Source organism: Undibacterium sp. GrIS 1.2 (assembly GCF_040544435.1).
In the GTDB taxonomy this organism is placed as follows: Bacteria; Pseudomonadota; Gammaproteobacteria; order Burkholderiales; family Burkholderiaceae_D; genus Undibacterium.
The window spans coordinates 115,343-173,013 of record NZ_JBEONP010000002.1 but is presented as its reverse complement, the minus strand read 5'-3'; the positions used below and the strand labels follow the sequence as shown (position 1 = coordinate 173,013).

The following is a 57,671-nucleotide window of genomic DNA, read 5'->3' as shown; positions in this document are numbered from 1 at the left end:
GGCGAATTCTAAGCTTATAGAAATACCTATTTAAATTACTCCCCATATGTATATATTAGTTGTCCATAGAATCATTGGACAATACGCCATTTTTCACAGAATTATGGGGGAGTATATTGATATGAATGGGAAAAAGGCATTAAGTAGAGAGAAAATTTAAACTCGGTTAGTTGACAAATTAGCTGCCACCTTAGATGCCAAACAGCGCTTTTCGGGGTCGCCCACGCTTCATCGGCTCCACCCGGCGCTCGGTGAATTTTGTCATGTCCGCTTTAAATTGTTCAGTGCCGATTAGCCAGCCTTTGAGTGTTGCATCCATCATTGAATTCAATTCTGAACTCAACAAAGGCTGCTGCATCATGTCCCGATACGCGGCTTCGCGTTGAAACGGCGTATTCCCCAAACTCCAATACAAAGGATGATCGGTAATTAAGGGATCAATTTTCAAACCAATATGGTGCTGGAAGCTAGACCAAGGATATTCCTGCGCATCGGCCACCAATTTGCTACGAACTGGATTACTTTCTATAGACAAAGAGCAGCGCAAAAAATACAAGGCCGCCTCCATCACCGTCGCCCGATACCGCCCTTGCCACAAACTGCCGGTGCGCTCATATTTGCGATTGTAATAAGGGACATAGTGACGACCGATCCACTGCATCATCTTACCCAAACCCACTTCATCAGCAGGCGTAACGAGCAAGTGGACATGATCTGGCAATAAAACATAAGCATGGATGGCAACTTCAAACTGTTTGGCAGCCTCGCCTAACCAAGCCAGAAAAGCGACGTAATCAGCCGACTCACGAAAAATCGCCTGATGATTATTCCCATGCTGAATAACATGATGCAATTGTCGCGGAATAACGAGGCGGCTAAGTCTGGCCATAGATAGAAGTCGCTAAAAATAAGATTGAATAAGATTGTTGGACAAACAAGCATTGCATTGTAAATCAAGCGACCAGGCACAAAGTAATATAGCGACGATATCCAGCAGTGATTAACCGTGTTCAGCCTCAACCAGACTGATGCAAATACAAGAAAATATCTCGCCGGTTAAATACGGAAAAGGCGAAGGAAAATTTTCATCCATGTATTCTCTGTACCGGGACATCTCTTAGGCCATTGTATTTTTGTTTTGTGTAAGTCTTAATAAATCGGCAGATTCAGAGGACGGATAATTCACGATAAAATAAACAATGGTAATCTGAGACCGATTGATGCGAACTATTTAGTTCTTTTTTAGTCGAAATAAGCAGATGTCGCCGTACGGACAAATACAGAATAACAATCAGACAGCGCGTACATTTTGTTACATCATATAGTGTGGTTATCGTGGCGCATGCGCTATATTTTCTGCACTAAAAATTCAGAGTTAATTTTCAAAGCTAATTTTTAAAGCTAAATTTCAGAGCGACGATTTGGAGAACCCCACATGAAGAAAAAACTATTGTGCTTAATGCTTGCCTTTGCAGCATCAACGCAAGCCGATACCTTAGATCCTTCTTCAACCCAACTGCTAATGCCATTGCCACAGCAAGCGCAGGCAGCTAGTTTAAGTGCTGGTTTTTTAACCCGCTTCCACTACAAAGCGACGCCCTTGGATGATGCGATGTCGATCAAAATTTTTGATCGCTATCTAAAGTCACTCGATCCCGAAAAATTATTTTTTACTCAAGCAGATATCAATCAATTTGCTGCTGCACGCACGCAATTAGACGATGCAATCAAACAGGAAAACTTGAATATTCCTTTTGCGATTTTTAATTTGTATGAAAAGCGTTTAGTTGATCGTCTTACTTACGCACGCGAAATTTTGAAAAAAGGTTTTGATTTTACTCAGAATGAAAGCTACTCCTACGCTCGTGAAAAAGCTGCATGGCCGCAATCTGAAACTGAAGTAAGTGATCTGTGGCGCAAACGTGTAAAGAATGACTGGCTGCGTTTAAAACTTGCAGGTAAGGACGATGCAGCTATTCGCGATACCTTAGAAAAACGCTACACCAGCTCATTAGCACGTGTAAAAAAATATAAGAGCGAAGATGCGTTCCAGATTTTTATGGATGCCTATGCAATGTCGATCGAGCCGCATACCAATTACCTTGGGCCACGTGCGTCAGAAGATTTTGATATTTCGATGAAACTGTCGCTGGTTGGCATTGGTGCAGTATTACAAGAACGTGATGACTATACAACCGTGCGTGAACTGGTTGTGGGCGGCCCGGCAGCGATGTCTAATCGTCTAAAAGTAGGCGACAGAATTGTCGGGGTAGGTCAAGGTAAAACTGGTCCGATTACAGAAGTCGTGGGCTGGCGTATTGATGATGTCGTCAAGCTGATACGTGGTGCAAAAGACTCTATCGTCGTGTTAGATATTCTCCCTGCCGATGCCAGCCTTGATGCCAAACATCAGATGGTGACCTTGGTACGCGACAAAATAAAACTGGAAGAACAGGCTGCCAAAAAATCGATTATTCCTATTCAAAGCGGCGGTGTTACCCGACAAATTGGGGTAATCTCCTTACCGACTTTCTATCAGGATTTTGATGCTCGCATCAAAGGCGATAAAGATTTCAAAAGTGCCACACGCGATGTATCTCTTTTGTTAGAAGAACTAAAAAAAGCCAAGGTCGATAGCGTATTAATCGATTTGCGTAACAACGGCGGTGGCTCTTTAGCAGAAGCGATTGAACTCACAGGCCTATTCATTGATAAAGGCCCAGTGGTGCAGCAACGGAACGCACAAGGCAAAATCAGCGTAGAAAGTGACACCAACGCCGGCCTTACCTGGGACGGCCCTCTGGGCGTGTTGATTAATCGTGGCTCAGCATCAGCATCGGAAATTTTTGCTGCCGCAATTCAGGACTATGGCCGTGGCGTGATTATTGGTGAAGGTAGTTTTGGTAAAGGTACCGTGCAAACCATCGTCAATCTGGATCAGGCAACGCAAAATCCTAAAGCGAAATTTGGCGAACTCAAAATGACAATTGCTCAATTCTTCCGTATCAACGGAGGGACAACACAATTGCGTGGTGTGACACCAGATATCAGCTTCCCTAGCGGAACAGATACAGAGAGCTTCGGTGAGTCTAGCTATGACAATGCACTACCTTGGACGCAAATCAAACCTGCTGATTACAAGCCAACCGGTGATCTGACTGATCTGTTACCAATGCTGGAAGTGCGTCATGAATCACGTATTGCAAAGGACAAGGATTTCCAGTATCTGCAAGAGGATATCGCTGAAGTCCAGGCACTACGTAAGAAAAAAACGATCTCTTTGAATGAAGTAGAACGCCGTAAAGAGAAAGAAACTTTAGAGGCAAAAATCAAATCACGAGAAAGTAACGACGGCACAGATAAAAAAACTGCCGGCAAAACTAAATCGCAATTAGACGACGGTCTGCAAGCAAACGAACGTAATCTCGCTGCTGATATTGCGGCAGAAAAAGAGCAAAAAAATGCTAAAGATGTATTACTCAACGAAGCCGTCCATATTTTGAGTGACGAAGTTGATTTACTAAAAACCAATGCCAAATTAGCGGCACGGGTATTACCAGCCAATACACTTAATACCAACCAAAAGCATGATTGATTAATTTACGACGAGGATTTTTATAAAATAGCAGGTGATGTTTTTGTAAAAGCCGCAATTGAGATCGACATCTGAATTGTATTTAAATAAAAAGTCCCGCAAGATAAATTATCTTGCGGGACTTTTTTGTATCACTCTTAAATAACGAACTTATCAAATACGAATTTATCAAATCAAACCGAGTATAGATCGACTGACATCAAGGCCCTACCGCCAAACGACCTAGTGCAGCGTCATCCGTAAAAAATCCATCAATCCCTGCTGCAATATAACGTTTCATCTCAGCGACAGAACCTAGTTCATTACGAGCATTCTCGCCGTTAGCATTGCGAAAATCAGCCGCGAGAAAGCGATTCTCGGGACGGAAAGTCCAGACATGCACCACCAACCCTGCAGCATGCGCGTCTGCGACAAATGAAGTTGACGTACCAAGTCGTCCGTCCGCTAATAAGGGAATAATCGCACGCGTTGGTGGCGCGACCACATCAGCATACAGCGCGATTGCACGCATACCTTCAGCCGTAGTCATCTTGCCAAATGTCAGATCACCGCCAGCGGCAACTACATCACTAGGACGATAATTGCCCTCGGCGACTAACTGCATCAGACGGATATTTTCACGCTTAGCGGGCGCGCCTAACTTGTTACGCAAGTATTTGAGATTAGCAATTTCAAAAGATTGAATCTCCAGCGGACAGTGCTTGGTGTACTCATGTGCATCGATTATTTTTAAAAACCGGTCTTCCAGAGGCAAGCCGATTTTTGCAAAATAGGTGGAGCTTTTTAATTCCGGTACCAGACCAATGACACGCCCGCTGGTAGCGGATTGGGCAGCAACAAAATCAATAATTTCTTCCCATGTAGGTATCTGGAACATACCGTCATACAAGGTATTCGCAGGTCGTACTTTTGGCAAACGTTCAACTGCACGCAAGGTTTTTAATTCGTCCAGGCTGAAGTCTTCTACAAACCAACCAGTGTGAATTTGACTATCAATTGTTTTGGTTGTGCGTCTGCTGGCAAACTCTGGGTGTTTAGCGACGTCGGTCGTCTCAGTCAAATCTGCCTCATGCCGCGCTACCAAAACACCATCCTTGGTGATGACCAGATCAGGCTCAATATAGTCTGCCCCATCAGCAATCGCTCTGGCATAAGACGCTAAGGTATGCTCTGGTCGCAATGCGCTGGCGCCACGATGCGCGAATACCTCAACTCTCTTAGTCGCCGCATAAGTGGGTTGAACTAATTGAGCCGATTGAGCTAGGGCAGGAAGCATTGGTATCAAACCTATCAAACTAATTGCGGCGACGCGACCCAGCGTTGTTTTGACAAAATTTCTACGATTGAATGTCATGTAAATCGTCCTCAAAAATTCAATATGAATTAGAAATTAAAAATTAGTACCGAGCGTCACAAAGAACTGACGCGGTGCAATCGGGAAGGTGTTGTAAGTGCCTGATGCAGCACCAACCACTACCACAGACGCGCCGGTTTGCTGGTTCAGATTAGTAATATTCAACCTGACTTTGGTATTTTTTAGAAAAGCATTATCAAGCATCGGTAGTTTGGCACTTAAGGCTAAGCTAGCCATAAAATAACCAGGCACGGATAAATCATTGGTATATGTAGCGTAACGTTTGCCTATGTATTCACCGATCAGCTGCACCTCAAAATCACCTTCAGTCGCCGTAGCGACAAACTTGTTCATCCAGTCAGGGCTGCCAGGTACTTTTTTTCCGGATGTCGCCACTATCGCGGCACCATTATTGTAGTTATCCGAATACACCGAACGGTTATAGGACAAGGCATTGTAAAAAGAAAAATTACGTCCAAAATGCAAAGTCCCTGCTATATCAATACCGGTAGTTTGTACGCTACCGACGTTCGCCAAAATTGGATTGCCACCGATAATAGAAGAGATCACTGGCGTCGGGCTAATTTGCAATAAGCGATTACTAAAATCAACGTAATACAAATTGACCTGACCATCGATTTTATTCAACGCACCCAAATTCAGATCACGACTGCTGCGCATACCGACCTCATATGTGACTGAAGTTTCTGGCTTTGCGGTACTCTTAAAAAGATCAAATCCTGATTGACTAGCCAGACTCCAAGGTGATGCGCCACCGCCACCATAAGTCACAAACTGTCTTAAATTTTGCTGGATATTAGCGAATAACTGATCACGTGAGGATAAGTCCCAGCGCACACCAATTTGCGGCAAAAACCATTTACGGGTAATGATCTCACCTTCTGGTAATGCCTTGGAGCCGCCTGAAATTGCACCAATTGCTGGTTGTACCGGGAACGTACCTTTTGCAAACTGCAGGCTCGACTTAAACCCTACCTGTACCGTCAAATCTGGCTGCACACTCCACTCATCTTGCAAATGTAGCTGTACAACATTGTTATCGATCTCGCTACCATATTGTGTAATCAGAGGATTGCTTGGTCTATCGTAAGGCGAGCTTGGATTGTTCACATCTAGGGCGTACCAACGACGGAATGCTGACGATTTATTGTGCTCCCACCAGCCACCTACTTCGATCTGATGATTACCCCATTCTTTACGCAAATTAGAGATCAGACCGCCGCGATCAATTTTGTATTCGGTAGTACGGGTTGCATAGCCAGAATTACCAAAGATTTGCTTCAGATCTTGATTCGGGAAATACACACTAAACAGCGCTGGCAAACCCGCTGCGCCTATCGGACCTGCGACTACACCAGCACCATCGTCCTTATGAAAATACACCTGATTTGACCACTTGGTAGTTTCATTTAAATTGGCGTCATATTTTGCGTAGGCCAAATAATCAGTCCGTTGTGCATCGCTGTAGTAGTTACGGTAATTAGACCCGTCTGCCGCCGGCGTTGCACCGGTAGGCGATAAGTATTTGAGTGCTGTTGCAAAGTCAGGATATAAGAAAGGACGAGTGTAAGGTGCACTGGTTTCGCCAGCGACATGCACTGTGCTATCTTCGTTTGGCTCAGTCTTATCGTTGTAATTAAAATAGAGCGTTAGCTTGCCGGGTGCAGTGTCATGAACGAATTTTGCGTTCAACTGATTACCGCCCTGCTTGCCGTTAAAATCCCATGCCTTTGCATCCTGACGCATCAAAGCGATATACGCAGAATTGCCATTACCAAACAAGCCTGTATCAAAACGGGCAAAGGTACGGGATGTGCTATAGCTACCAAAAGTTTGCTCTAAGCTGGTACGACGCTGTGCCAAGGGATCGCTAGAAAACGTCTCTATCGTTCCACCTAAGTTACTGGTTGATGCAGTGGCCAGATCACCTGCGCCAGAAGATAAAATAACATTACGGACGTTCTCGCTAATTACTGCACGCTGTGGCGAAAGACCATTGTAGTTACCATATTGCTGATCGCCTAAAGGTACGCCATCCATGGTGTAACCAAGCTGCTGGCCACTAAAGCCGTGGATAAACAGCGTTAAATTTTGTTCGTTATTGCCCCAAGGGTCGGCAGTTTGAAAATTCACACCCGGCAGCGTTTGCAATGCTTTTACAGGATTAGTACCTGCCAATATTTTTTGAATTTCCAGACCACGTACCGATACAGAGGAGCGAGTCGTCTGAGATGAAATCACCACGGTCTGCGCACCGGTGGTCGCGGAGTCTGCTACGGAACTTGCGCTATCAGAGGCATTAGCTGAATCGATTACTATATTTTTTTGTGCTTCATCCATCGCTACCGCTTTGCTCTGCGCCATTGCCGGCTGAGCAAATGCTAAGGCGAAAAATGCATAGCTAAGGGAGGCCGCAAGTATTTTGCGTGAGCCTAACTGATTTGAGCTGAAGTTTTTCTTGCGCGCTGTTTTCGTAGAATTAATTTTCATATTAAAGCCCATGGTGACACTATGATGTCGACCATAATCGGACACCACACTGCGATCGTTGAAAAAGAAATAAATAAAGCAATCGCGGTGCAGATTACGTTTTGTTTATTACGACTTGATGAATTAGGAGTTAGACTTTATCGACGTGCCATGTAAAGTCAGGGTGTGTTGTATTTTTTTTACTGCGCTATTCGTTTTTTACGAATTATTTTTCACACGAATTACTTTTTTGTTCAAATAAAATTTTTGTTATTGTCTCTCAATATTTTCTGGATTCGTCATGTCTCTCTCATCTGCCGTAGTAAGTAATATAGCCCCAGAGCTGATTTTGCAAGCAGCGACGATCTTGGTAACACGCCGTCAGTCAGGCGTACAAGGTGAGCGCTTGCCGCCTAGTTTTCACCAGATGAACAGTGCGGCAGGATTGGCAATTCAGGCTGCGGTGTCGGCTCAAATGGGTGACCATACTGGTGCTTGGAAATGTGGAATAGCTGCTGATGATCGCGTGGTTCGCGTCATATTAGCGCCGATTTATAGCAAAACTATTTATAGCGATCCTATCGCTGCATGCCCGGTCTGGTCACGTGCAGGGCATGTAAAAATTGAGCCTGAACTTGCTTTTATTCTAGGTTGTGATTTGCCTGCGCGCGATACACCTTATGAGGCTGCAGAGGTCGATGCGGCGATCATTCGTACCCACATCGCATTGGAGTTGATTGATAGCCGTTATACCAATCCTGACGAAGTCAGTTTTGTAGAAAACTTGGCGGATGGTTTGCTGAATCAAGGTTTATTCCTTGGCCCTGAAGTCGATAGTGCCAAAGCAAAAATCACTACGGATATGGCGATTAAAGTCAGTAGCAGGTTGCAGCAAGACAAAAATTTGATGCCGCTAGTACAGTTTGAAGGACGCCACCCGAATACCCATCCGCGCGCGCCCTTGTATTGGCTGGCAGAATATTTACGCAGCCAAGGGCAAGGTCTGCAAGCAGGTCAGGCAATTATCACCGGGTCTTACGCAGGGAGTTTTGAAGTGGCGCTGGATCAGGATATCTTTATTCAGTTTGGCGATCTAGGCGAGTTAAACGTTAACTTTAGTCGCCATGAAATTTTATAGGCGTTTGTCTGAATTAGCGCTTGTCTGAATTAGCTTTAGTAGGAGCTTACTTAATTAAGCTTCTCATATTCCGTGACCGCTAGCTACAACGGAAACCGTATCGTAAAACAAGTACCACTCTCAGCCGAGCTATCGACATCAATTTTTCCGTTCAATAAGGAGGTGACGATGTTGTGGGTGATATGCAAACCGAGGCCGGAGCTGCCCTCACCTAGTTTGGTAGTAAAAAATGGATCATAAATATGCGGCAGGTGAGCTGGACTAATGCCGATACCATTATCTTTTATACTTAAGTTGAGCCAGCCAGCGTCGTCCAGGCTGGCGTGAATCTGAATATGATTGTGCTGTTTGTTCAGCAATTTCTGCTGGTCTTGCTCTGCATCGACAAAGGCATGTACCAGAGAATTATTCAAAATATTGACGATGACCTGACTCAATAGTCCGGGATAAGTATTGATTTCCAAACCACGCGGAATCTCTACTTTTAAATCAACATGATGCTTTTTGAATATCGCCGATAAATGATAGATCGTCTCGGCAATAAACGGTGTCAGCGCAAACTGGCTGCGTTGATAATCAGCGCCGTCGACTGCAATCTGTTTAAAACTCACCACCAAATCAGCTGCACGTTGCAAGTTACGTTGCAGGATTTCGCTGGCGTGCGCGGCCTCTGCCATATAGGTTTCTAACGAAGAACGCTTCAAGCCATCGCTATAGGATTGCCTAAATTCTCTGGTGAGGTCGGCCAAAGTACTCGCAACCATTAAGCCATTGCCAATCGGCGTATTCAGCTCATGCGCAACGCCCGCCACCAGTGCGCCAAGTGCGGCTAACTTGTCGCGCCGGACTAACTCTTCATGGGTCACGTTCAGATTATGTAAGGCGCTGGCGAGTTCCAGATTGACTACGCTCAAAGCCAGATTACTGGCTTCGGCTTTTTCTTTTGCTGCGGATAACTCGGTGGTGCGTTGATTGACCAGCTCGGTTAAATGATGGCGGTGGATTTCTAGCTCTTCTTCACGGCGGGTGCGTTCTATGGCGATTACTGCCAGATGCGCAGCGACGCCGATTAATTTAATGTCTTCTGCGTCTGGAACTCGCACTTCGCGGTAGTACATGGCGAAGGTGCCTAAGATCTTATTTTTGTTCAGGTAAATAGGGCTGGACCAGCAGGCGCGCAAACCATGCGGTGCGGCAAAATGACGGTAAGGTTCCCATAAAGGATCGATCAGAATATCGCTGACGATGACGGTATCTTTGAGGTACATCGCGGTGCCGCAAGAACCGACAGCAGGGCCAATTTCTTGTCCGTCTAAAGCCCTCATATATTCTGGCGGCAAATTCGGTCCCGCGCCCATCCGGATATGTACACCATCATCATCCAACAACAAGACTGAGCACAGCACTCCATCGGATTGTCCTTCGATCAGATACATCAACTTAGTCAAAGTATCTTTTAAGGGCGCACCCTGAGCGATCATTTCTAACAGCTCGTTTTGCCCGTGGCGCAAGCTTTCAGCTAAGCGGGCGGCCTGTCTTGTAGCGATATCCATCGTGATGACCTATCTAAACTTGCGTTGGTTTAGTGTAGGTGAATCTTATCGCTTTGTACATGATAGCGGTGCAAGCATGGTGATTATTTGCAGGACAGACACAACACTTGGGACTTACGCAAAATCGTCCTCGCTAAGTTGCAGCTGGTAGCGGCACTAAACAGCGCAAGCGTGATGCCTGTGACGATATTTTAGGTAAATGAATCGCCAGACAGTTCTCCTACGAGCAATCAAAACACAGGCAGCTTAAATATACTGGATATTAGTATATTTAAGTTGTCCATAGATTTACTGGACAATAGAGTATTTTTATAAAAAATAATGGGGAGTATATTAAATTAGCCAGATTTGATTCAAGCAACATCGCTATGGCGCATTCCGCCAGGCGCGCTGTTGCGCTGCCCGTTCTGCCGCTGCATCCAAGGCCTGATCTGCGATGCGTTGATCAATCGCTTGCAAAACTGCGATGGGCATCTCTGCGGCGGCTTGACGATATTGCCCCGATTGTCCGGTTTGTCCACTGCTTGTAGCTGGCTTATCGGTTTGTGCCAACACCGCAATTTGCCAGTCGTTGCCGGTCTTTTGTTTGCAGGCGAGGCCAGAGAAACCAGGATTCTGCGTACCATCTTCCGCTAAAAAGCTGCGGCAAAATTGTCCTTCTTTAGATAAAAAACTGACCCCAATTTTGACCGTACTGTCTGTCGCAGGTGCACTGGCAAGCTGTTGCGTCAACGCTTGCGCCAACTTGCCTTGCGCTGTGACCTGACCATTGACTGACGCCAGCATGCCGCCATTCGGCGACAAGTTAGCCGATAAGCTGGTGCCGTCCTGCCATCCAAATTTACCCACCACCACACCGACGATGAGCATCGCCGCTAACCCACCCAACTGCTGCCAGGACCAGCCAGAGGTCGGCTTTTTAAGTGCGTCTTTGTTTTTTGCGGCATTGAACTGAAGCACGTTATTGCTCGTCGTTGTTGCTGCGCTTGCAGACGTGCTTGTGGTCTGTGCCGCAGCCAGCCTTAGCCGGGCAGGAACAGGCTCATCCACGATAGGTGCAAAGGCAGCAAACACATCATTACGCATAGCCTGATGTTGCGCGACTCTTTGCGCAACCTGCTGCGCCAAATCGGCATCTTGCAATATTGCCGCTTGAATTGTCGCCCGCGTTTCGGCATCCAATTCGCCATCGGCAAAGGCCATTAAAGTTTCATCTGAAAAGCGCATCACTATTCCTTTATCAACTAACTGAGCTAGCTGGTTTTGACGACCCGGAAGGATCGGACAGCAAGCCTTGCAAAGTCTCCCGCGCACGTACCAGACGGCTAGTCAGAGTGCCGATGGGTATCTCCAACACCTCCGCCGCCTCTTTGTATGGTAAGCCCTCGATCAATACCAAACTGACCACCATACGTTGATCTTCATTCAGCATGGACACCGCTTTTTGCACTGCCAGCTGGTGTACATAGCCATCACTGGGGTCAGAGCCAATATGCTCGCCAGCCTCCTCTGGTGCCAGCACATCGCTACGTCTGATGCGCCCCCTTACTTCATCAATCCAGGCGTTTTTCATAATCCTGAATAGCCAGCTATCCAGCCGCGTACCCGCCTCCCATTGCTCAGCGCGACTGAGTGCACGTTCGACCGCAATTTGCACCAGATCATCCGCATCTTCCCGATGACGCGTGACAGCACGGCCGAAGCGGCGCAGACGCGGCAATAAGGCGGCAATGTCATTTTGAATATTGATTGCTGTTTGATCCATAGATACCAAGTAAACGTTACAGCGAGGGATTTTAATCCCTGTCTCATTCGTTTTATTTTAAAGCTACAATCAAAAGTGAACTGATGTGGCTAATTACGTCACTATTGTAATTGATGCGTAGCTCACCTTTTTATGTCAACCCAATAATGCCTATGCCACCTAAATTACTCAATATTTGCCGGCTGTTGCTAGTTGCATTCTGTTGCAACGCCGATCCAGTCTGGGCGCAGCTTCGCTTGCCGTCGATTAATTTACCGGTACAGCAGTTAGGTAACTTAAATTCTCAAAACTTGCTGAACCGGATCGACCGGCTTGACCAACTCGTACGTACTGATGTGCTAAACGGCACACTCCCGCTGCAAGACTTACGCCTGACGACGATCACGCGATTACTTAAAGAACATCCCCTGCAACTGGAGAACAACCCCAAAGGCGAGCTGATTGTACGCAAACAAATCACCGCATGGTCGCCCTCCGTCGCGGCGTTAAAGGCAGTCCGTGCAGCGGGCTTTATTGTGATCAGCGAACATCGTTTAGAGACGCTGGAAGAAACATTAGTCGTGCTACAAGCGCCACCTGATATGAGTACCGCCGATGCACTGGATTTGTTGCACCAACTGGATCAAGACGGTACCTACGATTACAACCATATCTATTTAGAAAGTGGTAGTGCTATCGGGAGTTCGTTCTCAATTTCATCCCATTCTAACTTCGCCGCACCGTTTGATAGCAGCAATAGCCTCGCCTCGTCGACACTGCCCGAAACAGCAAAAGCAAACACTAAAGCTCGCATAGGCTTAATAGATTCAGGCATCGATACTGAACATATCGTATTTAAAGATGCTCAAATCAAACGTCATGACTGTACAGATAAAAATATTCCTACCGCCCACGGCACTGCGGTTGCTTCACTCATGGTCGGCAAATCAACGCCATTTAGCGGTGTGTCGCCTAATGCTGTTTTATATGCAGCCGACATCTATTGCGGCACCGACACCGGAGGCGCTTTAGATAAATTGATTGACGCCTTGGGATGGCTAGCGCAAGAAAAAGTCGCAGTGATTAATCTGAGTCTGGTTGGCCCGCCAAATCAAACCTTAGAACACATCGTCAAATCCATGCTCAACAAAGGCTATCTGTTAGTCGCCGCAGTCGGCAATGACGGACCCGCAGCACCACCGCTCTACCCCGCCAGTTACCCCGGTGTGATTGGTGTCACCGCGGTCGATGCAAAAATGCGTGTACTACCAGAAGCTGCTCGCGGCGCACAAGTCATGATCGCAGCACCGGGTAGCAATATGGTAGCCGCCACGAAAGGAAAAACACCTTTCCAAGCGGTGCGGGGCACCTCTTTTGCGTCACCCATTGTGGCTGCACTATTGGCAAAAAAAGTCTTTACGCCGAATGTGAAAGACGCCAAAAAAGCGCTGGAAGATTTGATCAAACAAGCGAAGACAGACGACCCTGACAAGGTCACTCAAGAGCTAGGTCATGGCATAGTCGGCACATCATTTAGAACTGGGCCTGAGCAATTTCGTTAATCTAGCGAAGGCGAAACTTATTATAAATACCGTGCAAAAACCTCATGCGAGTGCCTCATTCCTGCACGCTTTTAGCAGGAATCCAGTGACGTTATTGCGTAAGGAGCGGACGTTAAACCCAGATTTTCCATTAGACCGCTACTACTTTGCAAAAAACGCAGACGGCGTGCGGTCTTCAGAGGGATAGCACCACCGCGTTTTGAGTGGGAACGCTACAGCGACAATTGCACCTTTGGCGAACTGCCTGGCGTTGTTGCTCCTCCTAGCAAGATGCAGCTTGCGTCGTCGTCGCGTCTAGCCAGTCAGTCCGCCAAAGGCACACTTGTCGCTGTTCCAATGGAAAATCTGGGTTAAACTGAATTTGCAGAACTGATTAATACCCGCTAGCAATGATGACTTAAAGATTTTTTTAAAAATATTTTTACTTTGATGGATTAAATCGATCATCCCTAGCGTTCTCCTTTTACTACTACGGATTGTCCGTAGTGACTTTCAGGAGAATCATCATGACAACAGTTAAATTCATTCGTTACGCAACTATCCTCAGTGGTTTAGTGATCGTCACATCCGCACAAGCTGGCTTGTTAGGTGGTGGCGGTGCAATCGGTGGCGGTGGTGGCCTTGGCGGCGCAGTTGGCGGTTCACTCAGAGGCATGTCGTCATTCCCTACCTCTACCATCAGTCGTACCAGTCAAGACAATATGACCGGCAATGTCAGTAATATTGGTAATGCACGCAATATCAGCGGCGACGCTGCAGGCAACCTTACCGGTAATGCAGCTGGCAACCTGACCGGAAATGCCACCAACACACGGGCGATCAATGGCGACGCAACAGGTAATCTAGTCGGTAACGGTAACGGTAACGGTAACGCCATTATCAATAAAAGTGGAAATACAGCATCTACACAAGCCAGCGGTAGTGGCTCAGGCAGCGGCTCAACTAATCTGATATCAGGCGCTGTACCTGAAAAAATGAACGCTCCAACGACATCATCAGGAAATCTCATTGGTGGCGCTAATGGTAGCGGTAATGCAAACGCAAGCTCAAACGGCAGCGTAAACGGAAATGCATCAGGCAGTATGAATCTGGGCACAGCAGGCCAAGCGCAAAGTACCGTATCCGGTGTAAAAAATTCAGCATCAGATATCAGCAAACCTGCCATCAGCAATACAAAAACACAAGTAGATAACACTCGCAGCTATGCAAGCACCAGCGTAGCGAATGCACGTGATACCGCCAGCGGTACAGCAGGCGCGGCAAAACGTAACGCGAAAGAAACCGTCAACAACACGCAGTTACCATCAGTCTCCGCATCAGGTAACGGCAATGTATCTGGCAATGGCGATGTGACTACTAGCAAATAAGTAAATATTTATTACTCACGTAGAGAGTGTTTAGGTTACACCTCTCTACGTGAGTTTTTGTATGTTTACCTGGCGATGCACGATCAAACTAATATTGTCATGCCCACCTTGATCGTTCGCAAAATCAATTAATTGCGTACATTGATTCACCAGAGGAAGATCGGCATCAAACAAGCGATGTAATGCGGCCGGGGCTTCGCAATAATTCCATAAACCGTCAGAACATAAAACGATATATGTGTCTCCGTCCAATCTTGCGCTGCCGGTATGGATGTCCAGAATGTCGTCACGCATACCCAGACATTGGGTAATGCAATGCGCATTATTGTCCATCATTGCAGTTGTTACGTTCAGGCCTAGTTTGATTTGTTGGTTAAACCACGAATCATCTTCGGTCAGTAATAATTGGCTGGCTTGATTAACTGCATAAAGACGTGAATCGCCGACCCAAGCAAAATGTACTTGATCGCCTTCGATCAAGGCCAGTACCAAAGTTGCTTCTGGTTCAGCCAGGGAGGTGTCGTCGTAGGCTAGTTTGCATACTGCGTCGTGGGCGCTGGCTATCGCTAATTCCAAACGTTCTTTGATCGGCAAACCCGGATTATTTTCTAAGCTAGTGAGTGCCACTGTGACCGCAACATCTGCGGCCTGTCGCGCATGGCAAGAGGTGGATACGCCATCAGCAAGTGCCATGGCGATAGCGCCATCAATCGCTACCATGCTGACAGAATCCTGATTTTCTGTATGTCGTCTGCCGCGATGGGTCGCGCTGATGGTGTGCTCATCTAATATCTGGACCTCGATCGGATCGGCGATTTCGGTACGGCGTCCGCAATTTTCACAAATATTGTCTTGGTCAAACTCGGTATGACCACATTTGCATATCACCTGATTTGTGCTTGATGCAACTTGAGTTGCGTTGCTATTGCTAGTTACTTCTGGCGCGGGCGCATTGACAGAAGGTGCGCCGACAGCAGCGCCGCAGGCTTCGCAAAAAGAAAAATCAGGATCAACTGTTTCTCCGCATTGAATGCAATTCACTAATTACTCCCGGCATAAAAAATCAATCAAGTTCAAAATAAGTCCAATACTTTAAAACAAGGTCACTGGCCGTACGCGATTGGCCTGACTGACCCAATAATGCCGTTCTTGATCCGATTTTGCCAGTTTGGCTGCGCGCCTGAATTGCTCTTCTGCGGCAAGACGTAAAGTATGTTCTGTAAAATTTGCGCCCAAAAAAGTCGTGTTGAGCGGCCAGTTCATACTCTTTGCTTTTTCCACGACCAAATTAATTAAACGACCGGCGATCTGAAAAACCGAGCCTCCGGTATTCAGCACTGATTTGACTGCGGTTTCTGCCTTTTGCATGACGCTTGCATCGATCGCGTCCGGGTAAGTCAATAATAGCTCGGCTATCCCTAATTGCACTTGGGTATGCAATACGTGATTACTTGGGACACGCTGCAACATGCTGACCGCGTCCATCAAACGTCCGGCTTTTGCATGGCAACGAGCAGCACCTGCATGCGCACTGACAAATGCAGGATCGACTCGCCCCACCCGATCGTAATAGGGCAATGCCTGCTCGCCATTATTGGCGATTTCTGCTGCCAGTCCCATCGCTAGACGGGGTGCTAGTTCCCCTGGCATTTCAAAATAGCAGCGCTCAAAATAGGCTAGCGCTTTGGTACCGTCGCCATTAGTTACTAAGCATAAACCGCGTAACCAACTGGTGCGCCAGTCAAACGGATCGGCAGCCTCAACCGCATCTAACGTGGTTTTGATTAGTGCATCGCGCTGCTTTTCCATCAACCCGGCATTTTGGATCAGGACTTCTGCAAGACGCAATCGTGGCTCTGCGGCGCGGTCGCCGTATTTAGTCACTAACGCCTGCAACTCTTCAACTTGCTGTACTTCATCCATCAGACTCAAAATCCGAATCACTTCACTGGCTGCTTTGTCTTCAAGATTGACTCTCAGCGTAGGCAGCACATGTGGATCGACTTGCGCTACTAATTGCCGGGCTGTGGCATGGATTAAATGGTCACTGGTGAACACTTTGCTATCAACCGGCTTGGGACCAGATTGCAAGGCCACAATCTCACGCAAAACACCAAATAATTGCTCGGCCATTTCATCCGCAGTCTGAAAGCGCTCATCGGGATCAACATGGGTTGCACGCAATAGAAATCGGTATAGCGATTCATTCTCCGCCAAGACATCATGATCATCCGGCGATGGCAACGCGTACTCATAATCGGAAGTGAACTTGAAGTCCATGATCAATACGGACAGGGCGCGACCCAAAGTATATAAGTCCGAGACAGCAATCGGATCAGTGTCGGCCTCTGGCGCGGCAAATCCTAGCGTGGCATAAATATCGCCATTTTGATCGCCCGTTTTACGTACTGCGCCCATGTCGATCAGCTTGACATCGCCACCCTCTATCATGATGTTGTCTGGCTTAAAATCGCAATACACCAGCCCTTGAGTATGCAGATAAGCAAAGGCGGGAAGTATCCCTAATATGTAGGCAATCGCCTCCGTCACTGGCAACGGGCCGCGCTGCTTGCGCAGGCTATGCACGGTTTGGCCGCCTACATATTCCATGATAATAAAACCTTCAGCACCCTGATTCACAAAATCGTAAATATTGACGACCTTGGGATGCTTTAATGCCGCCAGATAACGCCGCTCGGCTACCGCCGCTGCAGCGCTCGCTTCATCATTGGCGTTTAACAAACCTTTGAGCACAACCCAGCGTTGCAAGACTTGATCCCAACCCAGATAAATCCAGCCCAATCCACCGAATGCAATCGGGCCCTTGATCTCGTATTTGCCTGCAATCACATCGCCCATTTTTAAACGTGCGACAAAATCGTATGGTGTGCCGCACGCTGGACAAAATCCTTTAGCACGGTTGACATGCACATCGCACTTGGGGCAATGGCGCTTGTGCGCTGGCACCTCTGGGTCTGCCATCAGGAGTTTTAAGGGGTCCTGGCTAGGCAAATCCGGTAAAGAAATCAAGCCACCACCAAGCGCTGTGCGGCGCGCGCTGGTGTGGGTAGAAACACCTGCACGACGACGAGTTGATTTGGTCGCACCAGCACCTGGTGCTCTGGCCGGATAATTGACAGTGAAGCGGGCAGAACCGCGAGTGCGGCCCGTCGTCATGCTGGCAATCGCTACCGCATCTGTAATATCCAGACCGCCGGATGCGGCTGTTACCAAATTTTTCTTCGCTGATTTTCCACAATCTTCGCAGACATCTTCCACAATCGTTCCGCTGCAATAACTACAAGGCATGGTCATTTCAAATTACTCCTGTCTAACTAATTTGTGTGCATTAAGACTTATGCTGCTCGGGCGGCTTTGCATAAGTCCTGTAAATACTCAGTCTTTAATTGCTGACACATTAGTCAGCATGTCCTGATACATCATCAACTTTGATCGCACTGCATCCAAATTCAGCGGACGCGATTTTAATTCCGCATCGATTTGCGCCCGCAAGGTCTGTCTTTTTACCTCAGTACCATACTGAAAAGTCAGCGCCTTATCTTTGGCTTGATAAGCGATAAAGCGTCCGTTTAAATCTTCTACCTCAGCAGCTTTTGTCTGTACTTCTGCAATCGCTTTATTGCCGTTGGCAAGTGCTTCTGCAATTGCCAATTTAAGCCTGCTGGCACCAACATTTACAGCAGCCCATTGCCCGGCTTGCAAACTACTTTCTAAGGTATCGCACCAACTCAGTAACATGGAGATGGGTGACATTGGTGACATGGATGATGTCGGTTGAAACCGCAAAGATGAGACTGCGTTTTCACCCAATAACTCACGCACTTGTGCAAGCTGCGATTGATACTCTGTCGTCATTATTTGCAACTGCGCCAGTGCTAATTTTGCTTGCTCCAGCTCGTTCGCTGCGGTAGCTCTGGCATTCTCTAGCTGATCCAATGTTATAGACCACGCCATCAAGCCGCGCTTGAGTGATTCTTTACCACGCTGCGCATTTAAAGGGTCGGATTGAATGTCCTGGATTTCAATAAATGAGGGACGATCTGATGCCGCATTCAGACGCTGGGCACGCTCCTCCATGATGCTGTAATCACGTTTTAAACCGGCCAGTTCTTCTGTGCCATGTGTCTCGGCATAATCGATCTCATTTAAGCTATCGCGCGCCTGCTCAAACTCTGTCTGCATCACCGCTAATAACTGCTCTGGCGTCATGCTGTCGCTAACCGATGCCGATCCCAATAAGTCACGATTTTTGATGGAGACCTGAGCCGTCGTTCTGACAATCGATGTACCTTCCAGCAGAGCTGTGACCTTTTCATCGGTGTTGGCCCAAGCACTAAACATCCCACCCTTGTGAATACGCGCTGCTTCTTCTACCACCTTAGCCAACAGCACGTAATCATCGACTAAGCTACTCAGCTTGCGAGTCGCGTCTTCTGCTTTGATCTGAGTGTTACCGGTGTAATGTTGCGCTCGCAATTTGATACGGATACGCTTGGTACTCTCAGCATCTGATAACTCATTTGCGTTAGTGGTGATCGCAGCCAATCGTTGTTGCCATAATTCAATCAGGCTATCCAAGTCACTCACTCGCGGAACTCCGCTAAGCGTTGTTGGATACCCAACGCAATACCAATGACCGGTGCGAATAAAATCGCCAGTAGCAGCATCCATAACCAGGACAAGGCGTGGAACGCTCTGCTCACTGCTAATGCAAATTGCTGTTCGTTCAAATTTAATGTGGCGGTCAGTGACTTCATAAACTGATCAAATGCCCAATCGGATTGTCCGACCTGCGTACCCAAACATAAAGCGATAGCGGCATCATGTTGACCAGCGGTTTCGAACTGCCGAATTTGCGCATCAATACGAACGTATTCCAACCATCCTTTTAAGGTATCTCTGGCCAAATTTTCTTCACCATCATACGTAATATTGGCCAGTTCCTCCGCCAATAAGCCATTGCCTTTGAGACTTTTTAAATCGGATGGAAGCTGTTTCACATCAAGGAGTTTGAGCGCAAATAGTTTTTTGGCAGTCTCTTGGAATAGCGTTGTTTGTGCTTGCTGCGCCTCTGACTTGGACAACAACAAATACACGCTCTCTTGTGCATTGGCAGTGTAGGCCAGCGCTTTGGCCTGTGACAACGCATGGACAGAATCAAATGCATCTTCCTTCGCCGATCTGACCTCGGATACGACTTGACCCGCCTTTACCGCAAACAGTAAAGCACTCACGATAAAGATAGCTAGCCCGGCTGCGATGGCAGGATTTAACATACGTTTAAAGGTGGCATACAACTTCATTTGCGTCTCTATATATACCAAAACGAGCAGCGCAGATAGTAGTAAGAATGCGATCAGCCATAATAAGGCTTTATGCTCACCCTCTGTATAGGCAGACGATAAATGTTTGAAGTTAGCATCATCCAATGCCACTACTGCTGGCAAGATGTGTTCACGCATCAGCGTATCTGCTTTTAACAAGGACTGATGTTGATCCGGTTTGGCAAGTGCCATACCGACCAATCTCTCATAGGCAGATAATTGCGTCATCAACTCTAAAATCGGCTTACGTTCTTCATCGCCATAGGTAATATTCTGTGCCGCAACCAGCAGGTAGTCATGTGCCTGCGCAATCGATTTGACATAGGCTTGCGTGTTTTTACCATCACTACCGTCGACCGCTTCTTTAGTTAAAAACACGTTCACAATTTGTGTGTGCGCGCTGGCTAAGGTCATACGGATTTTTTCTGCTGCGACGATCGACGGCACCGCGTCTTTACCTACCGTATTAACGACATAGGCATAGCTTTGGTAAGTATAAAATCCGACGATAGAAACGATTAGCGCGAGACCAATACAAAGTAATTGCCGGATTCTGAGCTGGCGTATGACGTCCTCGGTCTGAGGAATAATTACCTGGTCAGAATGGTCGTGGTGACTGGTTGCCAGTCCAACTGCGCCAAGTTGTAGGGTTGATGACATAGACTACTTATCCTTGATGAATACAAATTAATTAGCTAAAGACCTGACAGGACTCTTGATCAGTACAGCGACACTGGGAGGCGCTTTCCACTCCGCTTAGATGCAAACCATAGCTGGAAATCCATATACTCCCCATCATTTTTCATAAACTCGGCTTATAGACCAGCAAACGTATGGACAATTAAATATACTTACTACGAGTATATAAATTTATCTAATAGCTGATTCTTCGCTTAGATAGCAAGAAGTGCGCAGGAATAAGTGCGCGGTTTGCAATGTCCAATGAGCAATCAGCTGCGACCAAATCATGTCTGCCTTAACGGATCAGCGCGACTCGACGCATATCCTCGTCCACATACCTAAGGTGAGTTGATCACCTGCTTTTAAGGCAGTCACGACACCCGGTTCGAGATTGGCTTGATTTAACTCAGTACCATTAGCGGAGCCTAATTCCAATACCGTAATTTGGCCTGCACCGTCCCGCATCAACTTTAAGTGTCGGCGCGAGATGCCGGGGTCTTGCACCACGATTTCTGGATGTATTCCCTTACCTTCAAACTGACGTCCCAAGGTTTGCTCATCCAGATCGAGGTGATACTCTTTTTCTGCCGCAGCGACCGGGCATGGCAATCCTGGATCGGGATCTTTGTACAAACTACTATCCACCAAAATACGCAGCTTAAGTCGCACAAACGGTTGCACTGATGCATCTGCTGCATCTGCTGCAAGGCTTGTATGTGCCGCATCGTCCAACGGAGTAATGACGGTGTTTGTAGTATCCATAGAATTGACCGCCGCTACTGCATCAACTACCACTGGCTCAACTACCACTGCATTCAACGCAGGCAGCGGCTGTGCAATTTGTAAGCCACTTTGCAATCCACTTTGTAGACCACTAAACGACATCGCTTTTTCAAAATCATAGCGACACACTTCGCAAAACCGTGCATCAGGCCGACGCACCGTCATGCAATCAGGGCAGCTTGTTGTGGCTTTGCTACTGACTAAATTTTTTCCTGCTAACTTATCTAAGTTAGTGGCCGAACCGGCAGAGCTACTCGCACTGGCTGGCAATTTGATCGCGGAACCGCACTCAGAACAGTAATCAATATCAGTCGAAAAATGACCCTTGGGGCAGATATTACTCATCGCTTGCTCACCGGTTATACGTCCTGTTTTTAACTATAGAATTTTGCTAATTTACTTAATTATGGTTGTGCTGATGGTGTCGCTGCACGACGGCGAACTGTTCGGGTACCGCCTAGTTCCAGTTCCATATCCGCTGCTTTATCTGCCTTTTTCAGACGGACAGTGCCGGTGCTGGCATCGACCATATCCACCACTTTTTTCAAACGTCTGGTCACTTCTTCATTGCCTGACTCTTGCGCTAACTGAGCAGCGCGTCCAAGTAAGCGGGTAGCGCGGTCTTCATCACCTTTGGCTTTTGCATCTAAGCCTTCTTGAATAGAATCGGCCAATTCTTTTTGACCCGTGTAGTGTGCAACTTCCTTGCTGATACGGGTCGTGAGGGTATCGTCACCAGACCATTTAACCGCAATAGGATCACATGGGACTTTGGTTTCGACACCGGCGTGTTGATACACTACCGCAGCCCTGCAAGCTAAAATCTCGTCATCAATCGCGCCTACCGGCAACTCAAATGCCAGCTGAAAATCTCTTGCTTCCGTACCCCATGCGCCTAACGGTACGTCGATAGTTTTATCATCCAAGCGTTTTGCGACAGGCATCAAATCCATGATCTCTGGACTCATTTGCTTAACCGTTGTGAGCTTGACGACTTTAGGCGACCAGATGCGTAACACTGCACCAGAGATGCCTTTGGACATAGAGCGCGTTAAGAAAGAACGCAAGTCTTCCTCCAGTCCGGCAGGGTCGGTCACGGCATCGGCGGTGCCCAATAAGGCAGAAGCAATCGTCCGCAGCTCAGCTGGCTTCCAGTCGGTGCCGATACCACGACAATCACATTGGAATACACCTTTGCATTGCTCAATCACGGACGCTAGCTGGGTATCTTCGGAGCTGTTTTCTCCATCAGTCTGAAAATACACGCTGGCCAATGCTGCGCCGCTGCGTTTGACTTCAATCAAGGCAAACTTTAGACCTTCTGACATGGCGGTGGAACCCGATGCACGCAACGCTTGTATAGCTCTGTGTGCGTCGGCTTTGTTGGCGGCGGTGGCCGGGCACGCGCGCACAATCACATCGGCAGAGCCAGAGAACGTGACGACAAAGAACCACATGTCTTCACTCAATAAATCAATTCCCCGGCGTGCTGCATTTTTGGCCTGCGATAATTTCTCACCACCCATAGAACCGGACACATCTAAAACAAAGCCTACGACTTTACGACCGGCGGCATTTGCGGCGGCGCTTCCAATTACACTTGCACTAACATTGGCAGCCCCTTCAGAGACCGTATCAGATGTGATCGTCAGCACGGCATCTAAGCGGGATTGACCCGTTGCTAAATAAGGATTAAAAAAACCTTGAACGCGGAACATAACAACTCCAAAAAAACGGGAACATACAATAACTACCAATAACTCTTTTCAAACCATGTCAGGATGCGATTTTTTGTACGAACTGATTTCCAGACTGGATTAGACCGTCTGTAAATGTGCGGTTAATCGCGCTCAATTCCGTAATCGCTTTCTCACGTTTGCCTACGTTAGCAACATCAAGTTTTCTGCCTAACTCTATGGTTTGCAATAGCTTATCGGCGGACATAGCAAGAGCTGCAACATCGGCCGCAAAGTCACCCTGACTGTCTTTTGCTTTCAAATAACTGGCCTGTAATTCATCGCTGCCGATACTGTTTAACTCACGCGACAATGCGCGACGGGCATCGGTTGCCTTAGACGCTTTGGCGACTTCAGATAAAGCCGCGACATTGATGATCGCCCGTTTAAGACTTGGCAAATCAAACAGAATGCTGTCCATGACATTATTCATTTCTATCATCGACGCCGTCTGCGTTGCGCGAATTTCTGGTACCGAAATAATCGACTGGCTGTGTGCCATATGGATGCGCACAATGCGGGTTTCAAATGCATTTATCTGCTCGGCAAAGTCCCGCAATCTGGCGATCTCAATCAGGTCACGCGATTGCTCAACTGCGGCGCGCTTCTGTTCAAATTCGACACGCGCACGCTTCACCAGTATCTGCCCGGCAGCCATGTACAACTCCATATTTTTAATATGGTCGATCGTGCCTTGCACCATGCGATCTAACTTGTCGTTGGTTGATCTGAGTGTGGTTAATTGCGCCTGAGATTTTTTCTCAATCGCGGTCAGATGATCGGTAATTTTTTTGTGATTTTGTTGAAGAGCCCGTAACGCAGAAAACCATTCGCCGACGAAGGGAATTTTTCCTAAGGCATCTGTCAGGCTATGGTGGCCTTCCACCTCTTGCTTTACTTTCGGTAAATTTAAATCCTTCAGTGTAGTCGCTAAAGCAATCGTAATTTCACCAGCACGCCCGGCCTCACTGGTACGCATACCTTCTAATAATTGATCCAGATGCTGACTCAATTCACGCTGCACATCAGAGCCAAATGACATCAGGCTATTGGTATCTGAAAAAGACACGCTGGACGCAATTTGATTGATACGATTTTTTTGCTCATCGCTAAATTTGTTCAAATCAATTTGACGCTCAGCTTGCAACTCATATTTAAGCACTGGAACAGGCAAATTATCTGAGTACAGTGGTGCCATGGCGTTTGTAGATAAAGTTAATTCGGATGTTTCAGTTTTTTGCTCGCTCATAAGTGTCTCTTTAACTCGTTGCCTAAATTCGTTTCCGCAATTTGCTCATTGCTGATTAAAGTAATTCTCGATTACTGATTTAATTTTTAAGTGGTGCTCATGATGTCATTGCCGCAGCAATATTTAAACGGTAATTGATTTGTAATTTAACCGGATACAAGCAAATAATGGCGCGCATAAAAAAACCAACTTTGCTAAAAGCGAAGTTGGTGAATTTTTCGTTACATCGAAAGTCGTACTTGCGTTTCATACCTATTGTTACTGGATATTACAAAAAAACTGCTTATTCTTCTCGTAAAAAGGAAGCGCAAATTTATGCAAGATGTCTTGCGATTAAATCGGGCTAAGTCGATAGATATTATCTCAGCAGATTGCGTGCACAATACAATGCTGAGCTTGATCAATGAATATATTTAATAGAATTGAGACAAATTTTTACGACTTTTTTACGACTTCGTTTACACCTTTTTTACATATATCAAGCAAAAGAGATTATTGCGGTGCGCGGCAACTGGCAGCAGCCATATTTTTTGATTCAGGCAGAGCAAATATCGCCAGTGCGCCACAACGTGATCCCAGCATCTTTGATTGATTATGTCCGACACCGACAACTTCAAAATACTGATGCTGAATGACTTGCTGGGGCGTTGCCAACAATCGTTCATAGCGCCAATAAGCACGTGCCCGCTGCAAACGCGTCGCACCTTCGGCCTCTGCGCCGCAGGCTTTATCCAATACCGGATGATTGGGATCGTTATCATCGGAGCCGACTAAATACATCATTTGCCGCTGAGCGTATCTGCGATATAAAGTCATACCATCAGTACCTTGCGCATACGGCACCATGTTACGCATGCCATAGCGATACTTGTCGTAGTCGGCACATACTGCGGTGTCGTAAGGAGCAAAGCCGGAGGCGGCAGAATTGTTCGGGCGATCAGCCGTGAAGTACAGGTAAGATGAAGGATTCGCGATCACATAAGTCAAGACAATACCACGTACGCGCAAGCCTTCATCTACATTGTTTAACACCGCGTACCGGTGTACCAATTGTGCGCCACCAGAATGCCCTGCTACCGTCACCCGCACCACCGCCGGTAAGCGATTTTTATTGGTGACAAAAGCGAGTAAATCATCCAATACTTGCAAAGAGCTGACAGAAAAAGACGCATTCACTGCGTTCTCGCCACTCATCCAACCTTGTCCGCTCCACATCGGCATATTCACAAAACCCTTCCTGGTGTCAGCGGTACCCGGAAAGTTTGGCGCAATCAGCAATATCTCTGCGGGGTCGCGGCCAGTCGCCTTGAGTAACTCCGCCGCTGCGGCATAATAATCATCGCCATTCCGCTGCAATCCATGCTGTACAAAAATCACCTCACTAATAGTACGCAAGTCACCATCTAGAGCGTGGTTTGCATACATAGGAAAGTCATACTGCTGACTGCTGCTACCTAAATGAACTCGCTGCCACCCTGCCGACTTTAAGCTCGATGGCGCAGCAATACCCTCGTCTGTTGGCTCAATTGTTTTGGCTGTCCTTGCAATAGGATTTTCAATAGAATTTGCGAAACCGGACTGAGCGATCATCGCAATGATTGCGCTCATGAAGATGGAAAGAATTAGTTTCATGCGTCACCTTTTTTGAGTGAGCCTAGGGTGTGTTGACCTATATTGATAAGCTCATAAAACTATTTAGTTTGAGACTCTGGTGCAGCAGCCCACCAAATCGCAGCCAACAACAGAGCCTGCAATATCAGCCTTAAGCCTAATAGCAACTCCGGTATTTTCGGGAACAGCTGAGGATTAAGCCACATATAGACGTTTGCAGGTGTAACAGTAATTGTCAGCACAAATAAGCCAATACCTGCACATTTACGATACTGAACATGCAGCAAACCCAGCGCACCAAGTAACTCAAAAAACCCGCTGATGTACACCGCTTGAATACGCAGCGGCAAAGACGGCGGGACAATTTTCAGAAAAAAGTCCGGGGCGATGAAGTGTCCGATGCCGCCGACGAAGAACCAGGTGAATACCATCAGTAAGGCGATTTTTTTGCTGGTCATGGTTACTTACTAATTGCTTATTGATATTAACTTGCGCGATAAAATTAAGCTGCTAGCGGAGAACGGCGTGCATTGGCAACTTCCTTGAGTAGCGTGCGAAACCAGATATGGGCAATATCTTTATCGACAAATTTATGCCACTGCATCATCTCTACCAAGAGCGGAATATCCATCGGAAGTGGTAATAAGCGAATCGGGAAATAGTCGGCGAACATATCTGCCAATCGGGTATGCATAGTGGCGATACGATTGGTACCAACTAACAATAATGGCAAGGAACTAAAATTACTGGTACTGACTTCAACCCGCCTTGCAAAGCCTGTGCTTTGTAAAAACCATTCTTCAAAACTAGGCTGCGCTTTACCAAATTTGGTCGAGACGTGCGCCAGACTCATATATTGATCCAGCGTCAAACTGTCACCAACAATCGTATTGTCCTTCCACACAACACAACTGTAGCTGTCCTGGAATAGCACTTCGCTAGCATGACCCTCGACTAAATACTTGGCTGGCATGATGAGTAAATCAATTTCGCCACGATCAAGCTGTATTTCGTGATCGTCGCCAGGCGCCATAATTTCGAGAGTAACATTTGGTGCCAGTTCACTCATCTTACGTGCCACCTCAGCCATCAGGACTGAAGTTGGATAATCTGAGGCAATCACCCGAAAATGCCGGGTCGATTCTTCTAAAACAAATCCTGGCTTGGTTTCGATGGTCGATTGAATCTGCAACAAGACCTCGCGTACTGGCGCTTCCAGGCTAGCTGCTAACGGCGTCATCACCATATTGCGACCAATCTGAGTCAATATTTCATCCTCAAAATAATCACGCAACCTTGCCAATACACCACTCGTTGCCGACTGGCTCAAATTGAGCCTTTGCGCAGCGCGAGTAATACTGCGCTCAGCCAGTAACGCATCCAGCGCTACCAACAGATTTAAATCAAGTTTATTAAACCGCATGCCTGTCTCCGATTTTTTTAGGTATTGCCGCAACCGATTTATACAATCAAGAAAATCGATTTTACACATATTGCCTACGTCCTTAGCATGCGGTATTGGCTTTTTTGTCAGCCAAAAAAATAATAAGGACGGAGACATGAAACTCGCAAGCTTAGCAAGCAGCAGTCGAGACGGGCAACTTGTTGTCGTCTCGAAAGATGGTACTCGAGCAGCATCAGCGCAAAATATTTCACCCAGTCTTATTTGTCTTTTAGAAAACTGGCAGAGTTTATCACCCGCATTGGATCGCTTGTACCAGTCACTCAACCGTGGTGAAGTCGCTGAGGCCTTTCCATTTCAGCCGCAATTAGCGACGGCTCCGCTACCTCGCGCACCGCAATGGTGTGACGGCTCTGCTTTCATCAACCATGCGCGGCTAATGGAAACTGCATTCCACACGCCACCGATTGCCGATCTCGATACGATTCCCTTGATGTATCAAGGTGCCTCCGACGATTTTCTTGGACCGCATCAGAATATTGCCTTACCAGACGAAGCACACGGCATCGACTTTGAAGGGGAATTTGGAGTTGTTTTGGATGAAGTCCCACTCGGTTGTCCTGTCGATCAGGCCCTATCGTACGTTCGACTAATCGTACAAATTAATGATGTCAGTCTGCGTCACTTTGGGCCACGAGAAATGAAAACGGGATTTGGATTTTTTCAGGCAAAGCCATCTTCCAGTTTTGCGCCTTTAGCAATTACTCCAGGTGAATTAGGTAGCGCATGGCGCGATGGCCGAGTTGCATTGCCCTTGCAAGTGCACTGGAATGAGGTCTGGTTTGGTAACCCGAATGGTGCAGAAATGAGCTTTGGCTTTCAGCATTTGATTGCCCATGCAGCCGCCACCCGCAAGCTGTCAGCGGGGACGATTATCGGCTCTGGCACGGTCTCTAATATTGAGAGAAGCGCAGGTTCCGCGTGCATCGCAGAGCGACGTGCGCTGGAAATGATTGAGCACGGTGCGATTTCAACGCAATTTATGCGCTTTGGTGATCGTGTTCGGATGGAAGTACGCGATGCTGCCGATCAATTGATATTTGGCGCAATTGACCAACGGGTCGTCAAATGTCCTGACCTAAGGCGCAGAAAATTATAAGCGTCCAATCAAGAATCTCACCATGACCAACATAAGCGCAACAAACCAGACAAGGAGACTACATGTCACGCCGTTTTGTCGATTTATCGATCTATCTTGAAAATGATGTTCTTTCCGATCCCCCGATGCTGGCACCAAAGATCGAGTATCAAACCCATCGCGATACCTTACCCGAATTTATGCATATGCTGCCGGGTACAAAAGTGGAGGATTTTCCCGATGGCGAAGCGGCTGCAGCTGAATGGGTGAGATTAACTACACATAGCGGAACCCATCTGGACGCGCCCTACCATTTTCATTCAACAATGAATCGCAAACTGGGAGAAGCAGAACGCTCCATCACGATTGATGAAGTGCCGCTGGATTGGTGTTTTCGTCCCGGCGTCAAACTCGATTTTCGTCATCTGCCCGACGGTCATGTTGTCACCGCAATGGAAGTTGACGCCGAGTTGGCGCGCATCGGTCATACCTTACAAGCATTCGACATCGTCGTCATTAACACCCGTGCAGGTGAGCGCTATGGTCACTCGGATTACATCAATGCGGGTTGCGGGATGGGTTATGAGGCGACCATGTATTTACTAGAACGCGGTGTCAGGCTGACGGGTACCGATGCGTGGAGCTGGGATGCGCCATTTTCATTTACCGCAAAAAAAATTGCAGAAACTGGTGATGTCAGTCTGATCTGGGAAGGTCATAAAGCGGGGCGCGATATTGGTTACTGCCATCTGGAGAAAATGCATAACTTAGAAGCCTTGCCTGGTAATGGTTTTACGATCAGCTGCTTCCCTCATAAAATTCGCGCCGCTTCCGCTGGCTGGACCCGTGCGGTAGCCATTTTTGATGATGCTGACTAATAATTTTTCGATTTTTTTATGAAATGGCAGCCAAATTTAAACGCTGCATCAACAAAGGACTAATTCATTATGTTTCGTTACTTCCCTACTAATTACGTCTGGAATCTGTCGGTTGATCTGGCCATCGAAATGGGTGCGCGCATCGGCGAGATCGAGGAAATGTGCGCTCCCCTGCTAGAAGTAGCACGCCAAGGTGACGATGAGGGCACGGTAAAATTTATGCAATCCTGGGTTGCGATGGGTGACAAGCTGGTGGATATGGCAAACGAGGATGTTGTGCTCGGACGCAGATTATCCGCAGGCGACAAACTCAATCGCGCAGCAATTTATTTCTTGGTAGCAGAGCGTATGCAGAGTCATGGGGCACCGGAACGGGTTACTTTATATGCCAAATCTCAAGCGACATTTTTGCGCGGCGTGGCGCTCTCACACGAAAATTGCGAGCGGGTAGAAATCCCTTATGGTGACAGCCATTTATCAGCGCTGTACGTCCGTGCAGACACCACTAAAGGCGCGGATGGCGTTGCGAAGCCAGCGCCATTACTGGTGCAGGTAAATGGCCTGGACAGTACCAAAGAACTGAAATACCGGATAGGTCTGCCACAAATGCTGGCGCGACGCGGTATATCGTCACTCATTGTGGATCAGCCAGGCACTGGTGAAGCCCTGCGTTTGCACGGATTGACAGCGGTGTATAACACTGAACTGTGGGCTAGTAAAGTAGTCGATTATTTGGAAACCCGTGCCGATGTCGATCATGCTCGCATCGGTATGGAAGGCGTCTCTTTGGGCGGTTACTACTGCCCTCGCGCGGTCGCTTTTGAGCCGCGTTTTGCGTGTGGTGTGGTGTGGGGTGCTAATCACGATTGGCGCGAAGTCCAAAAGCAACGCCTCGCACGAGAAGGGCAAAATCCAGTGCCCCACTATTGGGAGCATGTGTGCTGGGTATGGGGCGCAAAAGATGTAGACGATTTTATGACCATCGCAGAGCAAGTGCATCTGAATGGAATTTTGGACAGAATCAAGGTGCCTTTTTTAGTTACTCATGGCGAAGCCGATAAACAGATTGCACTGAAATATGCGCACCAGACTTATGACCAACTAGTCAATAGCCCAAAGCGCGAGCTGAAAATTTTTACCCCGCGCGAAGGTGGCATACAGCACAGTAGTTTCGACAACAGCGCCAATGCTGGTAATTTTATTGCTGATTGGGTAGCAGAAACTCTGAACGGACGGTTAGCATGACCGCGCCGGTACGGCGAGTAGTTACGGGCCATAGCGCCGATGGCCGCGCCATCATTATCAGTGACACGTCCGCGCCACAGGTGTTTGAGGTAGCGGCACAGCCCGGTCTGGCATTTACTGAAATTTGGCGCACGGACTGCATGCCAGTCAGAGTCGACAATGCGGCAGATCCGACCTTACGTCCATTGCAATTAGCACCAACATCAATGGGCAGTGTAATTCGCGTGACTGACATACCGCCAGAGTCTGAAGACGACGGAGCGCTTGACCCAGCTAAAGCAGCAGCACATTTTGCACAGCTAGGTGGCGCGAAGGCTTCAACAGGTAATGCCGCGGCACCGCATCCTTTAATGCACAGGACTGAAACCGTTGATTACGGTATGGTATTGGAGGGCGAAATTTATCTGGTGCTGGACGACAGCGAGGTATTGCTGCATCGAGGCGATGTAGTGATACAACGCGGCACCAATCACGCATGGGCAAATCGGTCGGGCAAATCGACACGCATGTTATTCATTCTGCTGGATGGAAAATTTGCCGATGGACTGAACTGAAATGAGCCAGCACTTAATTCAGCACCAAGTACAGCACCAAACACAACAAAGAGCACAGCCCCAGGCATTATTTTCTCTCGCCGATAAAGTGGCACTCATCACAGGTGCGGCCAACGGTATAGGGCGTGCAATTGCCTGGCAAATGGCGCATGCCGGTGCACACGTATTACTCAGCGATATTGACAGTGCTGGTGGTTCAGCGCTGGCGGCAGAAATGACCGCCGCTGGCTATGCTGTGGCGATATTTCCATGCGATATGGGATCACGGTCAGAGATACAAACTTTGTCCAGCGAAGCGCTAGCAGCCTTCGGGGAAATTGATATATTAGTTTGTAACGCTGGAGTCGCGCCCCATGCCGGACCGATTGCTAGTGCTTCTGACCGGGACTATGAACTGACGATGGAGATAAATTTACATAGCAATCTATAGCTGTGTAATTTACTCATTCCACAGATGGCGGCGCGTAACAACGGTAGTGTCATCATCATGTCGAGCATTGCAGGTGTCAGGGGTAATAAAAATATCGGTTTGTATGGTTTATCAAAAGCGGCCAGCGCTCAACTGGTGCGTAACCTTGCAGTGGAATGGGGGCCGTCGAATGTCCGCATCAATAGTATTTCGCCGGGGGTGATCGATACTGCGTTTGCTAAACCGATCTCAGCTCAACAAGTTTTGGCTGCGAAACGGATTGCGCTGACACCATTAAGGCGCTTTGGGCAGGTTGATGATGTGGCAGGCGTTGCAGTATTTTTAGCCACACCGGCAGCGGCATTTATAACCGGGCAAAACCTGATTGTTGATGGCGGCACTACCATCGGCGACGGTAATTAAATCTCCACTCTCAAGTTCGCAGCAAAGGGTATTAAATGCATATTTTGATCACAGGTGCCAACGGCTTTGTCGGTACCGAATTAGTAAAGCGCTTACTAGAAAATAAGGGCGATACTGAGTTGCATAACTTTGATCAGCTCACCTTAGTTGACATGGCATTCGATCAGGTAGCAACCGATGCTCGTGTTCACCAATTATGCGGCAGTATTGGCAATCCCGGTGTCTTGGTACAAGCGCTTCGACATCCGGTAGACTATGTATTCCATCTAGCCAGCATACCGGGTGGTGCAGCGGAGACCAACTATGAGTTAGGTCTTAACGTCAATCTGCAATCGAGCTTACAGTTGCTAGAGCTTTTACGTGTTCAGTCACTGCAAGGTGCGGTAGCAAAATTAGTGTTTGCGAGTAGTGTTGCGGTCTACGGAACCGTATTACCAGACTTAGTTGACGACGCGAGTTTGCCGCGCCCGGTTCTCAGTTATGGAACACATAAACTGGCGATAGAATTGCTGCTGGAAGATTACAGCCGACGTGGCTGGATAAATGGATGTGCATTGAGACTACCGGGTATTGTGGCACGGCCACCCGTGACCAATGGGTTGACGTCAGCATTTATGAGTGATATTTTTTGGTGCTTGCGAGATGGCCAGCCGTTTACTTGTCCGGTCTCGGCGCAAGCAGTTATGTGGTGGATGTCACGTGATTGCTGTGTCAATAATTTGTTGCATGCAGCGAGCTTAGAACCGCAACAACTGGCAAACCGGCGGGTAGTTACTCCACCAGTATTGCGCTTGACCATCAGCGAGTTAGTCGACCAGCTTGCGAGCATATTTGGCGCAGATCGCCTGAGCTTAATTAGCTATCAACCCAACCCCAAACTAGAAGCCGTGTTTGGCGCTTATCCACCGATCAATACCAGCACTGCCGAAGCAATGGGATTTAGTCACGATGGCTCCATCAAACAATTGGTTGAAAATGCAATAGGGATTGCTACTAACTGATATCCACCTCAATCAGCGAGTTGTATCGGCTGTGTGGGAATAGGAAAAATAACTCATAAAAACAATATACTCCCTATATTTTTTATCCAAACTCCGATACGGATCAGAAAATATATGGACAACTAAAATGTACTGAATGGGAGTATATTTTATTACTTCTATAAATTTTATCGGTTGAGCGCTCTAAACCATCCGTATTCGAGTGACAGCCTCTTCATTACGAATACAAAATCAGCGCGATAAAAACTGGGCTTTTAACGCGCCAGTAATTTATACTGCCACGCCAGCAAACATCACATGCTCATGCGCCATGAGTACAAAAGTCGAACCTGACACCAACAACTGGCTCAGCGGACTTGGCAAACTAGCGTCTGATAATGCAAGCCAATGCTCACCCAATGCTAGCGCTGCCTCGTCATCTTTTAACCATACCTCGTCGATCAGATCAACACTTATAGCGTGCCCGGGACGTTGCAATGTCTGATTACGGATCACACGATCGATACCGCTACTCGCATCAGCCAATATCGTTTGCCAAACGTCGTCCGTTGCGGAAAGTAATTCATCAACTGAAACACCCTCAGCAACCCGATAGAAGACAAATAATTTACTGGCACTTTTAGCATTGTCCTTATTACTGTCATCAGCGGTGTTAGTGTCAGCAGCAAGCTTGATTTTTTCGATCACCGGCATTTTGAGTACGCTTGCCTGATCAACAAAGCGATCTTCATCTGGCTGTAAATGCTCCAGATAAAATGGTGCAGTGAGTGCTGCCGCAGCCTGTTCGGGATGATCAAACCAGACTTGCGTGACAAAATCACGGCCAATAGAAAGCGTATCCGGCATCGCCCCTGAAAAAACTACGGGGACTCGAAAACTATTTTCAAAAACGTGATTTTGTATATACCGTCTTGGCGCTAAATCAGGTGATTTACCGATAAACTGTACTACATCTGCACCGTGGACATTCTTCATATAATGATGTGCCTGGCGCAGTGTCATGCCTGTGCGACGGCGTCCAACTATCATCATCTTGATCATACTATTTCCTTTGATATCGTTATAAAAATATGCCGGATTTTCCCAGATAAATATACCAAGGCAAACCTAGACAGAATAAAATTTATACCAGCGCTACTTTAGGATCTTCTGACAACGTCACTCGACGAAAACTCGCCACCGCAAGTATCGCGATCATAACCGTAGCGATACCCAGACTTCCATAGCCAGCGTTCTTAACAAGCGTCCCGCCTAAAATTGGCCCTATCGCAGCACCAATCATTAACATCGCTGGTGTGGATGCTGCAGCTCGACCAGATGGATCAAGTTTAGATAAAACGCCGAAGGCAAACGTATGGGTGAAAATCAACAAGCCAGCGAACACCGAGGTCGCAACAGCGTAAGGCATAAAGCTTGTGCTCTGCGTGATCGCCAGCGCAATTACAGCTTGTAATATGGGACCGATCAACAGTACGCGATATGCCGAAAACCTGCGTTCCAGCAATACCGCCAGCGGTGCGGGTAATAAATTCACAATACCGAGTGCGATCAAAACGCCCGACACCGCCGCGATACCAAAACCACGATCCATGCCGATGCGCTCGACAAAACTAAAGATCATTGACTGTACTAAAGCCATACAACCGACGCCAAACACCATAAACCAGACACGAGGATCAAGCCTGTCTTTTGTTAAATTTGATCGTTGATTGTTGGCATTAATCACACGATTATTCAGGCGCTCAATGGCAGTATAAGATTGAGGAAAAGCTAAGGCACTCGCCACCGTAGCTACCGCCATGACGGTAGCAAAAAGACGAAATAATACCGGGCCGCCATATTGAGTAACCAACGGCGGTGTGACGATGAAAAATCCCAATGCGAATATCCCAATTGTGATTCCTACAGTAGCAAACAAACGATGCGGCTGAATACTGCGGCCGATACTACCGTGGGTAAAACTTAACGCACAGCCAGCAGACATACCCGCAATCGCGTGCAACAACAACATAATGACAAAATCATGCGTGAAAGACAGTGCGATAAAACTCAGCATCGCCAGTCCAAACCCGAGCGCAGCAGCGATGCGTCCGTTTAAGCGACTCAGTCGTGGAGCAAAAAACAAACTACTCGCCACTGCGCCAAACAGAAATAATGTCACCATCCCACCTGCCTGTTGCGCATCAAAGTGATAATATGAAATCAGCGCGCCAACCCATAATGGCAATGCCACCAGATCAAGCATCCCCGCGCAATGTGCGACCATTAATACAATATGTCCTGACCTGCTATCTGCCTTCGTCATACTTGTCTCCTGTTTGTTGCATTATTAATGCATTCATTACGCTATTTAGCGTGATCTTATTTTTATATTTTTTCTGACTACAACACTTATTTTAGTGTTTGGTGTTTTGCACTTTATTAGATTTGCTGCCAAATACAACTTTTCGATATCAATTTAAATCGGTTCAGCGAGCGCCATCAACGATGCGCGCATGATCTTGGTATGTTCTTGTTTATCACCGCCGGATATCTCGATTTCACCTAGACGACCAGAGTTTTCTACAACCATGCGGCAACGTTCAAAGCGTCGTTGCTGGAAGCGATCAAGACCTCCTACCACACTACTAGCACGTGTTAACTCTTCAGCTAAAACGATACCATCCTCGATTCCGATGCATGCGCCCGACGCTAAATGCGGTGTCGTTGCATGTACGGCATCACCAATCAACACCACGCGTCCGGTAAACCATGGTTGCGGCAACAATAAACTGACTAGGGGACGATAAATGACCTGGGACTGAGCCGTGATTTGCTCTCTGATCTGTTGCATCAGCGGTGCGGAAAATGGCGCCAATAAATCACGCAACATTTGCGGTTGCTGATCGGTGGGGATATGAGTATTGGTCTCGCGGTCCTCGGTGACAAATAAATACATTTCACTGGCGGATACCGGATTAATACCGGTTTTGATTTTCGGCCCCATCCACATTTTAGTATTAACTACATCAGCAGGCCGTGGCAATACAGCGCGCCATACACCTTGTCCTGTGTAGCTAGGCTCTGGTGCATCCGGAAAAAGCAAACTACGTACCTTTGATTGCAAGCCATCAGAACCAATCACGACATCATACCGTTTGCAACTGCCGTCAGTCGTCTGTACATCAACACCATCAACGTCTTGTTCGATTGATGTGAAGCTACACCCCAGACGTACATCAACACCAGCACGTCTAGTCGCAGCAGCCATCAACTTAGCCAGCGCGGGCCGCATAATACCAGCGCCGCCCGGAACATCTGGCCCGGCAAGACGTGGTGTCGGTAAATGACCAACATGTATATCAGTCGCTGTATAAATATCTAAGCCGTCACTGCCATAACCTTCTTGTAAAAACTGATCGAGTATTCCCAATGTGCCAAAGGCGCGCAGAGTGGCGCCGCCTAGGCTGATACCAGCACCATAAGAATGCCAGTCCGCATCAATCTCAACCAGATCAACCTGTACTCCGCGCTTGCTTAGCTCGATTGCCGCTGCCATTCCAGAAAATCCACCACCAATAACAAGGGCAGTACGTACAGCTGTAGTCATTTTAAAACTCCTTAATTGATCTTTAATTCTTCGATAGTTATAGTCTGTTATCACTCAAATCAGCGCAGCGTAAATCGCCGTTCGCGAGTATCGTCAGCGACACTTTTGTTAAGGTTTGTCCCAGACACGGCCCCAATAAACATTTACCCGTCACAGGCTCAAACTGAGCACCGTGAGCAGCACAGATGACACGTGTGCGATCAGCATTGAAATACTCATCCTTGCGCCAGGCAAGCGGGGTATTGCCGTAATGCGGACACGCATCCCTATAAGCATGTATCTCACCTTGATAACGCAGTACAAAAATACCCAACTGCGCAAAGCCCTTACTGGCGCCCTCTATCACCTCGTCTGCATTACAGAGATACATGCCGTCGCTCATGGCTAGTGCGCCCCGGATACGACTGGCGCGCCGGAAAGTGGCGTATCTAAAGTAGCTTTATCTAAGGTAGGCGTATCTGATGGCAACTTAGCTGGAAGCGGTCCACCCGGAGCCCATTTTTCACGATGCTGAAATAGAAAAAGCTGCGATCCATCCGCGCCCATCGGTGCCTGGCGCGCCACCCATTGATCGTCATGCAAATCCATATCTGCATCGTATTCAACATGACATCCGAGCGGACTATTGAAGTACCAAAACCAGTTCGATCCAAACAAATGACGACCCGGCCCCCAAAACGACTGATAACCCTTTTCTACAAAATGAGTACCAGCCAGCATGACCTCAGTCGGGCCTCCCATATGAAAAGTAAAGTGCTCACAGCCGGTCATAAACGGAGGAGTCTGAATCAGAAATAAAGTATGATGATCTACCGTTCCTGCTGGACGCAAGAACGGGCCTACGCCAGCAAAGCGGTCGGTACAAACAAAGCCGATACGAGCATAAAAAGCCTCTGCTTTAGCTGCGTCTGGCACAAAATAAACGACATGCGACAAGCTCCTTGGACGTGGCTGATCGTCGGGATCAAATGCGATTTTATTCACAGCACGCTGGGGCGCTGCACCTGGCGCATTGACTGCCTCTGCAGGCAGCGAGATAGCGCGACGCACCGTAATCTGAAAGCCAAGAGCAAAACCAGAATCGTCGACTACCTCAATCGAGCCATCATCGAGCCTGAGTACCTGACGATCTCGTTCAAGCTCTTCAGTGATCGCATTGAGTGAAGCCTGATCGGTTACACCATAAATCGTTTTTCTTAGCATGGTGGCGGTTGGTAGCGGTGCAGGCAGTGATACGTCATTCCGGTGTGCCAAAATAATTGCAGTACCGTCCAACGCTTCAAAACGGTTATTGCCAACTGGTGTCAGACCATAGTCGGTCAAATATTGGGTACATGCCGCCAAGTCGTCAACACCAAAAACAAGAGCGTCTGGTCCGATAATATTCATTGTGATAAGTCCTTTAAAATTAAGCTTGTACAAATTGGGATGAGTTATTTTTTTCAGTAAAGTAAATCAAAAACATCAAAGACATACGCTTGCTTGATCACTAGCAGAAGATCGTGATCAAGTCCTATAAAGCGGTAACAGAATTGGTTAAGTTGTCGGGTGCTGTTGGTGTTGCTGACGTGCTTAATGAGTTAACTGAATTTCCTGAATTTCCTGAATTAGCTGAATGCGCCACTGCAGCTAATGGCATAACAGGTCGCAATAAAAAGTACGCTAATGCAGGTAATAAAACTAATGCGCCGAGCATGTTCCATAAAAACATAAATGCCAGTAGCAAACCCATATCTGCCTGAAATTTGATGGGACTGAAACTCCAGGTCACCACGCCGATTGCCAGAGTAACCCCCGTCAGCATCACGACCTTGCCCGTAAATAGTAGCGCCCGGTAGTACGATTCCGAGAGACTTTGACCTTCCCGCATGCGAGCCAGCATAATGCTGAGGATGTACAGCGCATAATCGATACCGATACCAACACCCAATGCAATCACCGGCAGCGTTGCAACCTTGACACCCATGCCCAGAGCCACCATCAGCGCCTCGGCCAAGATCGAGGTCAGCATCAGCGGGAGTACCGCGACCACCACCGCCCGCCATGACCGGAAGGTAATAAAGCACAACACAATCACTGCGGCATATACCAATAGCAGCATCTGACGCCACGCATCATGTACAACAATATTGGTCGCAGCTTCTATCCCCGCGCTACCTGCAGCTAGCAGAAATTTTGTGTCGTTAGTATCGTTTTCTTTGGCAAATGCTTCCACATGCTGGACTATCGCTGTCAATGTGTCAGCACGGTGATCCCGCAGATAAACATACATCGTGAGTAAGCCACAGCTGTCGTTATATAAGCCGCGCGGCGCTCCGGCGGTGACGGTATTGAGCATCGCTTGATTGGGTAGAAATGCGTACCATTTTGGATTGCCTTCATTCAGACCGGACAGCACTCGACGATTGAGCAAAGCCAACGTATTCGTGCTCTCTACTCCATCTAGCTGACGTAACTCCCACTCCAGCGCATCTACTTTATTCAGTGTCTGGTATTGCGAGCAAGCGCCCTCCGGAGTCTTCACCATCACTGCCAGCACGTCGCTAGAAGCGCCGTAAGCAGACGTCATAAATGCAACGTCTTTGTTATAGCGGCTATCAGGACGTAACTCCGGCGCGCCTAAATCAAGATCACCTATCTTCAAGTGTGTGCTGGCGACATATCCACCAATGCCCATTAACACCGCGACTACCACGGCACCGGTAGCCCAGCGACGTTGCGTAAAGCGATCCAATAGCGCCCATAGAGGATGCCTCACTTCACCGGCAGCATCACCCGCTTCTGCACGTAAGCTGCGCTCGGCAGCGCTGGCACTAACGCCGCTATAACTGAGCAAAATCGGCAGCAAAATCAAATTGGTAAAAATCAATACGGCCACACCTAAGCTGGCGGCAACTGCTAGTTCCCGAATCACCTGAATATCGATCATCAGCAATACGGCGAATCCCACCGCTTCGGCGACTAGTGCCGTGAATCCAGCCAAAAACAAGCGGCGGAAGGTAAAGCGTGCCGCGACTAATTTATGCATCCCGCGACCAACATCTTGCATGATGCCGTTCATTTTTTGTGCGCCATGACTCATACCGATAGCGAAGACTAAAAATGGCACCAGTATCGAATACGGATCGAGAACATAGCCAAGCATAGGCAACATTCCAAGCTGCCAGACCACAGCGATCAGTGACGCGGCAACCACCAGCAAAGTGGAACGTATGCACCTTGTGTACCAGTACACCATTAAGGTGGCGATGAATACGGCCAGCGCAAAGAATGCGAGTACCGTTTTGACGCCCTCAATCAAATCGCCAGTTAGCTTGGCAAAACCAGTAATATGGACCTTGACACCACGCGCCTCATACTTAGTGCGCAAGGCTTCGAGCTTTTCAGAAAAACTACGGTAATCCAGAGGTCGCCCTGCGCTATCCTGATTGAGCAGCGGCACATAGATCACGCTAGATTTTGCGTCCAGCGCTACGATCTGACCGATCTCGCCGGAGCGGGCAATATTTGTGGCGAGCAATTGCAGCGACTGGGCAGAACCATCATAAGCATCAGGGATGACTGGCCCCCCTTCCAGACCATCCTCAGTGACACCAACCCAACGTGTGGTTGGCGTCCATATCGACTTCATCTGAGTTCTGTTGACGCCTGGAAGTAAGAACACCTCATCGCTGAACTGACGTAGGGTTTCAAGATAATTCTTGTCATAGATGGTCAAATTACCCGGGGCGTTTACCTGATTATTTGCGACCGCGATACGGACAGCATTACCCAGCCCGGTAAGATCATTCTGGTGATCCAGTAAATGACGAATATACGGATGTTGAGAAGGAATAGTTTTCTCAAAACTGGCATTTAGCTCCAGTTTGCTGGCCTGCCAGCCGAGCAAAATCGTGATCAGCGCGCATACTGCAACTACGATAAGACGATGATTAAACAAAAGACGCTCGACCAGCGAACCAGACCGGGGATCAAAGTCAGACAACTGCCCCGACCCGATCGGAGAATGAGAGGAAGGCATCATGGCTTAACTCCGGCCACGGCTGACGCTAAGTCTAGGCCAATCGCGCCTTGCATTGTCAGCGCAAGTAATGAGCCATCTCGACGTACAAGTACTGCATTTAAAGGTGGTAAAAGCGGCGTTTTTAGTGGTATTAAAACACCATCGTGCCCCTGTAGAATAACGCTGGCCTGATTGACCATGACTAAGGAACCATCCGCCCGCAATGCAGATCCTGTGATCGAAGCGGGCATTGATACGGGCACCTGCGACCATTGACTACCGGCATCAATACTGCGCCAGATATTGCCTCGCAAACCAGCGACAACAATCTCATTGTCGTTTGGTAGTTCTAGCGTAAAAAAACTACCTTTGTATGGCGTTGTGATACGTTCAAAATGCTGGCCACCATCGATTGAGCGTAATAACAAACCTTGCTCACCAGCGATGACAATTTGCTGGCCTCGCGCACGGGCTGCATAAAGGTGTAAACCTTGCGGATTATCGGCAGCAGACATGCGTGAAATCCAGGTTTTTCCACCATCCTCAGTCGCAAAGATTAAGCCGTACGCGCCCACTGCGATTGCGCGACGTGCGCCAATGACTAATACATCTAAAAATGGCTTATCAGGACCATCCGCAACTAGCCGCAAGGCAATTTTCTCTGTAATTAGATCACCAGATTTTTGCGCCGTTTCAAGTACCATTTGTGCTGCAAGACGGCCGTCAAATTGGCGTGTCCAAGTAGAACCTGCATCATCACTGGTCAAGATAATACCGCCGTGCCCGACAGCAATCCCATGTGAGCCATTAAATCGCACAGAGGTCAATGTCACACTGACTGGAGCTGGCACCTGACGCCAAGTGGCGCCATCATCCTCAGATAACACGATCACGCCACGCTCACCGACCGCAACCAACCTTCCGCCAACTTGAGCACCGCTAAGCAGTACGACCTTTGCTGCCTGGCGGGACGTGAGTGCCGGACGATCGAGCGCGTCACCAATGGGCGTCGCTTGCGCAGATATCGTAATTATCATGAGACTTAGTGCGAATGACTTAGCCACGGCTGGCAGATAACGATTACAACAGTTCATCAGCGCACACTCTCGCTTGCCATCGCATCCGGTGTGAAGGTGCTGTCTGAATAGCGTGGCTTGACCGCGTAATGCACCGACTTACTGTTATAGAGATCGCCAACGTAGGAGTTGCCTGATAACAGATCATTGAAGCCGAAAGAACCAATCACGTTACCCGGCAAATCTGGCGCAACAAAACTAGCCGACCAAATTGTTTTCCACAATTGACCGTTTGAATCAAAGCGATCTGCCAGCACGCAAATCCAGGTGTCTTCGTCATAGTAATAGCGGCTCTTGGCAGCCGGATGGCGCTGACCTGCGCGTAGCGCCGCATCAATCACCCATACCCGATGCAATTCCCAACGCATGTAGCTTGGATTGACACCTGTCTTACTCAGCACTTCTGCATCGGCCTTCGGTTGCAGCATTTTGTTCACGTTATACGGAACAAACATTTCTTTCTTACCGGCGATTTTAAATTCGAAGCGATCCAACTTACCTGACCAAGTCTGTACCTCATCAAAACTCATTAAACCTGCGGTCACCGGGGATGGCGTGTCACAACACGGATTAGGTAACTTACGTACCCGGCGCTGCCCCGTCAGATACACCCAGGCTTGGGTTTTAGCAGGGTCGAGCTGATCGCGACCAGTAATAGCTTCACCAGCGCGGATAGGAGGACCTACGTTGACTAATCGGATCAGTTGAATCTCGGGCGATTTCGCAAACGATTCTAAAGTAGCCTCGGGATAGTAGTAGGGAATCTGAAAATCAATAATGCCATCCGTGGTCATCACAGGACGGCCATCGGCAGTAATTTGGTACTGTGTTACCTGCGACTGAAACGAAGTACCACGCCAGCGCAGCATATGATTCCAAATCACTTCTGCACCATTTTTAGGAATCGGGAAAGGAATACCACCGACGACATCAGCCGCAACATCGCCGACCAATTTGCCGCGTGTCGAGTTCTTCAATGTATTGTCATAGACCCATTGCGGCGCGGCAGCAGTGCGATGCGTTGGATAAACATCCACCCGGTAATCCGGATATTTTTTTAATAGCGCTTTAACGCCATCAGTCAGCCTATCGGCATATTGATCCGCGTTTTTAGCAGTGATTGAGAAGATTGGTTTTTCATCCTTAAACGGATCGCCGCGACGCCCTCCCGCTTTATCGCCTGCAATAGCAGTCGTCATACCACCAGTCCAGGCCGGGATGCTGCCATCTTTATTGCCAGCTTTTTCAGCACCGAATGGGGTTAATTCGGTCTTTAACTTAGCCGCTTCTTCTGCAGTTACACCAGCCATGACGGGCAGAGTTACTGCACTCATCATCATGCTAATAATGGCGGTGAGGATGTGATTATGATGATTGTTGCGATTGAATTTCTTCATGATGTTGTCTCTTTATTTAATAGTCAAAGCAAAGGCAGACCGACTTAGAAAGTCCGGCGCACGCTAAGGGAGATATAGTTGCGGTCGCCTAGCGGATTACCATCACTGAATTGACCGAGAGCGTAATCGTTGTAAGGTTTGCTATCACCGATATAACGCGTGTAATTCATCGCGAATTGCCATGTATTAAGGTAATTACCTTCCAGTCCAATGTTTGCGTTGCCGGTGCCTTTAGCACCCCAGGCAGTCACGCTGGATCGACTATCAAGAGAATAGCGAGCACCAACGGGTACGCTCAAATCCAAGCCCGGCAGCACCTGACGATAAGTAGGTGTGTAGATCAGCTGCACAATGCTGGCATCACGAGTACGACCCTGATCAATCTCATTTTGAGGATCGGTTTTACTCAATACGCGGTTCCAGGCAAGCTCAGCAACCAAACCGCTTTCTTGCGCCAAAAAGTTAGCGCCAAAACTACCCAACATAGACAAATTGAAGTGCGCAGTACGACCCGTAGGGTTAATCGGACGCGGCGCGCTAGCCGGTCCAAAGTACACCGCGTTATTGACGGTCAGTGCCATGTTGTCGCGTACGGATGCCTCAGCAGAGACATTGAAATCGCCAATGGAGCGCGAAGCACTCATACCCGCAACTTTGATGTCGCTTCCAAACACGTAAAACCACTGGCTATCCGTCGTCTTGGCGCCTGGGTTGAGGCGCGAATAGAGCTGGCCAAATTTGTCGTTATATTTGGCGTAGAAAAAACTCAGATCAGTCTCATCAATCCGCCATTTCAGCTGTAAACCAAACTGCCCGTTATTACCTGGACGGACATTCGCACCCGGCGATGCAACATAGCTACCGGCGACAGGGCCAGCAAACGCAGGAATATTCACGAACTCGGGACCAGTCGCATTCCAAGGAACATTCGCGGTAGAGAAATAACTACCAGATGGCGGATCTCTGCTCTCTTTCCAGCGAAATTGAACATATCCGCCCAAGCTAATATTGGGCTGAATTTGCCATTGAGCAGACAACTGAGGAACGGGCATTGCAATTTCTTTAAATTGTGCATTTGGAGAGGACAATAATTTATTGATGTCTACCGGACCTTGAGCAGCGGCCACGCCGTTATCGCCAAAGAACAGGCTTTCGCCATATAAAATGGTGTGCTGGCCAAGGCGCGCTGTGAGCTTGCCCGCATTGCCTAAGTCAGTACTACCGAATACAAAAGCATCCAGCACTTCGGCCTTACTACCGGCAATTTTTCGTGTGTAATCTGGGAATTCGTTGTATGGCACCTGACCCACAGTGGGATCATTTAGGGCGTCTGTCTTGCGATTGTATGCCTGGTCGTACCATGCGGCAGCACTTACGCGTAATCCGTATTTGCGTTGGAAAACCAGGTCGAATTCAGAGAGCAAATCTACCCGCTCAGATACAAAACCCCGTTTGCGAAAGTTTTGATCACCGGCGTTCAGGTTCAGCGCTTGCGGCGCACCAGACGGACTAAATGAATTGGTCAATATCGAATCAGCATCGTTAAGGCGATAGATAGTGCTGGCTTTAACGGTGTTGTCGAATCTTAACGTCAGGTCTGGATTGTCGACTTTGATTTCGCCCGCGTGGCTAGCAACTGCTGAGAGTGCTACACCCGCCAAAGCGCATTGATTTAGCACGAGCCTAAGCTTGCGCTTGCTTGATGATTTCTGCATTGCTGTCTCCGATTTTATATTTTAGGACTGACGCAAAATTGTCCCAGCAAGGCGTAGCGACGACGACAGTACTTTGGTACGGCTAGTCGCTGCAACGCAGCTGGGGCAGTTTTGCGTAAGTCCCTTGTTTTTATCCACCTCGTCCGACCTTACTTGTGAAGGTTTTTGTATGACTGTGTGGTGGATGAAGAGTACGAAGTCCGGAGGATTCGGTAAAACAGTTTCTATCGATTGGAGATATTGGGATTTTCAATACATGCATTTATAGCATCGAAATACCCTAAAGCGAGCAGTTCAATACCTGTATGTGTTCACCCACAAAATCAATTGGCTAGCTATGAGCGAGAACCTAATTGTGGAGCAGTAGCTGTGAGAAACTAAGCAAGTCGGAAATTTGATTAAGTCATTTAAGGCAGAACCAAGACGACTAACGCAAAGATAAGATGTGGTTTTTTTGCTCAAATAGTTACTAGGGCATAGAGAGTAATAATTTCTAGCTGCTAATCAGCGTATCCCGGGGGTGAATATTGGTAACACTACGTCAAGTCAGGACTTACGCAAAACTGCTACAGCTGCGTAGCAATCCCATTCTTACCAAGTACGAAGCTAAAGTACTGGCCTTGTCGCTACTTCTTGCAAGGAGAATTTTGCGGAAATCTTAAATGTAAAAAAGAAGTGATTTTAGCAAAGAAATACTTAGCAAAAATCACGTTGAAAAACTAAGTCAATACTCATAAAAATATACTCCCAAATATTTAATAAAAAAACCACTAAAAATACCAATAAATATATGGACAATTAATAATTACTCCTACGGAGTATTTCTAAACAGCTTATCGGAAAATAAGCCATAACATGTAAAATCCGGTCTTATCTCGCTACAGGTCAAACACCGTTGCGATCTAGTAAGCTAATTTTATCTTTGATCGTCTTGAATTTTTCGTGCTCAGGTAGTGGTGATTTTTTCTGACTAATCATTGGCCACTTGCCGCTACTGGCGAGCTCTGCATTGATGCTTAAAAAATGTTGTTGTCCCGATGGCAGATCGGTATCGGCAAAGATTGCTTCAACAGGACATTCTGACACGCACACGGCGCAGTCTATGCATCCGTTGGGATCAATGGCTAAAAAATTGGGCCCCTCGATAAAGCAATCGACAGGACACACTTGTACGCAATCAGTGTATTTACACAGGATGCAAGATTCGGTAACGACGAATGTCATAGTAAGTTCCCCTTGATCTTCATTTCTCGACAAAGGCGCGTTCGATGACATAGCTACCTTGATGTTGCATCGATCCTTCATCAAAACCACGACGATGCAATATCGCCACCAAATCAACTAGGACCTCTGGATTGCCGCAGACCATGACACGGTCATGCTCTGCGTCTAAAGCTGGTAAACCCAGTTCACGCTCTATCGTACTGGCCTCTAGTAAATCCGTAATACGACCTTGCTGAGTAAATGGCTCACGCGTCACGGTAGGGAAATAGCGAAATTGATCCGTTACCAGATCACCAAGATATTCATGGCTAGGTAACTCTTGTTTGAGGTAATTGCTATAACCAAGTTCGCTGATATAGCGTACGCCATGCACCAATACAATATGTTCAAAGGCCTCGTAGTAATCAGGGTCTTGCACGATACTCATGAAAGGCGCCAATCCAGTTCCGGTACATAACAGGTAAAGATTTCTACCGGGTCGTAAATTATCTTTGATCAGTGTGCCAGTCGGCTTTCTACCGACCAACAAAGTACTGCCTACCCTTAGATGTTGTAGTTGAGAGGTCAAAGGACCATCAGGTACTTTGATGCTATAAAACTCCAGATGCTCTTCATAATTCGGACTTGCAATACTGTATGCCCGCAATATCGGTCGCCCTTCGATTTCCAGACCGATCATCAAAAACTGTCCGGACTGAAAGCGTAAGGCAGCGTTACGCGTGGTTGTAAAACTAAATAATGTGTCGTTCCAGTGATGCACATTGAGCACGGTTTCTCGAAGCAATGCTGGGCTATTAGTTAAACTCATTGTGTGCTTTCATTCTTAAAATATGGCGGTAACGGTAACGATAGCGGTCATGTTTATACTCATGTCTTTTAAATTAGCGCCGCAGCATGCTCATCCGCTGATCAATCAGGCCGGTACAGGAATACGTTCTACTCTTGCCGCTACACGTTTATGCCAAGGTGTTCCGGCAATTGGATCGCGCTCCATCACGCCGGTTAATTCATTGAGCGATACGCCTTTACGTTCGACCACGCCATCGGCGCGGCGATAATCTAAACCTAGTCCGTTAGGTAGAGAAACATGGCCGGATTGCAGTCCCTCTGATAGCTCAACTTCTGCGTCGGCGCTGCCGCGGCGTGTCGTTACTCGCACCCAGTCACCCGGCTGACAACCTAAGTCAGCGGCATCTTGGGGACTAATCCGCAAGGTTCCAAAGCTGCCTTTCTTATGCCAGCTGCTATCTCTGAATGTGGTGTTGGAGGTTTCGGTACGACGTTCGCCAGCGGAGAGTATGAAAGGATATTGCATGTCAACAGTAGGGCCGCCTTTGCTGATTTTTTCGATTTCAGGTAATAGCTCAGGTATCCATAAATTGATACGATGATCCGGGAGTCGCACCGCTTGCCAGCTATGTTTGTATTCTGCAATAGCGTAGACCACGCCCGATGGACTGTTGACGATCGCGTTGAACAAGCGGTTAGCCGCTAACACAGGATGTCCGCTGAAACCTGCGCCAGCGGCGGCCTGCGGCTGCTGACGGATATACATCTGACAGATCCCCCATAAAGCTGCGGCAGGTGCCGCTGCCTTTGTCATTTGTTCACCCAAGGTGCGATAAAGCACGACAGGCGCATTCCGGGCTACCCGCTTATCGCGCATAGATTTCCATGCAAAAGCGAGAGCGTAAGGTAGCAAACCTAACTTAGCAGCTTTGCGTAACAAGCCGTATTGCGCAGGTCCTACCGCTCCCAGTGCCTCGACCAGACGGGCATGGATTTCTGCTTCTGACAAAGTGCCTTCACGCGGCGCAAACAAGGGATGCCGTAAATGAAAGGCATTTTTTGGCACTTCTAAATTAAAGAAAGCCGCCTCCGCTTTTTCAAAAATACTAGACGCTGGAAGTACGTAGTCTGCCTGCAACGCGGTTTCTGTCATCGCCACGTCTAGTACGACACTCAACTCTAAAGCGCGTAAAGCTTCGCGCATTTTTTGGCTATCTGCTAAGGAATGAACCGGGTTGGCGCTTTCGATCAACATCGCCCGGAAGCGTTTTGGATGATCCGTAAGAATTTCTTCAGGGATCACATTACAAGGGATTAAACCCATGATCACTTTGAATCCTGTTACAGGACTGGTGCGACCAACTCTGGGCTTGGCAGATGTAGCTTGTGAAGGCGTTTTCGGATTTTTGGTTTTTTTACTTTGATCCCGGCCAGACATAGATAAGCCCAGCAAAGGGACGAAAGAGTTGTTGGTACCTTGGCGTCCATAATTGCCCGTTAATAACCACACCAGACGATTTAGATAGCTGTTCAGCGTGGAATGCATATTCATCTGTACGCCAAGATCTTCTAACATCGAGACACTTTTTGCATGGACGATGCGGCGGGTCGCGCCGCGTATCAAATCCTCGTCAACACCACAAATTTGGGCGTATTCAGGTATAGAAATTTTGCGTAATTCGGCGGCGATGTTGTCATAGCCAGTGGTATGTTCTACATGCCACTCCATCGGAGCCAAATTATCTTGTACGATGATTGCTGCCATCGCCATCAAGCACCAGGCGTCTGTACCTGGTTTGACTGCGAGGTGATAATCCGCCATTTCTGAGGTTTCGGTCTTACGGGGATCAATCACAATAATGCTGCGGTTTGGATCTTTCTGCATATCTCGCAAAATCACACGCGCTCTTGCAAAGCCATGCGACTGCCAAGGATTTTTCCCCAGGAAAACTGCCACTTCAGCATGCTCAAAATCACAATGCACGCCAGACCCCATCATCTTGCCCTGCACCCAACCCTCGCCAGTTTTTTCTTGTGCTAAGGCGTTAGAACGATATTCAATACCCAAGGCCTTAATCGTGCTATCTGCATAAATGCCACCCAGATGATTGCCTTGACCACCACCTCCGTAATACAAAATACTTTCGCCACCATGCTTGCGTTTAATCTCGGTAAATTTTTCTGCGATCTCACGGATCGCAGTGTCCCAGTCAATCGCCTCGTAACTACCGTCGGCACTTCTGCGCATAGGCGAAGATATGCGGTCAGCGCCATTCTGGTAATAGTCCATACGCTGCGCCTTTTCGCATAAATATCCTTGCGAGACTGGATGCATCTTATCGGCACGAATACGAATAATCCTTGACCCCTCGGTTTGGACTTCGAGACCACAATTGAGCGCACAAATAATGCACGCTGTTTTTTTCCACTCCACAGGTTCTGAATTAGTCATTTGTCGCCTCGAACGTTATAAAGGATTATTGGATAGTGATCGTTATCCTATATAATGTTAATCCTAGCGTCAATAGAAACGTCAACCTAAATTTCAAATTTATATGCGCTATTCGAAGGAACACAAAGAAGGAGTCCGAAGTCAACTGCTCTCGGAAAGTGGAAGCTATGCAAAAAAACATGGTTTCGCAGCAACAGGTGTTGATGCACTGGCGAATGCCGCGGGGCTGACAACAGGTTCGCTCTACAAACACTTTAGCAACAAGAGCGATCTTTTTACTGCCGTGATCACAGCAGAAATAGGTCGCACTGTGCAGGTTTTTGAGAACATGAATCCAGATGATATGGGAACCATCCTTAAAGCACTGGCGAGCTACCTCAGCATGCAGCACGTACACTCACCGGAGACTGGATGTCTGCTGCCCTCACTCACAGCAGAAGTAGCACGCGCCAATGACGATGCGCATCTAGCGTTTGAAGCTGGCATGCTCCGGTTCAAAGATGTATTAAAAGAAATGACCGGATCAGATACAGTCGCATGGACAGTGATCGCACAAAACGTCGGTGCAGTCATGATTGCCAGAGCTATGCAGCACGAGTCAGCAAAAGAAGAAATCATTAATGCGGTGCGAACCACCGGTGCTCAACTTTTAGTCGAAGCGTTTGAAAAGAAATAACTTGTAAAACTTAAGAAAAAAAACGCAGCCTTTAAGGGCTGCGTTTTTACTTTTGTATTGAGAAAGTCCGAAATTAAAACGGAATATCATCATCCATATCAGAAAAATTCGGTGCCGGGCGTGATGCTGGTGCCTGACGTGGTGCAGATGATGGCGCTGGTGCGCTTTGGCGTGGTGCTGATGGGGCGCCGCCGTACTCATCCATCGGTGCACCGCCGCCCATACCTGGACGTCCGCCCAACATTTGCATGGTGTCTGCTTTGATGTCGGTAGCGTATTTCTCTACGCCGTCTTTGTCGGTGTATTTACGCGTGCGAAGACTGCCTTCCACATAGACTTGCGAACCTTTTTTCAGATATTGACCAGCGATTTCTGCCAGTTTGCCGAAAAAAGTAATGCGATGCCATTCGGTCTGCTCTTTTTTCTCGCCGGTGGCTTTATCTTTCCAGTTTTCTGTAGTGGCAACGGTGATGCTGGTCATGGCGTCGCCGCTAGGCATGTAACGCGTTTCTGGGTCGCGTCCGAGATTGCCGATAATCTGGACTTTATTGAGGGATGCCATGTATTTCTCCTGTTGTTCGCTAATTAAGTTCACTAAGTAATAGTGATTATTTGATGAATTTGACAATAACTCTGGCTAAAACCACATTCAGCCCATTCAGCCATCTCGCTGTTTAGCTGATTGAGCATTTGCCGCCGATTATAAGCCAGACAAGCTTAGTAAAGCGTTTCAGAATGCTCTTATCCATTCGTGACGTTGCCATACAGATATGTCAAACACGGGACAAAAACAAAGTCCGCAGCTTGCACACGTCAAATTTCAAAAACCCGTTATAGTATCAGGTTGCTTGTTCCCGAATCAAAAAACCGGGGAGCCAAACCATCCTTACGGAAAGCAGTTGATATGACACAAAATACGGTCAAAGTTCGTGCAAAATCGGCCAAAGCAGCCAAGCCTGCTGAAATCGACTTCGATAAAACTGGCATCCCCGCACCTAAGCGTGACGAAATCCGCATTCGCGGTGCGCGTACACATAATTTAAAAAACATCAGTTTAGATTTGCCACGCAATAAGCTGGTGGTCATTACTGGTTTATCCGGCTCAGGTAAATCGTCTTTGGCGTTTGATACTTTGTATGCAGAAGGCCAGCGACGTTATGTCGAATCACTGTCAGCTTACGCACGACAGTTTTTGCAATTGATGGAAAAACCGGATGTCGATCTGATTGAAGGTTTGTCCCCTGCCATTTCGATAGAGCAAAAAGCGACCTCGCACAATCCGCGTTCTACCGTCGGTACGGTAACTGAGATCCACGATTATCTGCGCCTTTTGTATGCCCGCGTCGGTACGCCGTATTGCCCAGATCATCCAGAAAATCCATTGGCAGCGCAGTCTGTATCGCAAATGGTGGATACCGTGCTGGCAATGCCGGAAGATACCAAGCTCATGATTTTGGCGCCCGTGGTGTCCAACCGCAAAGGTGAGCATGTTGATTTGTTTGAGCAGATGCAAGCGCAAGGCTTTGTGCGCTTCCGCGTACAAACTGGCACACACCCGGCCAAGATTGTCGAAGTGGATGATCTGCCTAAATTAAAAAAGACGGAGAAGCATACGATCGACGTGGTGATTGATCGTGTCAAAGTCAAAGCTGAGATCAAACAACGTCTGGCAGAGTCATTCGAGACCTCACTGCGCATCGCCAATGGTCGCGCCTTGATTGTGAATATGGACAACGGCCATGAGCAATTATTCTCGAATAAATTTGCCTGCCCGACTTGCGGTTATTCGCTACAAGAATTAGAACCGCGCCTGTTCTCCTTCAACAATCCTATGGGTGCTTGCCCAGAGTGCGATGGCCTCGGCCACATCGAATTTTTTGATCCGAAACGGATTGTTGCCTTCCCAAATTTGTCGCTGGCCAGCGGTGCGGTCAAGGGCTGGGACAGACGCAATCAATTCTATTTCCAGATGTTGTCCAACCTGGCGGCGTTCTATGATTTTGATATTGATACGCCGTTTGAACAATTGCCAGAATCTGCTCAGCAAGTGATTCTGTACGGATCAGGTAAACAGAATATTCCCTTCACTTACATTAATGAGCGCGGTCGTACCGTCATCAAAGAACATACCTTTGAAGGCGTGATCGTCAATCTGCAACGCCGTTACCGCGAGACAGATTCGATGGCAGTAAAAGAAGAACTCGCCAAGTTCATCAATGAAAAGCAATGCCCTAGCTGCGACGGTGCACGTTTGCGGATTGAGGCTCGTTACGTCAAAGTCGGTAACGGCGCGCAGGAAAGAGCGATTTACGAAGTCAGCGCCCTGCCTTTGCGCCAAACCCTGAGCTTCTTTGAATCACTGACTTTAGTCGGTGCAAAACGAGAAATTGCAGATCGCATTATTAAAGAAATCAGCTCGCGTCTAACCTTTCTCAACAACGTCGGTCTGGACTATCTATCTTTGGACCGCAGCGCCGATACACTCTCCGGTGGCGAGGCACAGCGTATCCGTCTGGCGTCACAAATCGGTTCTGGTTTGACTGGTGTGATGTATGTACTAGATGAACCCTCGATCGGTTTACATCAGCGCGACAACGATCGCCTGATCGATACGCTAAAACATTTGCGTGATATCGGTAATTCTGTGCTGGTAGTCGAGCATGATGAGGATGCGATCCGCTGCGCCGACTTTGTCGTTGACATGGGCATCGGTGCAGGTGTGCATGGCGGTGAAGTCATTGCCCAGGGTACGCTAGAAGACATCATGAAAAGCGAACGCTCGCTGACCGCGCAATACCTGAGCGGTGCCATGGCAATCGCCGTCCCTAAAAAGCGCACGACCTTTAATCCGGAAAAACAATTCGTGATCTCTGGCGCACGAGGCAACAACCTAAAAAACGTGACGCTCAAGTTACCAGTTGGCTTACTCACCTGTGTGACTGGCGTATCCGGCTCTGGCAAATCTACACTGGTCAATGACACCTTATATCCTGCCGCTGCGCGCCACTTATATGGATCGCAAACCGAGCCTGCCGCGTTTGACAGCATCAGCGGGCTAGAACATTTTGATAAAGTCATCTCGGTCGATCAAGCACCGATTGGCCGCACACCGCGCTCCAATCCAGCTACTTATACTGGTTTATTCACACCGATACGCGATCTGTTTTCTACCGTGCCGGTGGCCAAAGAACGAGGCTACAGTGCAGGACGTTTCTCGTTCAACGTCAAAGGCGGTCGCTGCGAATCCTGTCAGGGTGATGGCGTGATCAAAGTCGAAATGCATTTTTTACCCGACGTGTACGTGCCTTGCGATATGTGCCACGGCAAGCGCTACAACCGTGAGACATTAGAAGTCCAATACAAGGGAAAAAATATCAACGAGGTGCTGGGCTTGACGGTAGAAGATGCGTATGAATTCTTTAAACCAGTTCCCGTCATCGCACGTAAACTACACACACTGCTAGACGTGGGCCTAGGCTACATCCGGCTGGGACAAAGTGCGACTACGCTGTCTGGCGGCGAAGCACAACGGGTAAAATTGTCCCTGGAATTATCCAAACGTGACACCGGTCGTACTCTGTATATTTTGGATGAACCAACGACGGGTCTGCATTTCCATGATATTGATTTGCTGCTCAAAGTCATTCACCGTTTGCGCGATCAAGGAAATACGGTTGTCATCATCGAACACAATTTAGACGTGATTAAGACCGCCGACTGGATCGTCGATCTGGGACCAGAAGGCGGCGCAGGCGGTGGCCTGATTATCGCAAGTGGTACGCCAGAGGATGTTGCAGCAAACCCTGAGAGTGTGACGGGTAAGTATTTACAACCCTTGCTGAAGAAAAAAAAGTAAAACTGCTTGTCCAATGATTCTGCGGCTTCTGGCGTGATTTTAAGCCAGAAGCCGCAGAATCATTGGACGCTCTATTTTGATTTTGTCTAAAAAATTTTAACCGGAATGTCGCCGCGGAATGCGTCATACGCCCCGTAGCAAGCGATAAAAAATAGCAAGGTGTACTGGTCAGCATGGCGCACCATACGGTTATTAATTATAGATAAGCGAACTATGTGACCTGTTGATCTACAAGATGACGTGTAAAAAATTCAAATCAATTCAATCTATCAACTCACAGCTAATGCACTATTTTTGCTGAAATTATTATGTCTATCCGCCTCATAGTCGGCCTCGGCAATCCTGGCCCTGAATACGAACAAACCCGCCACAATGCTGGCTTCTGGCTGGTTGATCAACTTGCGACAAATGGTTTGCAACGCGATAAAAATTTTAACGCGCTGGTGGCTAAAACCAGGCTTGCTGGCGAAGAGGTCTGGCTGTTGCAACCACAAACATTTATGAATCGTTCTGGCCAGTCGGTCGGTGCGATTTGTCGGTTTTATAAAATCACGCCAGATCAAGTATTGGTGGTGCATGATGAGCTGGATATTTTGCCGGGTATTGCCAAGCTTAAATTAGGTGGTTCGTCTGGTGGTCATAACGGGTTGAAAGACATCACCGCAGCTTTGGGGACACAAGATTATTGGCGCTTGCGGATAGGTATCGGACATCCACGTAGTCTGAACTTGCAACAAGGTGTTGCTGATTTTGTTTTGCATCGCCCGCGCAAAGAAGAGCAGCCTTTGATCGACGAATCGATTGCCAAGAGTCTGGAGATCATTCCTATGCTGGTCGAAGGAAAATTTTCTGCCGCGACAATGCAGTTACATACCGTGAAATAAAGTACCTCCTATGACATCCCCCATACAAATCCGCGCCGGAAAATTTGCTCTCGAACATATTCGTCAACACGGTTTGCAGGCGCGCGACATCGCGGTTATACCTGCTGCTGCGGGTGGCCCTAAAGGGTTGATTTTGCAGGCGCTGGATCAATGGTTATTTGGAGAATGGTTGCCAAGTGCACCGCGCGAACGTACTTTGATCGGGGCATCCATCGGTGCCTGGCGTATGGCGGCGGCGAGCCACGCTAATCCGGTGGCGGCGTTCCAGCGCCTCGGTGATTTGTATTGTGAGCAGCGTTATCCTGAAAAACCTTCAGCCCAATATGTGACGGATGTTTGCGTTGAATTGCTACAAAATTTTATCGGTGGTTACGAGCAAGAAATCGTACACCAACCGCTACACCGTCTGCATCTGCTGGCAGTACGTGGCCGGGGCTTTTTAAACGCACCACAATCGAGTGGCAAAGCTAAAGCGGGATTTGTGGCAGCGACGTTTTCGAATCTGGCATCGCGCTCTAAACTCGCTAATCACATGGACAGAATGGTGATTGGCGACGTGCGTGATCCGCTGTTTTGGTTGAAGGCAAAATTTGATGCGTTCGATACCCATTTCTCGTCATTAACGGCAGATAATTTAGCCCCGGCCTTATTGGCATCGGGTACCTTGCCACTGATTATGGAACCTGTGCGCCATATTCCTCATGCGCCGACGGGTACGTATTGGGATGGTGGGATTATTGATTACCATCTGGCGCTGCCTTACTCGCGTTTAAGCGGTAACAAAGAAGGTGGCTTAGTGCTGTATCCGCATTTTACCGACCATATCGTGCCGGGCTGGCTAGATAAAAGTTTGCCATGGCGACGCGCCAGCATAGGCAAAAACCGGCATTGGCTGGACAACGTGATTATGGTGTCGCCATCACCGGGTTTTCTACAAACTCTGCCACGCGGCAAGGTACTCGACCGGAAAGATTTTTTCTTTTACGGTAGCAATCATGATTTACGTATTCATCATTGGAAAACCGCGATAGGAGAAGGCGCACGACTGCGAGATGCGTTCGCTGATTTTATTCAACGGCCTGATGTAAGCCAAGTATTGCCGCTGTAAATCTGCGGCGTTGAATGCAGGTAAATTAAGAAACGTCTGACGCAAAAACGGAACGCTACTCGCTGGCATTCACATGGACCCAGATGGCTGGAGGTAAAACATCAAGACCTCTCAACACAGAGACACAGAGCCACAGAGAAAATCAGGAGAACAGCGCTAAAACCTGTCTTTCTCTTCCTTTATTGTTCTCTGTGGTGAGAGGTTTTGGTTTTTGCGTGAGTCCTAATAAGAATTGTTTTTCTCTGTGCCTCTGCGATCAAATATTTTTGATTGTTAGTCCTAAGCTATCACTACGATGCTCACTCAGTTTTTACGTCATTCTGGCTAACAGATTCAATATCGACCTTGCGGCCACGCTGGCTTAAAGCGTCTCTCAGTAAATACTCCACTTGCGCATTACTACTCCGAAGTTCTTGCGCGGCCATACGCTCGATCTCTGCCCAAAGTGCAGGATCGATGCGTAACAAGAAAGATTTTTTCCCGGGGCTGGCCATGATGTTTCTGATCTACCTGAGTGAGCGACTTAATTGGTGAACTTAACTGGCGAACTTACTTGGTAAGCTTAGTTACTAAGCTTATTTAATAAGCTTATTGGCATAATTTGCCAGCGCGTTGTTCAAAGCGGCACACAACACCTCAGGTTCGGCAGAACCTAACCTCAGGCTGGAGCCATCTGCTTTGGTAATGCGCACCGCGCCTTTTCCGGCGGCGTTGTAGAGCATGCTCTCTTTGGTAAAGCGAATACCCCAGCCTTCTATCCAGCGTGATTCACATTGCTCTATCTGACGGATATCAGTCAGCGCTAACTTCCATGCGGGCCAGCCAAATAAGCCGAAATACCAGCGCAAATGGGTATTGTCTATTTTGACTGTCAATCGTCCCAGCAAACCCAGCACCATAAAATTGATCGCAGCAATCGTCAGCAGCGCGCGCAAACGCGCGACTGGATCAAGCCCCATGGTTTTAACTGCCATCATGATTAGGGTCACTAAAGGCAGCATGATCCAGAGGACTTTCATCCATTGGCTTTGTTGGTATTTAATTTCGTTCACAACATTTTCCTCAACAATTTTTTTTTGATTCTGACTAGCTGGCAAACTTATTTAGCTACTTTGTTTGACTACTTCGTTAAGCGACTTCATTTTGCTAGATTAAGGTACTGGAGGTTGATCGCGCACACCTGATGTTGCATCGTGCGCACTGGCTACGGCAGGCGTGACTGGCACAAAAGGACCTTGCAGACGGAACTTGGAAAATCGCTCGACTTTATCCTGACCAAACCAACGACCTAAAAATGACAACCCAAAGAAGCATAAAATCAGTGCCAAAACGGAGGCGACTAAGACACCGAAGATCATCAACAATGGATGCATATCAACCCCTCAACAATATTCATCAGGAACACAACTTCAAACCGGCAGACTCAATTGTAAAGCGTACCGGTATTAATAATCGGCTGCGTCTCTTTATCCGAGCAAAGCACGACCAGCAAATTGCTTACCATTGCAGCTTTGCGCTCATCATCTAGCTCGACGATCTTGCGTTCAGACAAACCCTTGAGCGCTTCTTCTACCATCGTCACCGCACCATGTACGATCTTTTTACGCGCACTGATAATCGCATCGGCTTGCTGTCTGCGCAGCA

Annotated in this window: 46 protein-coding genes and 1 pseudogene (1 of these 47 cut by a window edge); 14 read left to right on the top strand and 33 right to left on the bottom strand. The window is 47.8% G+C overall.

What is annotated here, in order from left to right:
* Positions 1-190: 190 nt before the first annotated feature.
* On the bottom strand, positions 191-889 hold the full coding sequence (locus AAKU61_RS01755; protein ID WP_354329096.1) for a transposase: 699 nt from the start codon (positions 887-889) through the stop codon (positions 191-193).
* A gap of 546 nt (positions 890-1,435) precedes the next feature.
* On the opposite strand from AAKU61_RS01755, the gene AAKU61_RS01750 reads away from it, so the two are divergent.
* Positions 1,436-3,595, top strand: a complete 2,160-nt coding sequence (locus AAKU61_RS01750; protein ID WP_354329094.1) for a carboxy terminal-processing peptidase — start codon at positions 1,436-1,438, stop codon at positions 3,593-3,595.
* Positions 3,596-3,794: 199 nt separating this feature from the next.
* On the opposite strand, the gene AAKU61_RS01745 is transcribed toward AAKU61_RS01750, so the two are convergent.
* The gene (locus tag AAKU61_RS01745; protein ID WP_354329092.1) at positions 3,795-4,949 is read right to left on the bottom strand and encodes a glycerophosphodiester phosphodiesterase; all 1,155 of its coding nucleotides are present in this window, start codon (positions 4,947-4,949) and stop codon (positions 3,795-3,797) included.
* A 36-nt stretch (positions 4,950-4,985) separates the two neighbouring features.
* A complete protein-coding gene (locus AAKU61_RS01740) occupies positions 4,986-7,460 on the bottom strand; it encodes a TonB-dependent receptor (RefSeq protein ID WP_354329090.1) in 2,475 nt (824 codons plus the stop codon).
* A 280-nt stretch (positions 7,461-7,740) separates the two neighbouring features.
* Here AAKU61_RS01740 and AAKU61_RS01735 point away from each other — a divergent pair, with 280 nt between their 5' ends.
* Entirely contained in the window at positions 7,741-8,577 is an 837-nt protein-coding gene (locus AAKU61_RS01735) for a hypothetical protein (RefSeq protein WP_354329088.1), read from the top strand.
* Positions 8,578-8,660: 83 nt separating this feature from the next.
* Here the strand turns inward: AAKU61_RS01735 and AAKU61_RS01730 are convergent, their stop codons facing one another.
* From AAKU61_RS01730 to AAKU61_RS01720, 3 genes are all read right to left on the bottom strand, one after another.
* Positions 8,661-10,130 carry a GAF domain-containing sensor histidine kinase gene (locus AAKU61_RS01730; protein WP_354329086.1) on the bottom strand — a complete coding sequence of 490 codons (1,470 nt, stop codon included), beginning with the start codon at positions 10,128-10,130 and terminating at the stop codon, positions 8,661-8,663.
* A 366-nt stretch (positions 10,131-10,496) separates the two neighbouring features.
* On the bottom strand, positions 10,497-11,357 hold the full coding sequence (locus AAKU61_RS01725) for an anti-sigma factor family protein (RefSeq protein WP_354329085.1): 861 nt from the start codon (positions 11,355-11,357) through the stop codon (positions 10,497-10,499).
* A gap of 13 nt (positions 11,358-11,370) precedes the next feature.
* A complete protein-coding gene (locus AAKU61_RS01720; protein ID WP_354329083.1) occupies positions 11,371-11,895 on the bottom strand; it encodes an RNA polymerase sigma factor in 525 nt (174 codons plus the stop codon).
* 152 nt (positions 11,896-12,047) lie between these two features.
* Here AAKU61_RS01720 and AAKU61_RS01715 point away from each other — a divergent pair, with 152 nt between their 5' ends.
* Together AAKU61_RS01715 and AAKU61_RS01710 are read left to right on the top strand one after the other, a co-directional pair.
* Positions 12,048-13,436 carry a S8 family serine peptidase gene (locus AAKU61_RS01715; protein WP_354329082.1) on the top strand — a complete coding sequence of 463 codons (1,389 nt, stop codon included), beginning with the start codon at positions 12,048-12,050 and terminating at the stop codon, positions 13,434-13,436.
* A 506-nt stretch (positions 13,437-13,942) separates the two neighbouring features.
* The gene (locus AAKU61_RS01710) at positions 13,943-14,803 is read left to right on the top strand and encodes a hypothetical protein (protein WP_354329080.1); all 861 of its coding nucleotides are present in this window, start codon (positions 13,943-13,945) and stop codon (positions 14,801-14,803) included.
* 45 nt (positions 14,804-14,848) lie between these two features.
* Here the strand turns inward: AAKU61_RS01710 and AAKU61_RS01705 are convergent, their stop codons facing one another.
* From AAKU61_RS01705 to AAKU61_RS01660, 10 genes are all read right to left on the bottom strand, one after another.
* Positions 14,849-15,844 carry a PP2C family protein-serine/threonine phosphatase gene (locus AAKU61_RS01705; RefSeq protein ID WP_354329078.1) on the bottom strand — a complete coding sequence of 332 codons (996 nt, stop codon included), beginning with the start codon at positions 15,842-15,844 and terminating at the stop codon, positions 14,849-14,851.
* Positions 15,845-15,895: 51 nt separating this feature from the next.
* Positions 15,896-18,118 (bottom strand): serine/threonine-protein kinase, encoded by a 2,223-nt coding sequence (locus AAKU61_RS01700; protein ID WP_354329077.1) that lies wholly within the window; start codon positions 18,116-18,118, stop codon positions 15,896-15,898.
* A gap of 81 nt (positions 18,119-18,199) precedes the next feature.
* On the bottom strand, positions 18,200-19,411 hold the full coding sequence (locus AAKU61_RS01695; protein WP_354329075.1) for a hypothetical protein: 1,212 nt from the start codon (positions 19,409-19,411) through the stop codon (positions 18,200-18,202).
* Complete coding sequence (locus tag AAKU61_RS01690) at positions 19,408-20,808, bottom strand: GlnX family signal transduction membrane protein (protein WP_354329073.1); 1,401 nt, start codon at positions 20,806-20,808, stop codon at positions 19,408-19,410. Before AAKU61_RS01690 ends, AAKU61_RS01695 begins: the two co-directional genes overlap by 4 nt.
* Positions 20,809-21,132: 324 nt before the next feature.
* Complete coding sequence (locus AAKU61_RS01685; RefSeq protein ID WP_354329071.1) at positions 21,133-21,957, bottom strand: FHA domain-containing protein; 825 nt, start codon at positions 21,955-21,957, stop codon at positions 21,133-21,135.
* A gap of 59 nt (positions 21,958-22,016) precedes the next feature.
* Positions 22,017-23,330: a vWA domain-containing protein gene (locus tag AAKU61_RS01680; protein ID WP_354329069.1), complete on the bottom strand. Its 1,314-nt coding sequence runs from the start codon at positions 23,328-23,330 to the stop codon at positions 22,017-22,019.
* Between the two features lie 58 nt (positions 23,331-23,388).
* Positions 23,389-24,597: a toxic anion resistance protein gene (locus AAKU61_RS01675; protein WP_354329067.1), complete on the bottom strand. Its 1,209-nt coding sequence runs from the start codon at positions 24,595-24,597 to the stop codon at positions 23,389-23,391.
* A gap of 492 nt (positions 24,598-25,089) precedes the next feature.
* On the bottom strand, positions 25,090-26,229 hold the full coding sequence (locus tag AAKU61_RS01670) for an alpha/beta fold hydrolase (protein WP_354329065.1): 1,140 nt from the start codon (positions 26,227-26,229) through the stop codon (positions 25,090-25,092).
* Between the two features lie 59 nt (positions 26,230-26,288).
* Positions 26,289-26,666 (bottom strand): DoxX family protein, encoded by a 378-nt coding sequence (locus tag AAKU61_RS01665; protein ID WP_354329063.1) that lies wholly within the window; start codon positions 26,664-26,666, stop codon positions 26,289-26,291.
* Positions 26,667-26,710: 44 nt separating this feature from the next.
* Positions 26,711-27,631 (bottom strand): LysR family transcriptional regulator, encoded by a 921-nt coding sequence (locus AAKU61_RS01660; RefSeq protein ID WP_354329061.1) that lies wholly within the window; start codon positions 27,629-27,631, stop codon positions 26,711-26,713.
* 136 nt (positions 27,632-27,767) lie between these two features.
* Between AAKU61_RS01660 and AAKU61_RS01655 the strand changes: the two genes are divergently transcribed.
* From AAKU61_RS01655 to AAKU61_RS01630, 6 genes and pseudogenes are all read left to right on the top strand, one after another.
* Complete coding sequence (locus AAKU61_RS01655) at positions 27,768-28,769, top strand: fumarylacetoacetate hydrolase family protein (RefSeq protein WP_354329060.1); 1,002 nt, start codon at positions 27,768-27,770, stop codon at positions 28,767-28,769.
* 62 nt (positions 28,770-28,831) lie between these two features.
* On the top strand, positions 28,832-29,626 hold the full coding sequence (locus AAKU61_RS01650; protein ID WP_354329059.1) for a cyclase family protein: 795 nt from the start codon (positions 28,832-28,834) through the stop codon (positions 29,624-29,626).
* Positions 29,627-29,695: 69 nt separating this feature from the next.
* Positions 29,696-30,871, top strand: coding sequence for an alpha/beta hydrolase family protein (locus AAKU61_RS01645; RefSeq protein WP_354329057.1), 1,176 nt, complete (start codon positions 29,696-29,698; stop codon positions 30,869-30,871).
* Positions 30,868-31,425 (top strand): cupin domain-containing protein, encoded by a 558-nt coding sequence (locus AAKU61_RS01640; RefSeq protein ID WP_354329055.1) that lies wholly within the window; start codon positions 30,868-30,870, stop codon positions 31,423-31,425. The genes AAKU61_RS01645 and AAKU61_RS01640 overlap by 4 nt, the downstream gene beginning before the upstream one ends.
* Position 31,426: 1 nt before the next feature.
* Positions 31,427-32,257: pseudogene (locus AAKU61_RS01635) on the top strand (SDR family NAD(P)-dependent oxidoreductase).
* Between the two features lie 35 nt (positions 32,258-32,292).
* On the top strand, positions 32,293-33,258 hold the full coding sequence (locus AAKU61_RS01630; RefSeq protein ID WP_354329053.1) for an NAD-dependent epimerase/dehydratase family protein: 966 nt from the start codon (positions 32,293-32,295) through the stop codon (positions 33,256-33,258).
* A gap of 270 nt (positions 33,259-33,528) precedes the next feature.
* Here AAKU61_RS01630 and AAKU61_RS01625 read toward each other — a convergent pair whose 3' ends face one another.
* The 12 genes from AAKU61_RS01625 to AAKU61_RS01570 form a co-directional block, all read right to left on the bottom strand.
* On the bottom strand, positions 33,529-34,299 hold the full coding sequence (locus AAKU61_RS01625; protein WP_354329051.1) for an EthD domain-containing protein: 771 nt from the start codon (positions 34,297-34,299) through the stop codon (positions 33,529-33,531).
* A gap of 82 nt (positions 34,300-34,381) precedes the next feature.
* A complete protein-coding gene (locus AAKU61_RS01620) occupies positions 34,382-35,563 on the bottom strand; it encodes an MFS transporter (RefSeq protein ID WP_354329050.1) in 1,182 nt (393 codons plus the stop codon).
* 153 nt (positions 35,564-35,716) lie between these two features.
* Positions 35,717-36,847 carry an FAD-dependent oxidoreductase gene (locus AAKU61_RS01615; RefSeq protein WP_354329048.1) on the bottom strand — a complete coding sequence of 377 codons (1,131 nt, stop codon included), beginning with the start codon at positions 36,845-36,847 and terminating at the stop codon, positions 35,717-35,719.
* 37 nt (positions 36,848-36,884) lie between these two features.
* A complete protein-coding gene (locus AAKU61_RS01610; protein ID WP_354329046.1) occupies positions 36,885-37,229 on the bottom strand; it encodes a Rieske (2Fe-2S) protein in 345 nt (114 codons plus the stop codon).
* Positions 37,230-37,231: 2 nt separating this feature from the next.
* Complete coding sequence (locus AAKU61_RS01605) at positions 37,232-38,236, bottom strand: VOC family protein (RefSeq protein ID WP_354329044.1); 1,005 nt, start codon at positions 38,234-38,236, stop codon at positions 37,232-37,234.
* Positions 38,237-38,360: 124 nt separating this feature from the next.
* Complete coding sequence (locus AAKU61_RS01600) at positions 38,361-40,871, bottom strand: efflux RND transporter permease subunit (RefSeq protein ID WP_354329042.1); 2,511 nt, start codon at positions 40,869-40,871, stop codon at positions 38,361-38,363.
* Positions 40,868-41,887 carry a WD40/YVTN/BNR-like repeat-containing protein gene (locus tag AAKU61_RS01595; RefSeq protein ID WP_354329040.1) on the bottom strand — a complete coding sequence of 340 codons (1,020 nt, stop codon included), beginning with the start codon at positions 41,885-41,887 and terminating at the stop codon, positions 40,868-40,870. Before AAKU61_RS01595 ends, AAKU61_RS01600 begins: the two co-directional genes overlap by 4 nt.
* 56 nt (positions 41,888-41,943) lie before the next feature.
* On the bottom strand, positions 41,944-43,323 hold the full coding sequence (locus AAKU61_RS01590; protein WP_354329038.1) for a DUF1329 domain-containing protein: 1,380 nt from the start codon (positions 43,321-43,323) through the stop codon (positions 41,944-41,946).
* A 44-nt stretch (positions 43,324-43,367) separates the two neighbouring features.
* On the bottom strand, positions 43,368-45,038 hold the full coding sequence (locus AAKU61_RS01585) for a DUF1302 domain-containing protein (RefSeq protein WP_354329036.1): 1,671 nt from the start codon (positions 45,036-45,038) through the stop codon (positions 43,368-43,370).
* Positions 45,039-45,923: 885 nt separating this feature from the next.
* Positions 45,924-46,262 carry a ferredoxin FdxA gene (gene fdxA / locus AAKU61_RS01580; RefSeq protein ID WP_354329034.1) on the bottom strand — a complete coding sequence of 113 codons (339 nt, stop codon included), beginning with the start codon at positions 46,260-46,262 and terminating at the stop codon, positions 45,924-45,926.
* Positions 46,263-46,281: 19 nt separating this feature from the next.
* Positions 46,282-47,070 (bottom strand): ferredoxin--NADP reductase, encoded by a 789-nt coding sequence (locus AAKU61_RS01575; protein WP_354329032.1) that lies wholly within the window; start codon positions 47,068-47,070, stop codon positions 46,282-46,284.
* A 105-nt stretch (positions 47,071-47,175) separates the two neighbouring features.
* Entirely contained in the window at positions 47,176-49,503 is a 2,328-nt protein-coding gene (locus AAKU61_RS01570) for a molybdopterin-dependent oxidoreductase (protein WP_354329030.1), read from the bottom strand.
* Between the two features lie 103 nt (positions 49,504-49,606).
* On the opposite strand from AAKU61_RS01570, the gene AAKU61_RS01565 reads away from it, so the two are divergent.
* A complete protein-coding gene (locus AAKU61_RS01565; RefSeq protein ID WP_354329028.1) occupies positions 49,607-50,179 on the top strand; it encodes a TetR/AcrR family transcriptional regulator in 573 nt (190 codons plus the stop codon).
* Between the two features lie 73 nt (positions 50,180-50,252).
* On the opposite strand, the gene ssb is transcribed toward AAKU61_RS01565, so the two are convergent.
* Positions 50,253-50,741, bottom strand: coding sequence for a single-stranded DNA-binding protein (ssb, locus tag AAKU61_RS01560; protein ID WP_322121025.1), 489 nt, complete (start codon positions 50,739-50,741; stop codon positions 50,253-50,255).
* Positions 50,742-51,083: 342 nt separating this feature from the next.
* On the opposite strand from ssb, the gene uvrA reads away from it, so the two are divergent.
* The 3 genes from uvrA to AAKU61_RS01545 all read left to right on the top strand — a co-directional run bounded on the left by uvrA (position 51,084) and on the right by AAKU61_RS01545 (position 56,027).
* Positions 51,084-54,035, top strand: a complete 2,952-nt coding sequence (gene uvrA / locus AAKU61_RS01555) for an excinuclease ABC subunit UvrA (protein ID WP_354329026.1) — start codon at positions 51,084-51,086, stop codon at positions 54,033-54,035.
* Positions 54,036-54,343: 308 nt separating this feature from the next.
* A complete protein-coding gene (gene pth, locus AAKU61_RS01550; protein ID WP_354329024.1) occupies positions 54,344-54,919 on the top strand; it encodes an aminoacyl-tRNA hydrolase in 576 nt (191 codons plus the stop codon).
* Between the two features lie 10 nt (positions 54,920-54,929).
* Positions 54,930-56,027, top strand: a complete 1,098-nt coding sequence (locus AAKU61_RS01545) for a patatin-like phospholipase domain-containing protein (RefSeq protein ID WP_354329022.1) — start codon at positions 54,930-54,932, stop codon at positions 56,025-56,027.
* Positions 56,028-56,326: 299 nt separating this feature from the next.
* On the opposite strand, the gene AAKU61_RS01540 is transcribed toward AAKU61_RS01545, so the two are convergent.
* From AAKU61_RS01540 to AAKU61_RS01525, 4 genes are all read right to left on the bottom strand, one after another.
* A complete protein-coding gene (locus AAKU61_RS01540; protein WP_354329020.1) occupies positions 56,327-56,521 on the bottom strand; it encodes a type II toxin-antitoxin system antitoxin in 195 nt (64 codons plus the stop codon).
* Positions 56,522-56,602: 81 nt separating this feature from the next.
* Positions 56,603-57,079 (bottom strand): hypothetical protein, encoded by a 477-nt coding sequence (locus AAKU61_RS01535; protein ID WP_354329018.1) that lies wholly within the window; start codon positions 57,077-57,079, stop codon positions 56,603-56,605.
* A 99-nt stretch (positions 57,080-57,178) separates the two neighbouring features.
* Positions 57,179-57,400 (bottom strand): hypothetical protein, encoded by a 222-nt coding sequence (locus AAKU61_RS01530; RefSeq protein ID WP_354329016.1) that lies wholly within the window; start codon positions 57,398-57,400, stop codon positions 57,179-57,181.
* 50 nt (positions 57,401-57,450) lie between these two features.
* On the bottom strand, positions 57,451-57,671 hold the end of the coding sequence (locus tag AAKU61_RS01525) for an SPFH domain-containing protein (protein ID WP_322121018.1). It continues 700 nt past the right edge of the window; 221 of the gene's 921 nt are visible here — the last part of the coding sequence; its start codon lies off the right edge, out of view — the gene reads right to left on this strand; its stop codon occupies positions 57,451-57,453.

Coding starts and splice junctions, on each gene's coding strand:
- AAKU61_RS01660 (WP_354329061.1), bottom strand. CDS start 27,631: ATGCGGTTTAATAAACTTGATTTAAATCTGTTGGTAGCGCTGGATGCG.
- AAKU61_RS01530 (WP_354329016.1), bottom strand. CDS start 57,400: ATGCATCCATTGTTGATGATCTTCGGTGTCTTAGTCGCCTCCGTTTTG.
- AAKU61_RS01755 (WP_354329096.1), bottom strand. CDS start 889: ATGGCCAGACTTAGCCGCCTCGTTATTCCGCGACAATTGCATCATGTT.
- AAKU61_RS01650 (WP_354329059.1), top strand. CDS start 28,832: ATGTCACGCCGTTTTGTCGATTTATCGATCTATCTTGAAAATGATGTT.
- AAKU61_RS01540 (WP_354329020.1), bottom strand. CDS start 56,521: ATGGCCAGCCCCGGGAAAAAATCTTTCTTGTTACGCATCGATCCTGCA.
- AAKU61_RS01655 (WP_354329060.1), top strand. CDS start 27,768: ATGAAACTCGCAAGCTTAGCAAGCAGCAGTCGAGACGGGCAACTTGTT.
- AAKU61_RS01585 (WP_354329036.1), bottom strand. CDS start 45,038: ATGCAGAAATCATCAAGCAAGCGCAAGCTTAGGCTCGTGCTAAATCAA.
- AAKU61_RS01675 (WP_354329067.1), bottom strand. CDS start 24,597: ATGAGCGAGCAAAAAACTGAAACATCCGAATTAACTTTATCTACAAAC.
- AAKU61_RS01640 (WP_354329055.1), top strand. CDS start 30,868: ATGACCGCGCCGGTACGGCGAGTAGTTACGGGCCATAGCGCCGATGGC.
- pth (WP_354329024.1), top strand. CDS start 54,344: ATGTCTATCCGCCTCATAGTCGGCCTCGGCAATCCTGGCCCTGAATAC.
- AAKU61_RS01735 (WP_354329088.1), top strand. CDS start 7,741: ATGTCTCTCTCATCTGCCGTAGTAAGTAATATAGCCCCAGAGCTGATT.
- AAKU61_RS01715 (WP_354329082.1), top strand. CDS start 12,048: ATGCCACCTAAATTACTCAATATTTGCCGGCTGTTGCTAGTTGCATTC.
- AAKU61_RS01730 (WP_354329086.1), bottom strand. CDS start 10,130: ATGGATATCGCTACAAGACAGGCCGCCCGCTTAGCTGAAAGCTTGCGC.
- AAKU61_RS01700 (WP_354329077.1), bottom strand. CDS start 18,118: ATGACCATGCCTTGTAGTTATTGCAGCGGAACGATTGTGGAAGATGTC.
- AAKU61_RS01690 (WP_354329073.1), bottom strand. CDS start 20,808: ATGTCATCAACCCTACAACTTGGCGCAGTTGGACTGGCAACCAGTCAC.
- AAKU61_RS01740 (WP_354329090.1), bottom strand. CDS start 7,460: ATGAAAATTAATTCTACGAAAACAGCGCGCAAGAAAAACTTCAGCTCA.
- fdxA (WP_354329034.1), bottom strand. CDS start 46,262: ATGACATTCGTCGTTACCGAATCTTGCATCCTGTGTAAATACACTGAT.
- AAKU61_RS01645 (WP_354329057.1), top strand. CDS start 29,696: ATGTTTCGTTACTTCCCTACTAATTACGTCTGGAATCTGTCGGTTGAT.
- AAKU61_RS01680 (WP_354329069.1), bottom strand. CDS start 23,330: ATGTTCCGCGTTCAAGGTTTTTTTAATCCTTATTTAGCAACGGGTCAA.
- AAKU61_RS01565 (WP_354329028.1), top strand. CDS start 49,607: ATGCGCTATTCGAAGGAACACAAAGAAGGAGTCCGAAGTCAACTGCTC.
- AAKU61_RS01610 (WP_354329046.1), bottom strand. CDS start 37,229: ATGAGCGACGGCATGTATCTCTGTAATGCAGACGAGGTGATAGAGGGC.
- AAKU61_RS01710 (WP_354329080.1), top strand. CDS start 13,943: ATGACAACAGTTAAATTCATTCGTTACGCAACTATCCTCAGTGGTTTA.
- AAKU61_RS01665 (WP_354329063.1), bottom strand. CDS start 26,666: ATGACCAGCAAAAAAATCGCCTTACTGATGGTATTCACCTGGTTCTTC.
- AAKU61_RS01615 (WP_354329048.1), bottom strand. CDS start 36,847: ATGACTACAGCTGTACGTACTGCCCTTGTTATTGGTGGTGGATTTTCT.
- AAKU61_RS01605 (WP_354329044.1), bottom strand. CDS start 38,236: ATGAATATTATCGGACCAGACGCTCTTGTTTTTGGTGTTGACGACTTG.
- AAKU61_RS01595 (WP_354329040.1), bottom strand. CDS start 41,887: ATGATAATTACGATATCTGCGCAAGCGACGCCCATTGGTGACGCGCTC.
- uvrA (WP_354329026.1), top strand. CDS start 51,084: ATGACACAAAATACGGTCAAAGTTCGTGCAAAATCGGCCAAAGCAGCC.
- AAKU61_RS01575 (WP_354329032.1), bottom strand. CDS start 47,070: ATGAGTTTAACTAATAGCCCAGCATTGCTTCGAGAAACCGTGCTCAAT.
- AAKU61_RS01620 (WP_354329050.1), bottom strand. CDS start 35,563: ATGACGAAGGCAGATAGCAGGTCAGGACATATTGTATTAATGGTCGCA.
- AAKU61_RS01600 (WP_354329042.1), bottom strand. CDS start 40,871: ATGATGCCTTCCTCTCATTCTCCGATCGGGTCGGGGCAGTTGTCTGAC.
- AAKU61_RS01725 (WP_354329085.1), bottom strand. CDS start 11,357: ATGCGCTTTTCAGATGAAACTTTAATGGCCTTTGCCGATGGCGAATTG.
- AAKU61_RS01625 (WP_354329051.1), bottom strand. CDS start 34,299: ATGATCAAGATGATGATAGTTGGACGCCGTCGCACAGGCATGACACTG.
- AAKU61_RS01545 (WP_354329022.1), top strand. CDS start 54,930: ATGACATCCCCCATACAAATCCGCGCCGGAAAATTTGCTCTCGAACAT.
- AAKU61_RS01720 (WP_354329083.1), bottom strand. CDS start 11,895: ATGGATCAAACAGCAATCAATATTCAAAATGACATTGCCGCCTTATTG.
- AAKU61_RS01630 (WP_354329053.1), top strand. CDS start 32,293: ATGCATATTTTGATCACAGGTGCCAACGGCTTTGTCGGTACCGAATTA.
- ssb (WP_322121025.1), bottom strand. CDS start 50,741: ATGGCATCCCTCAATAAAGTCCAGATTATCGGCAATCTCGGACGCGAC.
- AAKU61_RS01670 (WP_354329065.1), bottom strand. CDS start 26,229: ATGAAACTAATTCTTTCCATCTTCATGAGCGCAATCATTGCGATGATC.
- AAKU61_RS01685 (WP_354329071.1), bottom strand. CDS start 21,957: ATGAGTAATATCTGCCCCAAGGGTCATTTTTCGACTGATATTGATTAC.
- AAKU61_RS01750 (WP_354329094.1), top strand. CDS start 1,436: ATGAAGAAAAAACTATTGTGCTTAATGCTTGCCTTTGCAGCATCAACG.
- AAKU61_RS01570 (WP_354329030.1), bottom strand. CDS start 49,503: ATGACTAATTCAGAACCTGTGGAGTGGAAAAAAACAGCGTGCATTATT.
- AAKU61_RS01590 (WP_354329038.1), bottom strand. CDS start 43,323: ATGAAGAAATTCAATCGCAACAATCATCATAATCACATCCTCACCGCC.
- AAKU61_RS01745 (WP_354329092.1), bottom strand. CDS start 4,949: ATGACATTCAATCGTAGAAATTTTGTCAAAACAACGCTGGGTCGCGTC.